Annotated in this window: 36 protein-coding genes and 3 tRNA genes (1 of these 39 only partly in view); 17 read left to right on the plus strand and 22 right to left on the minus strand. The window is 71.0% G+C overall.

Annotated features, from left to right (window positions below; translation table 11 throughout):
- Positions 1-309, plus strand: partial view of a 2'-5' RNA ligase family protein gene (locus tag TR46_RS16005; RefSeq protein ID WP_236655345.1) — the 3' portion only. Its footprint begins 231 nt before the window's first position; the window shows 309 of its 540 coding nt (coding positions 232-540); the start codon falls outside the window, past its left edge; the stop codon is at positions 307-309.
- Between the two features lie 320 nt (positions 310-629).
- A complete protein-coding gene (locus TR46_RS16010; protein ID WP_042400835.1) occupies positions 630-1,832 on the plus strand; it encodes an alpha/beta hydrolase in 1,203 nt (400 codons plus the stop codon).
- A gap of 96 nt (positions 1,833-1,928) precedes the next feature.
- Here the strand turns inward: TR46_RS16010 and TR46_RS16015 are convergent, their stop codons facing one another.
- Entirely contained in the window at positions 1,929-2,945 is a 1,017-nt protein-coding gene (locus TR46_RS16015) for an aldo/keto reductase (RefSeq protein ID WP_042400838.1), read from the minus strand.
- Positions 2,942-3,370 (minus strand): MerR family transcriptional regulator, encoded by a 429-nt coding sequence (locus TR46_RS16020; RefSeq protein ID WP_042400841.1) that lies wholly within the window; start codon positions 3,368-3,370, stop codon positions 2,942-2,944. The genes TR46_RS16015 and TR46_RS16020 overlap by 4 nt, the downstream gene beginning before the upstream one ends.
- A gap of 88 nt (positions 3,371-3,458) precedes the next feature.
- Between TR46_RS16020 and TR46_RS16025 the strand changes: the two genes are divergently transcribed.
- On the plus strand, positions 3,459-4,286 hold the full coding sequence (locus tag TR46_RS16025; protein WP_042400845.1) for a serine hydrolase domain-containing protein: 828 nt from the start codon (positions 3,459-3,461) through the stop codon (positions 4,284-4,286).
- Between the two features lie 62 nt (positions 4,287-4,348).
- Here the strand turns inward: TR46_RS16025 and TR46_RS16030 are convergent, their stop codons facing one another.
- Positions 4,349-5,113 carry a pirin family protein gene (locus tag TR46_RS16030; protein WP_236655346.1) on the minus strand — a complete coding sequence of 255 codons (765 nt, stop codon included), beginning with the start codon at positions 5,111-5,113 and terminating at the stop codon, positions 4,349-4,351.
- Between the two features lie 232 nt (positions 5,114-5,345).
- On the opposite strand from TR46_RS16030, the gene TR46_RS16035 reads away from it, so the two are divergent.
- The 7 genes from TR46_RS16035 to TR46_RS16065 all read left to right on the plus strand — a co-directional run bounded on the left by TR46_RS16035 (position 5,346) and on the right by TR46_RS16065 (position 11,624).
- Positions 5,346-6,539 (plus strand): PucR family transcriptional regulator, encoded by a 1,194-nt coding sequence (locus tag TR46_RS16035; RefSeq protein ID WP_042400960.1) that lies wholly within the window; start codon positions 5,346-5,348, stop codon positions 6,537-6,539.
- A gap of 106 nt (positions 6,540-6,645) precedes the next feature.
- Positions 6,646-7,596 (plus strand): ACP S-malonyltransferase, encoded by a 951-nt coding sequence (locus TR46_RS16040; RefSeq protein WP_084718553.1) that lies wholly within the window; start codon positions 6,646-6,648, stop codon positions 7,594-7,596.
- Positions 7,593-8,627 (plus strand): beta-ketoacyl-ACP synthase III, encoded by a 1,035-nt coding sequence (locus TR46_RS16045; protein ID WP_042400851.1) that lies wholly within the window; start codon positions 7,593-7,595, stop codon positions 8,625-8,627. Before TR46_RS16040 ends, TR46_RS16045 begins: the two co-directional genes overlap by 4 nt.
- Positions 8,628-8,703: 76 nt before the next feature.
- Positions 8,704-8,946, plus strand: a complete 243-nt coding sequence (locus tag TR46_RS16050) for an acyl carrier protein (RefSeq protein ID WP_030251060.1) — start codon at positions 8,704-8,706, stop codon at positions 8,944-8,946.
- Between the two features lie 105 nt (positions 8,947-9,051).
- Positions 9,052-10,320 carry a beta-ketoacyl-[acyl-carrier-protein] synthase family protein gene (locus TR46_RS16055; protein ID WP_042400857.1) on the plus strand — a complete coding sequence of 423 codons (1,269 nt, stop codon included), beginning with the start codon at positions 9,052-9,054 and terminating at the stop codon, positions 10,318-10,320.
- Between the two features lie 168 nt (positions 10,321-10,488).
- Positions 10,489-11,085, plus strand: a complete 597-nt coding sequence (locus tag TR46_RS16060) for a TetR/AcrR family transcriptional regulator (RefSeq protein ID WP_042400859.1) — start codon at positions 10,489-10,491, stop codon at positions 11,083-11,085.
- An 83-nt stretch (positions 11,086-11,168) separates the two neighbouring features.
- Positions 11,169-11,624: a hypothetical protein gene (locus tag TR46_RS16065; protein ID WP_063770600.1), complete on the plus strand. Its 456-nt coding sequence runs from the start codon at positions 11,169-11,171 to the stop codon at positions 11,622-11,624.
- Positions 11,625-11,631: 7 nt separating this feature from the next.
- Here the strand turns inward: TR46_RS16065 and TR46_RS16070 are convergent, their stop codons facing one another.
- The 15 genes from TR46_RS16070 to TR46_RS16140 form a co-directional block, all read right to left on the minus strand.
- The gene (locus tag TR46_RS16070; protein ID WP_042400862.1) at positions 11,632-13,608 is read right to left on the minus strand and encodes a S53 family peptidase; all 1,977 of its coding nucleotides are present in this window, start codon (positions 13,606-13,608) and stop codon (positions 11,632-11,634) included.
- Between the two features lie 512 nt (positions 13,609-14,120).
- Positions 14,121-14,615: a DUF3145 domain-containing protein gene (locus tag TR46_RS16075; RefSeq protein WP_042400864.1), complete on the minus strand. Its 495-nt coding sequence runs from the start codon at positions 14,613-14,615 to the stop codon at positions 14,121-14,123.
- A 383-nt stretch (positions 14,616-14,998) separates the two neighbouring features.
- On the minus strand, positions 14,999-18,223 hold the full coding sequence (locus tag TR46_RS38870) for an alpha-L-arabinofuranosidase family protein (protein ID WP_161790143.1): 3,225 nt from the start codon (positions 18,221-18,223) through the stop codon (positions 14,999-15,001).
- Positions 18,224-18,442: 219 nt separating this feature from the next.
- Positions 18,443-19,462 carry an ABC transporter permease gene (locus tag TR46_RS16085; RefSeq protein WP_042400867.1) on the minus strand — a complete coding sequence of 340 codons (1,020 nt, stop codon included), beginning with the start codon at positions 19,460-19,462 and terminating at the stop codon, positions 18,443-18,445.
- On the minus strand, positions 19,459-20,988 hold the full coding sequence (locus TR46_RS16090; protein WP_236655347.1) for a sugar ABC transporter ATP-binding protein: 1,530 nt from the start codon (positions 20,986-20,988) through the stop codon (positions 19,459-19,461). The genes TR46_RS16085 and TR46_RS16090 overlap by 4 nt, the downstream gene beginning before the upstream one ends.
- Before the next feature lie 75 nt (positions 20,989-21,063).
- Positions 21,064-22,227, minus strand: coding sequence for a substrate-binding domain-containing protein (locus TR46_RS16095; RefSeq protein ID WP_042400872.1), 1,164 nt, complete (start codon positions 22,225-22,227; stop codon positions 21,064-21,066).
- Between the two features lie 124 nt (positions 22,228-22,351).
- On the minus strand, positions 22,352-23,383 hold the full coding sequence (locus tag TR46_RS16100) for a LacI family DNA-binding transcriptional regulator (protein WP_042400875.1): 1,032 nt from the start codon (positions 23,381-23,383) through the stop codon (positions 22,352-22,354).
- A 363-nt stretch (positions 23,384-23,746) separates the two neighbouring features.
- Complete coding sequence (gene arfA, locus TR46_RS16105) at positions 23,747-25,258, minus strand: arabinosylfuranosidase ArfA (RefSeq protein WP_042400879.1); 1,512 nt, start codon at positions 25,256-25,258, stop codon at positions 23,747-23,749.
- Positions 25,259-25,424: 166 nt separating this feature from the next.
- Positions 25,425-26,351, minus strand: a complete 927-nt coding sequence (locus tag TR46_RS16110) for a carbohydrate ABC transporter permease (RefSeq protein ID WP_084718554.1) — start codon at positions 26,349-26,351, stop codon at positions 25,425-25,427.
- A gap of 3 nt (positions 26,352-26,354) precedes the next feature.
- Positions 26,355-27,305, minus strand: a complete 951-nt coding sequence (locus tag TR46_RS16115) for a carbohydrate ABC transporter permease (protein WP_042400882.1) — start codon at positions 27,303-27,305, stop codon at positions 26,355-26,357.
- Positions 27,302-28,597, minus strand: a complete 1,296-nt coding sequence (locus TR46_RS16120; protein ID WP_042400972.1) for an extracellular solute-binding protein — start codon at positions 28,595-28,597, stop codon at positions 27,302-27,304. Before TR46_RS16120 ends, TR46_RS16115 begins: the two co-directional genes overlap by 4 nt.
- A gap of 318 nt (positions 28,598-28,915) precedes the next feature.
- Positions 28,916-30,424: an L-arabinose isomerase gene (gene araA, locus TR46_RS16125; protein WP_042400886.1), complete on the minus strand. Its 1,509-nt coding sequence runs from the start codon at positions 30,422-30,424 to the stop codon at positions 28,916-28,918.
- Positions 30,421-31,158, minus strand: coding sequence for an L-ribulose-5-phosphate 4-epimerase (locus tag TR46_RS16130; protein ID WP_084718557.1), 738 nt, complete (start codon positions 31,156-31,158; stop codon positions 30,421-30,423). Before TR46_RS16130 ends, araA begins: the two co-directional genes overlap by 4 nt.
- Positions 31,155-32,936, minus strand: a complete 1,782-nt coding sequence (araB, locus tag TR46_RS16135) for a ribulokinase (RefSeq protein WP_084718559.1) — start codon at positions 32,934-32,936, stop codon at positions 31,155-31,157. The genes TR46_RS16130 and araB overlap by 4 nt, the downstream gene beginning before the upstream one ends.
- Positions 32,937-33,441: 505 nt before the next feature.
- The gene (locus TR46_RS16140) at positions 33,442-34,464 is read right to left on the minus strand and encodes an NADP-dependent oxidoreductase (protein WP_042400889.1); all 1,023 of its coding nucleotides are present in this window, start codon (positions 34,462-34,464) and stop codon (positions 33,442-33,444) included.
- 109 nt (positions 34,465-34,573) lie between these two features.
- Between TR46_RS16140 and TR46_RS16145 the strand changes: the two genes are divergently transcribed.
- From TR46_RS16145 to TR46_RS16160, 4 genes are all read left to right on the plus strand, one after another.
- Positions 34,574-35,011, plus strand: coding sequence for a MarR family winged helix-turn-helix transcriptional regulator (locus TR46_RS16145; RefSeq protein ID WP_042400891.1), 438 nt, complete (start codon positions 34,574-34,576; stop codon positions 35,009-35,011).
- A gap of 367 nt (positions 35,012-35,378) precedes the next feature.
- A complete protein-coding gene (locus TR46_RS16150) occupies positions 35,379-36,632 on the plus strand; it encodes a glycosyltransferase 87 family protein (RefSeq protein WP_052432851.1) in 1,254 nt (417 codons plus the stop codon).
- Between the two features lie 155 nt (positions 36,633-36,787).
- Positions 36,788-36,861 (plus strand) — tRNA-Ile (locus TR46_RS16155).
- Between the two features lie 107 nt (positions 36,862-36,968).
- Positions 36,969-37,538, plus strand: a complete 570-nt coding sequence (locus TR46_RS16160; RefSeq protein WP_152626518.1) for a hypothetical protein — start codon at positions 36,969-36,971, stop codon at positions 37,536-37,538.
- Positions 37,539-37,594: 56 nt separating this feature from the next.
- Here the strand turns inward: TR46_RS16160 and TR46_RS16165 are convergent, their stop codons facing one another.
- On the minus strand, positions 37,595-38,581 hold the full coding sequence (locus TR46_RS16165) for an aldo/keto reductase (protein WP_042400897.1): 987 nt from the start codon (positions 38,579-38,581) through the stop codon (positions 37,595-37,597).
- Between the two features lie 201 nt (positions 38,582-38,782).
- Here TR46_RS16165 and TR46_RS16170 point away from each other — a divergent pair, with 201 nt between their 5' ends.
- Positions 38,783-39,298, plus strand: coding sequence for a DUF4365 domain-containing protein (locus tag TR46_RS16170; protein WP_236655348.1), 516 nt, complete (start codon positions 38,783-38,785; stop codon positions 39,296-39,298).
- The gene (locus TR46_RS16175) at positions 39,295-40,467 is read left to right on the plus strand and encodes a hypothetical protein (RefSeq protein WP_042400900.1); all 1,173 of its coding nucleotides are present in this window, start codon (positions 39,295-39,297) and stop codon (positions 40,465-40,467) included. The genes TR46_RS16170 and TR46_RS16175 overlap by 4 nt, the downstream gene beginning before the upstream one ends.
- Positions 40,468-40,493: 26 nt before the next feature.
- On the opposite strand, the gene TR46_RS16180 is transcribed toward TR46_RS16175, so the two are convergent.
- The 3 genes from TR46_RS16180 to TR46_RS16190 form a co-directional block, all read right to left on the minus strand.
- Positions 40,494-41,030, minus strand: a complete 537-nt coding sequence (locus tag TR46_RS16180) for a type II toxin-antitoxin system PemK/MazF family toxin (protein WP_042400902.1) — start codon at positions 41,028-41,030, stop codon at positions 40,494-40,496.
- 96 nt (positions 41,031-41,126) lie between these two features.
- A tRNA-Asn gene (locus TR46_RS16185) sits at positions 41,127-41,199 on the minus strand.
- Between the two features lie 31 nt (positions 41,200-41,230).
- Positions 41,231-41,303: transfer RNA gene (locus TR46_RS16190), tRNA-Asn, on the minus strand.
- A gap of 250 nt (positions 41,304-41,553) precedes the next feature.
- On the opposite strand from TR46_RS16190, the gene TR46_RS39485 reads away from it, so the two are divergent.
- The coding region (locus tag TR46_RS39485) for a hypothetical protein (protein ID WP_084718565.1) at positions 41,554-41,803 on the plus strand (250 nt) is incomplete at its 3' end.

A 41,803-nucleotide genomic window follows, 5' to 3' on the forward strand; every position in this document is an offset into this window, starting at 1 on the left:
GGGATGGTCTGCCTCGCGCCGGAACCGGACCTGCCGCTGCGCGCGCTGACCGCAGCCGTGGCGGCGCGGTGGCCCGAGGCCCCGCCCTACCGGGGCAGGTTCGAAGACCCGGTGCCGCACCTCACGGTGGCCCTGGGACAGGAGGAGACCGTGAACCAGAAGGTGGAGGCAGACCTGGCAGCCCGGCTGCCGCTGCTGACTCGGGTCGATTCGGTGCGGCTGGTGGTGCGCGAGAGCGGGGTGTGGCGGGGGTGGACGTCGTTCGCACTGCGTCAGGACAGGTCTCCTGGGGCGGTCACCGTCCCATAGGCGGTCCGCACGGGTAAGAAAATCGGTCGACACGGCCGAGGCTTCTCATCACACCGGTTACCTCGTTCCGGCGATGGTCCCGGGCAGCTCCGTACCGGTCCACCTGGGGTTCCGGCGTGTGAAACAGCCGTGAATCTCTGGGCCGATTGGCGCTGCTTGTGATGGTTGTCGCAGTTTGGTTACGCCGAGTACGGCGTACGCAGACCGATATTGCGCTTACGCTGACGCAGAGCATCCCAGCTTCAGGTTCCCGCTTCTCAGCAAGACCTCCGGGCACGGCCCGTCTGACGGTCGCCCCATGCCCAAGGAGAGTCACGCGTATGCGGTTCAGGCGCACGCTGATAGCTGCGATGGTGTCCTTCACCGTTCTCGCGGGCACCGGAGCGGCAGCGGCGGGAGCCGCGGTCTCCGACGAGCAGATCGCGATCACGACCCCGCCGGCCGGCAGCAAGGCCTGGACCCAGGACCACTCGCTGGGCCGTGACCTCCCGGACCCGGCCAAGGCGACCGCGGCCGAGGTCGCCGCGTTCTTCTCCTCGCTCACCCCGGTCCAGCAGCAGCGCCTGGTGCACGCCTACCCGCTGGTGGTCGGCAACTTCGACGGCGCCCCACTGGCCCTGCGCTACCAGGCCAACGCCATCGCCATGGAGCAGGAGCTGGCCACCCAGAAGGCCCGCAGCACGGACACCGCGCTCAGCTCGGCCGCCCGGTCCTCGGCCGCCGGACGGGTGGGGGTGCTGAACAACCTGCTCACCCCCGGCCGCCAGATCCTCGCCTTCGACCCGCGCGGCCGCGGCCTGGTGGCCGAGGTCTACGGCGACCTGTCCACCGCGCAGAAGGTGTCGGTGCTGGTCCCCGGCTCGGACATGGACCTGGCCCACTTCGACCGCACCGACCAGCCGCTGAAGGGCGCCGCCGGGATGGCAGAAGCGCTGCGCGCGGAGCAGGCCCAGGTCTCGCCCGACACCAGCACCGCGGTCATAGCCTGGTCCGGCTACGTCACCCCGGTCGGCCTGGGCGCGGACGCCGCGACGGCGCGGCTGGCCGAGGCCGCCGCACCGCGGCTGGAGAGCCTGCTCGACGGGCTCGCGATCACCTCGCACCCGGAGACCGCGCCGTCGCTCTACTGCCACTCGTACGGCTCGGTGGTGTGCGGTATCGCCGCCCCGCAGATCCACGCCCCCCAGGGCGTCTCCGACATGGTCGTCTTCGGCAGCCCCGGGATGGACGTCTCCGACGCCGCGGACCTGGGCACGGGCGTGCGGCTCTGGGCGACCGCCCGGAACCCGGGCGACTGGATCGGCAACGTTCCGTACCTGGAGGTCGCCGGGCTCGGCCACGGGGCCGACCCGACCAGCACCGGTTTCGGCTCCCACGTGATCGCCTCCACCGGGGCCAACGGCCACAACGGGTACCTCTCCCCCGGGACGGCGAGCCTGCGCAACTTCGCGGACATCGCACTGGGGCGCTACAGCGAGGTCGTCTGTTCGAACAACAACGGCGCGTGCGTGTCCGGGCTCTGAGGGTCAGGTGCAGCCCGTAGCCGACTTGTCGCGCAGTTCCCCGCACCCCTGGCGATCGCTTGGGGCGCGGGGAACTGCGCGAACAGCAACCCCGCACTACTCGCGCGCGGCCGACGTCCCGTTCATATCGGCATACCGGTCGCCGACGACCGCGGCGGCAATCGGCTCCAGCGCAGCCAGCTCATCGGAGCTCAGGTGCAGAGCCGTAGCCCCGACGTTCTCCTCCAGACGGCTCCGCCGACGGGTACCCGGGATGGGTACCACCGAGAGCCCGTGCACCTCGGCCCGCTGCTGGACCCACCCCAGCGCCACCTGCGCAGCGGTCACCCCGTGTGCCGCGGCGATCTTGTGGACCGGGGTGAGCAGCGCAGCGTTCTTCGCGGCGTTGTCGCCGGTGAAGCGGGGCTGGTTGTTGCGGAAGTCCCCCGGCGCCAGCTCGCCCGCGTTGGCGAAGGCCCCGGTCAGGAAACCACGGCCGAGCGGCGAGTAGGGCACGAAGGCCACGCCCAGCTCGGCCGCGGCCGGCACCACGGTCCGCTCCACGTCCCGCGAGAACAGCGACCACTCGGACTGGACGGCCGCGATCGGGTGCACCGCGTGCGCCTCGCGCAGCTCCGCGCCGGTGACCTCGGACAGGCCCAGGTGCTTGACCTTGCCTGCCGCCACCAGCTCGCTCATCGCGCCGACCGACTCGGCCAGCGGCACCTCGGGGTTGCGGCGGTGCATGTAGTACACGTCGATGACGTCCACGCCGAGGCGGGCCAGGCTGGCGTCGACGGCCTGCCGGATGTAGGCGGGGTCGTTGCGCACGGCGCGGTAGGACGGGTCGTCGATCCGGCGCTCGATGGAGAACTTGGTGGCGAGCACCACCCGGTCCCGGTTGGCCCGGACGAACGGGCCGATCAGCTTCTCGTTCTCGCCGTAGCCGTACATGTCGGCGGTGTCGAAGAAGGTGACCCCGAGCTCCAGGGCACGGTCCAGGGTGGCCAGCGCCTCGGCGCTGTCGGTCTCGCCGTAGAAGTCGCTCATGCCCATGCAGCCGAGGCCCTGGACGCCGACCTCCGGGCCGCCGGTGCCGAGGGTGGTGGTGGGGATGGGGTTGTCGCTGCTCATGCCTGCGTCTGCCTCTCCGCGTAAAAGTCGATCTTGTAGTCGATGATCAGGAGCGTGGCCTGGAGGTCCGTGATCCGCTGACGCACCTCGTCGCGGTGCTGTACCAGCAGCTCCTGACGGGCGGCGGCGGTGTGCCCGCCCTCGCGCCGCAGCTCGGCGTAGCGGACCATGTCGGCCACCGACATCTGGGTCAGCCGGAGCTTGTTCAGGAAGTCCAGCCAGACCAGGTCGCGGTCGCTGAACCGGCGCTGGCCCGAGTGCGAGCGGGCCGGGGGCTCCAGCAGGCCGATCCGCTCGTACCAGCGCAACGTGTGCGCGGTGAGGCCGGTCCTGGCGACCACCTCGCCGATGGTGTGGCGCGGGGTGCCGTCGGGTTCGGCCGGCTCCACCGGTTCTGCGGGCTGCGTCGCGATCGCCGTTGACATGCTTCGAACCTACCTACCTGGAGTGCACTCCAAGCAAGCGGTGCGGGCCGCCCCGGTCCGGTCACCCGGCATCGCTAGTCTGTCCGGTATGGACAGCCTGCTGATCATCGACAAGTGGCCGGTACCGACGGCGGCCGCGGCCGTGGTGCTCCGGGACGGCACCCTGGCAGGGGCGCGCGGACCGCAGCAGCACGCCTTCCCGCTGGCCTCCGTCACCAAGCCGCTGAGCGCCTACGCGGTGCTGGTCGCGGTAGAGGAGGGGGCGGTGGAGCTGGACCAGCCGGCCGGGCCCGAGGGGTCGACGGTGCGCCATCTGCTGGCCCACACCTCCGGCCTGGCCTTCGACGAGCACCGGCAGATGGCCGCACCCGGCACTCGCAGGCTGTACTCCAACGCCGGTTTCGACGTGCTGGCGGAGACCGTGGAGAAGGCCACCGGCATCCCCTTCCCGCAGTACGCCGCCGAGGCCGTGTTCCAGCCGCTGGGTATGGCCGGAACCCGGATCGACCCGGGCGGCAAGAGCCCGGCCGGTGCCGGCGGCGTGTCCACCGCCGCCGACCTGGCCCGCTTCGCCGCCGAACTGCAGGCGCCCCGGCTGCTGCACCCCTCGACCCTGGCCGAGGCGACCTCGGTGGCCTTCCCCGGCCTGGACGGCGTGCTGCCGGGCTTCGGCCACCAGCGGCCCAACGACTGGGGCCTCGGCTTCGACCTGCGCGACCACAAGTCGCCGCACTGGATGGGTCTGAACAGCGCCCCCACCGCCTTCGGCCACTTCGGTCAGAGCGGCACCTTCCTCTGGGTGGACACGGTCGCCGGGGCGGCCTGCGTCGCCCTCACCGACCGCGACTTCGGCACCTGGGCCGCCGAGCTGTGGCCGCCGTTCACCGACGCCGTCCTCCGGGAGCTCGGGCTCTGACGGATTTTCGGGTGCGGCATGTGCGTGGTTTGTCGCGCACGCGCCGCAACTGAAGTCCCCGCTCAGCCGTAGCGGACCGGAGAGTGCATCTCCCAGAGCAGCGCCTCCACGCCCTCCGGGCCCGCCACCGGGTCGACCGGGGCGGCCGAGCCGGTCAGCCGGAGGCTGTCGCCGGGTCCCAGCTCCCGGCCCACCCCGCGCGGACCGCCCGCGGTGCGGAAGCCCAGGCCGCCGCGGACCACGTGCAGGTAGCGGTGGTCGGCGGCGGGCAGCGCGGGCAGCGCCGCCCCGGGGCCGACCCGTACCAGGTGCAGCGCCGCGTCGGCGCGGCGCAGCTCGCCCAGCCCGGCCAGGGTGAGCAGCCCGGTGCCGGTCGGCGCGGGCCGCAGGGCGTACCGGGGCGCCGCCCCGAACTCGTCCGGCTGCAGCCAGAACTGCACGAAGCGCACCGGTCCGGCGGCCCCGCCGACGTTGCCCTCGCTGTGCACCGCGCCGCTGCCCGCGCCCAGGTACTGGACCTGCCCCGGCCGGACCACGGCGGCGTGGCCGTGGTCGTCCCGGTGCGCCAGCGCGCCGTCCAGCACCCAGGTCAGGATCTCGGTGTCGCGGTGCTTGTGCGGGGCGAACCCCGCACCGGCCGCCAGGGTCTCCTCGTTGCACGCCAGCAGCGCCCCGAAGTGGGTGTTCGCCGGGTCGTAGTGGCCGGCGAAGGAGAACGCGTGCCGGGTCAGCACGCCCGGTTCGGGCGCGGAGGCGTAGCGCTCGAACGCCAGGTGGACGCTGAGGGCGGGGGCCGGCGCGGGGGCCGGCGGGGGCTGCTCGGACACGCGCACGACGCTACCGTGCCCCGGTTGTGACTGTTGCCACGCATCGGGAAGGTGCTGCTCGGCGCGCATCCGTCCGTACGTAGGGCAGTCTTGTGCTGTGCCTGCCGTCCCAGTCGATAAGCCAGCGAAGAAGACCGCCAAGAAGGCCGCAGCCAGGGCGACGCAGCCCGCCGCGCCGCCGGACGGCCCCGAGCCGGAGCCGCAGCGCCGGGGTTCGCCCCGGGGAACGGCGATAGAGCGCCGGACCGCCGCCGAACGGGCCGAGCGGCACGCCGCCACGCTCAAGCGGCTGGAGAAGGCGGCCGGGAAGCTCTCCACCGCGGCCATCGCCCGGATGGACGAGCAACTGTCCTGGTACCGCAACATGCCGCCGGAGCACCGCTCCTGGATCGGCCTGGTGGCCCAGGCCGGTATCGCCGCCTTCACCGAGTGGTTCCGCCACCCGGAGGCGCCGCAGGCGATCAGCACCGACGTCTTCGGCACCGCCCCGCGCGAGCTGACCCGGGCGGTGACGCTGCGCCAGACCGTGGAGATGATCCGCACCACCATCGAGGTGGTGGAGGAGGCCATCGACGAAGTCGCGGTCCCCGGCGGCGAGGACGGGCTGCGCGAGGCGGTACTGGTCTACGCCCGCGAGATCGCCTTCGCCACCGCGCAGGTGTACGCCCAGGCCGCCGAGGCCCGCGGCGCCTGGGACGCCCGGCTGGAGGCCCTGGTCGTCAACTCGCTGCTGTCCGGGGACGCCGACGAGGGCGTGCTCTCCCGTGCCGCGGCGCTGGGCTGGGGGTCGCCCGACCGGGTGATGGTGGTGATGGGCAGTGCGCCCGCCGGCGACAGCGAACTGGTGGTCGAGGCCATCCGCAGGGCCGCCCGGCACGCCAAGCTGCATGTGCTGACCGGGGTGCTGGGGGCCCGGCTGGTGGTCGTCGTCGGCGACGGCGGCCGCAACCCGGACCGGGTCTGGGATCCGGTCCCGGCGGCCCGCTCGCTGATCGGGCAGTTCGCCGCTGGACCGGTGGTGATCGGTCCCACCGTCGGCGACCTGCTGTCGGCGACCCGCTCCGCCCAGGCCGCCGCCGCCGGGCTGCGCGCCTGCGCCGCGTGGCCGGACGCGCCCCGCCCGGTGCTCGCCGACGACCTGCTGCCGGAACGGGCGCTGGCCGGGGACCAGGCCGCCCGGGCCCAGCTGGTCGAGGAGATCTACACCCCGCTGGACGAGGCGGGCTCGGCGCTGCTGGACACCCTCTCGGTCTACCTGGAGCAGGCGTCGTCGCTGGAGGGCGCCGCCCGGATGCTGTTCGTGCACCCCAACACCGTCCGCTACCGGCTGCGGCGTGTGACCGATGTCACCGGGTATGCGCCCAGCGACGTGCGTTCCGCGTTCACCCTGCGCATCGCCCTGGCGCTGGGACGACTCCAACCGTGATGACCTGCGCAAACGCACGACTGTAGGGAATCCACAACGACGGCTGCGGTTATTGGTCGCCGTCCCCACCCGCGTCCGGCGGGTCCGGCGAGAGAAGGTTGGTTCTGTGCTCGTAATCGTTGCTCCCGGACAGGGTGCCCAGACGCCAGGATTCCTCGCCCCGTGGCTCGAGGTCGACGGTGTGGCCGACAGGCTGCACTGGTGGTCCGCCGTGGCCGGGCTCGACCTGGTGCAGTACGGCACCGAGGGCGACGCAGAGACGATCAAGGACACCGCCGTCGCCCAGCCACTGCTGGTCGCCGCCGGGATGGCCGCGGGCTCCCTGCTGTTCCCCGCCGACCAGCCGCTGTCGGCCGGCCGGCTGGGCGCGGTGGCCGGGCACAGCGTCGGCGAGATCACCTCCGCCGCCATCTCCCGGGTGCTGTCGCCCGAGCAGGCCATCGCCTTCGTCCGCCAGCGCGGCCTGGCCATGGCCGGCGCCGCCGCGGCGACCGCGACCGGCATGTGCGCGGTCCTCGGCGGCGATCCCGACGAGGTCGCCGCCAGTCTCGCCGGGCACGGCCTGACCGCCGCCAACAACAACGGGGGCGGGCAGATCGTCGCCGCCGGCACCCTGGAGCAGTTGGACGCGTTCAAGGCCGAACCGCAGGCCAAGGCGCGGATCATCCCGCTCTCGGTGGCCGGCGCCTTCCACACCGCGCACATGGCCGCTGGGGTGGAGCGGCTGGCGAAGCTGGCCCCCGGCATCACCCTGCGGGACCCGCAGACCGCCTATGTCTCGAACGCGGACGGCAAGACCGTGGAGAGCGGCGCCGAGGTGCTGAGCCGGCTGGTGTCGCAGGTCTCCAACCCGGTCCGCTGGGACCTGTGCATGGAGGCGCTGGAGCGTCTAGGCGCCACCTGCGTGATCGAGGTCCCACCTGCTGGGACGCTGACCAACCTGGTTAAGCGCAACCTCAAGGGGGTGGCTACCCTCGCTCTGAAGACTCCGGACGACCTCGACAAGGCCCGCGAGTTGATCGCTGAGCACGCCGCACCCGAGGGGGCCGCTACATGACCACCGTTCCTAGCATCACACCGAGCACCGGGGCCGCCTTCGCGCGCATCCTGGGCGTCGGCGGCTACCGCCCGGTCCGGGTGATCCCGAACGCCGAGGTGCTCAACTGGATCGACTCCTCGGACGAGTGGATCCGGACCCGCAGCGGGATCACCGAGCGCCGCTGGGCCGGCCCGGAGGAGACCGTCGCGGAGATGTCGGTGCAGGCGGCGGCCAAGGCCATCGCCCAGTCCGGGATCGCCCCCGAGCAGATCGGCGGCGTGATCGTCGCGACGGTCTCGCACCTCAAGCAGACCCCGGCCATCGCCACCGAGATCGCCCAGCGGCTCGGCTGCGGCACCGCCCCGGCCTTCGACATCTCCGCCGCCTGCGCCGGCTTCGGCTACGGCCTGAGCCTGGCCGACGGCATGGTCCGCACCGGCAGCGCCGAGTACGTCGTGGTCATCGGGGTGGAGCGGCTGTCCGACCTCACCGATGTGACGGACCGTTCGACCGCCTTCATCTTCGGCGACGGCGCCGGCGCGGTCGTGGTCGGGCCGTCCGAGACCCCCGGCATCGGGAAGGTCGTCTGGGGCTCCGACGGCTCCCAGAAGGACGTCATCAGCCAGACCCAGGCCTGGGACACCGCCTTCGCCAAGCCCGACGCCGTCAACGGCGCCGGAGCGGAGGTCAAGTGGCCGGCGCTGCGGATGGAGGGCCAGGCGGTCTTCCGCTGGGCCGTCTACGAGATGGCCAAGGCCGCCCAGCGCGCCCTGGACGCCGCCGGGATCACCGCCGACCAGCTCGGCGCGTTCATCCCGCACCAGGCCAACATGCGGATCATCGATGCCATGATCAAGACGCTGAAGCTGCCCGAGGGCATCCCGGTCGCCCGGGACATCGCGGAGACCGGCAACACCTCGGCCGCCTCCATCCCGCTGGCGATGGAGCGCATGCTGCAGAGCGGCGAGGCCAAGAGCGGCGACCTGGCCCTGATCATCGGGTTCGGGGCGGGTCTGGTCTACGCGGCCGCGGTAGTTACTCTGCCGTAAGTCACAAATCCACATGACGACCGCGCTCCGCATTCCGGCGGGGCACGGACAGCGCACAACACGAAGGAGTGCCGACATGGCCACCAAGGACGAGGTCCTTTCCGGTCTCGCGGAGATCGTCAACGAGATCGCCGGGATCCCGGCCGAGGACGTCGAGCTGGACAAGTCGTTCACCGACGACCTGGACGTCGACTCGCTGTCCATGGTCGAGGTCGTCGTCGCCGCCGAGGAGCGCTTCGGCGTGAAGATCCCGGACGACGAGGTCAAGAACCTGAAGACCGTCGGCGACGCCGTGGACTTCATCCTCGCCAACAGCTGACACCAGCAGTTCGACCCGGGTCGACCCCCGGCCCGTTCCAAGGCCGGGGGCGCCCCGCCCCTCCGCCGGCCCCATCCAGTTGACGCAATACGTGGGAGATTTGCAGTGACCAACGACAGCCGCACCGTGGTCGTCACAGGGATCGGCGCTTTCACGCCGCTCGGCGGTGACGCCGCCTCAACCTGGGAGGGCCTGGTCAACGGGCGTTCCGGGGTTCGGCTCCTGGTGGAGGACTGGGCCGCCGACATCCCGGTGCGCATCGCCGCCCGCACGGCGGTGGAGCCCGGTGACGTCATCCCCAAGCACCAGACCCGGCGACTGGACCGCTCGGCGCAGTTCGCGCTGATCGCGGCCCGTGAGGCCTGGGCCGACGCGGGCTTCGAGACCGCGGCCACCGCCCCCGGCTCCACCGTGGACCCGGACCGCCTGGGTGCGGTCGTCGCCTCCGGCATCGGCGGCGTGACCACCCTGCTCGACCAGTACGACGTGCTGAAGGAGAAGGGCGTCCGCAGCGTCTCCCCGCACACCGTGCCGATGCTGATGCCGAACAGCCCGGCGGCCAACGTCGGTCTGGAGATCGGCGCGCGGGCCGGCGTGCACACCCCGGTCAGCGCCTGCGCCTCCGGCGCGGAGGCCATCGGCTACGCCATCGAGATGATCCGCACCGGCCGCGCCGACGTCGTGGTCGCCGGCGGCACCGAGGCGGCCATCCACCCGCTGCCCATCGTCGCCTTCTCCAACATGATGGCGATGTCCAAGAACAACGAGGACCCGCAGGCCGCCTCGCGCCCCTACGACAAGGCCAGGGACGGCTTCGTCCTGGGCGAGGGCGCCGGCGTGATCGTGCTGGAGTCCGCCGCGCACGCGGCCGCCCGCGGCGCCAGGGTCTACTGCGAGGCCGTGGGCCAGGGCCTGTCCTCGGACGCCCACCACATCGCCCAGCCCGAGCCCACCGGCGCCGGCATCGCCCGCGCCCTTGCCCACCTTTTCGAGTCGACCGACCTGGACAAGGCGGAGGTGGCGCACCTCAACGCGCACGCCACCTCGACCCCGCAGGGCGACGTCGCCGAGATCAAGGCGCTCCGCAAGGAACTGGGCGACCATGTCGACCACATCGCGATCTCGGCGACCAAGTCGATGACCGGCCACCTGCTCGGCGGCGCCGGCGGCATCGAGACCGTCGCCACCGTGCTGGCCCTGCACCACCGCCAGGCGCCGCCCACCCTCAACGTGGACGATCTGGACCCGGAGGTCGACGCCGACATCGTCACCGGTGAGGCCCGCAAGCTCCCCACGGGCCCGATCGCCGCGCTGAACAACTCCTTCGGCTTCGGCGGCCACAACGTGGTACTGGCCTTCCGTACCGCCGACTGACGCACCGACAGCCCCGACGCACGGACGCCGGGCCCGACGCAGACAGACTGCGGCGGGCCCGGCTTTCTGCGTTCCGGTCTCTTGCCGTCCCGGTTCGACGGCCCCTACTCTTTGAGCAGTCGCTCAATTTGAGCGACTGCTCAAAAGAACAGCGGGACGGGGGCCGGGGTGGGCAAGGCGGAACAGACCAGGGCGGCGCTGATCGAGGCGGCCGTGGCGGCACTGCGGGAGAACGGCTTCGCCGGGGCGAGTGCCCGCGAGATCGCCCAACGGGCGGGCTGCAACCAGGCGCTGGTCTTCTACCACTTCGGCACGGTGGCCCGGCTGCAATTGGCGGCGCTGGACTCGGTGAGCGGGGCACGGGACGCCCGCTACCGGGAGATGGTGGCCCAGGCCGGCGGTCTGGCCGGACTGGTGCGGGCGGCCCGGTCGGTCTTCGACGAGGACCTGGACCAGGGCCATGTCACCGTCCTGGTGGAGATGATCGCCGCCGCCCAGTTCAGCCCCGAGCTGCGGCCCGAGGTCGCCGCCCGGATCCGGCCGTGGCGCGACTTCGCCGAGGACACCGTCCGGGACGCCCTGTCCGGCTCCCCGGCCGCCAGGCTGCTGCCGCCGGACGAGCTGGCCCACGGCATCGTGGCGATGTACCTGGGCCTGGAGATGCTGGCCAACCTGGAGGGCGAACGCGAGCCCGCGCTGGCCCTGTTCGACCGGGCCGGGAAGATCGCCTCCCTGCTGGACATCTTCAAGAGGAAGCGCAGGTGAGTGTGCGGTGACGACCGGCCGCAGCCCGCGCGCGGGGGTCCGGGGCGTCGCTCCCCGGGAAGCTGGAGCAAGAGGAAGCGCAGGTGAGCGCGGTGAACGACAACGCGGTGACGCCCGATCGTTCGTGGCTCTGGTTCGGTGCGTGGGCGCTGGTCGGCGGCGGGTACGCACTGGGGCTGGCTGCGCTGCTGTCGGTCGGGCTCCTGGTCCTGGCGCTGACCGCCGGGGCGACCCTGTGGCTGGCCTCCCGCAGGGGCTCCCATGTGGGGCTGCCCGGAGCGCTCTGCGGCCCCGCGCTGCCGCTGCTCTGGATCGCCTACCTCAACCGGGGCGGTCCCGGCACCGTCTGCACCCCCGACGGAGGCGGGACCAGCTGCACCGACGAGTGGAGCCCCTGGCTCTTCCTCGCCCCCGGCGCCGTCCTGCTACTGGCCGGGCTCGTCCTGTTCCTCCTGCTGCGCCGCCGCGCACGGACAGGCACCGGGGTCGGGCGAAACGTTCCGCCCGACCCCGGTGCCCGGAGTACCGCTCAGAGGTGAGACACCGTCAGCCGTTCGCGAGCGACTTCAGGTAGGTCTCGGTGGGCGAGCCGACGCCGGTTGCGTTGTCGTAGCCCTTGGTCGCGGTCAGACCGTAGTCACGGCCGAAGGCGACCAGACGGGCCCGGAGGGTGCCGGAGATGATGCCCGCGTCGTAGACCGCGCTCAGCGGCGGCCGGCCCTGCACGGCCGTCTTGTTGACGACGTCGGTGAAGGACTTGCTGCCGGCCCGGGAGTAGATCTCCGGGTTGGCGAAGCCGATCGGACGGCCGTGGCGGCCCTGGATCGCGTCCGCCTGGACCGCGGAGAACTCCGGCGCCGAGACGCTGGTGCCGCCGTAGCCGCCCTCGCTGTACGGGGCGCCGTCGGACATGCCGACCAGCACCGAGGTGTACAGGTCACCGTTCATGGCCACGTCGGGGGTGACCCGCTGCGCGGTCTTGCTGGTGGCGCCGGTCATCAGGGTGTGCGACAGCGCGCTCGGGACGACGGTGCCCTGGTACCAGGGCTGGGCGAAGTCCTCGCTGGTGCCGCCGCCGCCGCCGAAGTAGAAGGCGCCGGGCAGCGGGGTCCAGCCCTTCCCGTTCGCGGTGAGGGTGGACCGCAGCGTGCCCATGTCGGTCTCGAAGCCGTAGCTGCCCTTCTTGCTGGAGGTCGCCAGCGCGGTGCCGCCGACATCCGTGACCCACCCGTCGGAACCGGGGAACCCGGCCTGGGCGCGGGTGGTGGTCTTGTCGCAGTTGGCTCCGGTGGCCGCCGCGGCGGGCGAGTTGTCGCCGCAGTCGCCGGAGCTGAAGTCGAAGCCGATGCCCTCGATCGCACCCTGCTGGAAGATCTGCTCGTACGCGGCGATCTGCGCGGGCGACTCGTCACCGGACGTGCTGTGCATCAGCCCGTCCCACGAGTTGGAGACCACGTCGGCCAGGTGGTTGTCGACGATGTTGGCCAGCGCGGCCGACAGGTCGTTGTCCTGGCAGGAGTTGGCACCGACGTAGACGACATTGGCGTCGGGCGCCAGCCCGTGCACCATCTCGACGTCCAGGGCCTCCTCGCCCGCCCAGTTGGCCGGCCCGCCGCAGGCGTCCTGGCTGTTCCACTGGTCCGGGGTGACGACCTCGGAGTACTGGCCGGCCTTGAAGGCCTTGTCACCGTGGTTGGTGGCGAACTGGTTGGCGTCCGCCAGCATCGTGGAGGAGCCGTAGGCGTCCACGATGGCCACGGTCGCGCCCTTGCCGGTCAGGCCCGAGGCGGTGATGCCGTAGGCCTGGCGCAGCTGCGAGGGCTGGAAGGAGCACTGGTCGTAGTAGGTCTTGGCGGTGTAGCCGACCGGCGCGCCCTTCGCGACCTTCTGGTCCCAGTAAGCGGAGCAGGTCGGCACGGTGGCCAGGCCACTGGCCGGCTTGGCGGTGGAGCCGGTGGCGACCGTGCTCTTGACCGAGACCGACTGCGGCTGCACCGTGGGGGCGCTGCCGGTGAGCCCGACGACACCGCTGATGAGGCCGGAGACGGAGGCCGGGACGACCGCGTCCTTGGTCGGCGCGGTGACCTTCTTGCCGTCCACCGTGTAGCGGTGCAGCGCGGTGCCGAAGGCCTTCTGGATCGCCGCGCTCCCGCCGCTCACGCTGACCGCGTGGTCGGTGGCGCCGGTGACGGTGAGGCCGGCCGAGGTCAGCCAGTCCTTGACGGTCTGGATCTGGGCCGGCGTGGCCAGGTACTTGGCCTTGGCCTGGGCAGCCGACATGAACTTGCCGTAGTCGGGGCTGCTGGGTGAGGAGACGGCCTTCGCGTACGCCGCGAGGCCGGCCGGGTCCTGCCCGGCCAGGTACACCGTCACCGAGGTGGTGGTGTCGGCTGCCACGGCGCCCTGGTCCGCCTTGGCGGTGGCCCAGGACGGGTGGCTGCCCGGCAGGGTCTTGGCCGTGGGTGCGGGCGATGCTGCCTGGGAGGGCGCAGCGAGCGCGAGCGTGCCTCCGGCCAGAGCCATCGAGGCGAGGGCCGCGGTGGCTATGCGAGCACGCCGTCCGCTTGAGGACTGGTTATCGGTAATGACGACTCCAGGAGTGAGGGTCCGTCAGGACATGGGGTACCGAGCGACCCGCGTGAACGCCCGTTCGGAATGCCCCTGTGATGTGTACACGGGTCAAGAATTGCGGCGCAAGGGGTTGGCGAGAACTGGTTGGAGAGCTGTCACCACGCCGAGTGGATGCAACAAGGGATTTACGCAGGTGTCACCTGACGGTCCGCCATGGATACGGAGCATGTCGATAATCGGACAACTGCGGGTCAGGGGCGGTGCACGGGGCCCCTGGGGCGGCTGCTTCGAGGTTCGATGACAGGGATGTACCCGGACATGACGCCCATACGACCGGGCTGCGAGGAGGAGTTGGATCACAGCGCGAGAGCCGGGCGCAGAGAATTGCGAATGCGCCCCCTCCGATAAGACTCCGGAGCACCCCCGACCGTCGGACGACGACCGGACCAGGGCCGGGCCGCCGTTCAGACCACCTGGTGCAGCCAGCGCACCGGGGCTCCTTCACCGGCGTGCCGGAACGGCTCCAACTCGTCGTCCCAGGGTTTTCCGAGCAGCCGGGAGATCTCGGACTCCAGGTCCCCCTCGCCCATCCTGGCCCGCAGCAGCGCGGAGCGCAGCCGGTCCTCGGGGATCATGATGTCGCCGTGCACCCCGGTGACCGCGTGGAAGATCCCGAGGTCGGGCGTGCTGCAGTAGCGCTCGCCCTCCAGCCCGGCCGAGGGCTCCGCGGTCACCTCGAACCGCAGCAACTGCCAGCCCCGCAGCGCGGAGGCCAGCCGGGAGGCGGTGTCCGGCTCGCCGTGCCAGGAGAACTCGGCACGCCAGGTGCCGGGGGCGACCGGCTGGCGGATCCAGTCGAGGCTGACGCGCACGCCGAGCACGCCGGCCGCGGCCCACTCGACATGCGGGCAGAGCGCACGCGGCGCGGAGTGCAGATAGAGAACTCCACGAGTCGTCACCGGGACCTCCAGTGTGGTGCGAGGGGCGCCTTCCCCAGCGGCCTCGTCGCCACGTTCGAGAACTCCTGATGCCAACCCGTTGTCAACACGTCACGTTGGAGATGGCTACCCGAAGTGACGTTCCGTAAACACTACTCAGTCAATTATCTCAACAAATCGGACAGAGGCTCACTCGCAGTGGTCGGAATCGGCCCGATTCGGCCGCTCCAGCAAGAAGTTGAGCGCTCATCGGAATGCTGAGGAAACGGTACCGCGCGACGGCCCGCCGTGGGTGACGGTCCATCGGAACCACCCGAAAGCACGCGCATCCCACCCCGGAAGAGTGGAATGCGCGTGCTCGTCAGACGATCGTATTCATCGCTTCATCGTCTTGAATGCCTCGGCTAATTCACCGTCAGAATGGTCAGCGAGTAGGCGGCGAAGGACTTGGTGAACGTCGCCCCGAGACCGTGCACCGGACTGGTCACCGGGACGACCTTGGCGGGGTCGCTGATGGTGTTGGTGTCGGTCGGGTGGGCCGAGCCGAGCACCGTCTGGCTGCCGGTCTCGGCGACCGTCCCGACGCCGGCCAGGTCGACCGTGACCGGCTGGGCGGTGCCGCCCGGATTGACCACGGCGATGTAGATCCGGCCGGTCTTCGAGTCCTTGGTGACCACCGTGTTCAGCCCGCCGATCCCGGCGTAGGAGGCGCTGAGCACCTGGTCGCCGTGGTGCTGCGCCAGCATCGACTGGGCGTAGTAGCTGGGCGAGCCGTAGCTGGTCAGCGCGTCGAAGCCGATCAGGTTGGTGTTCCACTGCACGCTGTTGACGTTGGCGAGCAGCGGCGCGTAGGCCTCCTGGGTGACGATGTCGGAGTTGCGCTCCAGGCCGGTCAGCCAGGAGGCGTCACCGAGCGCGGCGTTGAGGTCCGGGGTCGGCTTGCCCTCCTGCGAGGCCCACTCCCCCACCATGATCTTCGGGCCGCTGCGGGAGGTGCTGTCGTACAGGTTCGCGTGGCTGTTCATCCACGCGGGGGTCTGGTAGTAGTGCTCGTCCACCACGTCCGGGGTGCGGGACTTGACCGGGGTGGTGGCGATGATCTTGATGGACGGGTAGGCCTTCTTGATGGCGTCGTAGAACTGCGCGAAGCGGCCGTTGTCGCCGTCGTAGCTGCCGGAGCCGTCGAACCAGTCCTCGTTGCCGACCTCGACATAGCCGATGTGGAACGGCTCGGGGTGGCCGTCGGCGGCGCGCTTGGCGCCCCAGACCGTGCTGGTGGAGCCGGTGGCGTACTGGATCTCGTCCAGGGCGTCCTGGACGTACGGGCCGAGCTTGCTCACGTCCACATGGCTGCCGTTGAGGTTGTAGCCGGCGTAGACGGCGAGCAGCGGCTGGGCGCCGAGGCTCTCGGCCCACTCCAGGTACTCCAGCAGGCCCATGCCGTCGGTGGACCAGTAGCCCCAGGCGTCGTCCTGGTGGCCGGGCCGGGTCCAGGTCGGGCCGATGGTGTTCTTCCAGTCGAAGCGGGTGGCGAGGGTGTTGCCCTCCAGGTAGTTGCCGCCCGGCTCGCGGATGAACGAGGGCTCCAGTCCGGCGATCTTGGTCATCAGATCGGTGCGCAGACCGTTCTTGACGTTGCCGTAGGTCGGCGGGAAGAGCGAGACGTCGTCCAGCCACAGGGTGGCGCCGCTGCCGGTCTCCGCGGAGAGCACGAAGCGGGCGGCCGCGGTGGAGGGGGCGTCGTCACCGGTCCTGATGGTGGTGGTGAACTGCTTCCAGCCGGTGCCCACGCCGTCGACCCTGCCCTTGGCGTAGACGGTGCCGTCGGCGCCCTCCACGTCGACCGTGAGCGGGCCCTTGAAGCCGGCGCCGGCCTTGGCGAAGAAGCTGACCGTGTACTTGCGGTCGGCGGCGACCGGGATGCCCCAGAAGCCGGAGTTGGCGACCCCGGCCCGGCTGCCCTTGGTGGCGCTGGCCAGCGAGACCTTGAGCGACTGGGTCAGCGCGCTGTTCAGCGGGTTGGCGCTGTCCAGGGCGATGGTGGAGTCGCCCACCGCGGACCAGTCGACCGGGCTGGTGGAACTGGCCATCATGGAGCGGTTCTGGATCAGCTCGGCGTAGAGGCCGCCCTCGCCGGAGTGGTTGATGTCCTCGGTCATCACCCCGAAGAAGGTGGACGGCAGCGCGTGCGCCGGGTTGGCGGTGTCCACGCTGAGGGTGCCGCCGGAGGTCCCGACCACGGTCTGCACCTCGTCGGCGGTCAGCGCGTGGTCGAACACCTGGACGTCGTCCACGCTGCCGCCGAAGAAGTCGGCGGGCGCGGCGTTGTAGCGGCCCCGGCCGATGACGGTGTCCCCGGTGGCCTGCCAGTTGCCGGTGTAGGCAGTAGTGCCCTGGAGCACCCCGTTGACGTACAGCGAGAGCTTGCCCGCCGCCACGTCGTCCACCCCGACCAGGTGGTACCACTGGCCCGCGGTGGGCGCGGCCGTGGCCGGAACGGTGGCGACGGTCGCCGAGTCGGAGTCGGAGGCCAGCCGGGTGAATGCGAACTTCCCGGTGTCGCCGCGTAGTTGCAGGTAGAACCCGCTGATGTTGGCCCCGTCGACACTGACCGCGGTCTGGAAGCCGGTGACCGCGGTGGGCTTCACCCAGGCCGAGACCGAGAATGACTGCCGGGTGTCCACCACGGCGCCGCTCGCGGTGGCGTAGCCGTTGGCGGTGCCGTCCAGGGTCAGCGCGTGCGCGCCGACACGGCCCGGGGTGGCCCAGCTCGCGCCGCTGCCCAGGGTGGCGGTGCGGCCGTTACCGGAGGAGTCGGCGGCGCTGGTGCCGCTGCCCTCGTCCAGGCCCCAGTGGGCGGAGGTGTTGATCCCCGCGACCTGATCGGCTGTCAGTGCCCCCTGGTAGAGCTGGACGTCGTCGACCGAGCCGTTGACGAAGTCGACCGGGTTGCCGCCGAACAGGCCCCGCCCGATCAGGGTGTGGCCCGCGGCCTTCCAGCCGCCGCCGGTGTAGGCGGCGTCGGTCTGCGCCGCGCCGTCGACGTAGAGGTGCAGCTTGCCGGCGCTCTCGTCGTCCACGCCGACCAGGTGGTACCAGGTGCCGGTGGTGGGCGCGGTGCTGTCGGTGGCGATCGCCGAGGTGGTCGCGCTGGTGCTGTCGGAGGAGAGCCGGGTGAAGGCGAAGTCGCCGGTGTCCCCGCGCAGTTGCAGGAAGAAGCCGCTGATGTTGGTGCCGTCGATGCTGACCGCGGTCTGGTAGCCGGAGGTGTTGTTGAGCTTCACCCAGGCGGAGACGGTGAAGCTCTGCGAGGTGTCGACGACCGGGGCGGGGACGTCGACGTTGCCGTTGGCGGTGCCGTTGAAGCTCGCCGCGTGTGCGCCGACCTGGCCGGTGCTCCAGCTCGCGCCGCTGCCCAGGGTGCCGGTGCGGCCGTTGCCCGAGGAGTCGGCGGCGCTGGTGCCGCTGCCCTCGTCCAGGGCGTAGTGGGCGGCCGGCGTGGGGGCGGTGGTGGCCGCGCCCGCCGTGCCGCTGCCGATGGCGGTGGTGAGTCCGCCGAACAGCAGCGCGGCGGTGGCGGTGAGAGCGACGGCGCGACCGCGCCCCCGTCTCATTTGTGATATGAACATGACACCTCTCAGCTGGCGATGGATCCCGATCCGTACGTGCTGTGATGTGGCGTGATGCGACGTGGCCGATGTGATGCGGCTGACGTGATGCGGCTGATGTGGCGATGCGGCGTGCAACCGAGCCAGGGCGTGCAGGGCCGAGGGCTCGCGCGGGTCGGCAACCGGGGTTCCCGGTTGCCGACCCGAGTCAGCTCTCAGATGTCGAGGATGCGCGGGGCGTCAGCGCCGTTTGGCCAGCCGCCTGGCCCGCAGCCGGTCCGCGGTGATCGCGATGCCCAGCACCGCACCCAGCACGATCTGGGTGTAGTTGGAGTTGATCTGCAGCGTGGTCAGACCGTTGTTGATCAGCTCCAGCAGCACGGCACCGGCGACGATGCCCATGATCCGGCCCTGACCGCCCATCAGGCTCACCCCGCCGATGACCGCGGCGGCGATCGCCGAGAGCTCCCAGCCCACACCGACCCCGCTCGCGGAGCCCACGCCCATCCGGCCCAGCACCAGCATGCCGCCCAGGCCCGACAGCAGCGAGCTGGTGACGTACATGGACACCACCCGGCGGTCGCCGCGGATACCGGCCAGCCGGGCCGCCTCGGCGTTGCCGCCGACCGCGTACACCTGGCGGCCCTGGTAGGTGCGCTCCAGGAAGAACCACGCCGCCACCGCCACGATCGCGAACAGCACCAGTGGCACCGGGATCTGGGCCAGGTAGCTCTGCCCGATGTCACCGAAGAAGCCGGAGATGCCGGGGATCGAGGTGCCGGAGGTGATCGCCAGGGTCACGCCCTGGGCGACGGTGTAGGTCACCAGGGTGGTGACGAAGGGCGGCATCTTCAGCCGGGTCACCGCCAGCCCGTGGATCAGGCCCACGGTGCCGCAGATGGCCAGCGTGAAGATGATCGCCACCCCGGCGGGAAGGCCGGCCTTGACGTTGAACCAGGAGGCCAGGATGACCGAGGTGCCCAGCAGCGCGCCGACCGAGAGGTCGATGCCGCCGGTCAGGATCACCAGTGACTCGCCGATCGCGATCAGCCCGTACTGGGCCAGGTCGAAGCCCATGCCCTGGAGGTTGACGGCGCTGGCGAAGGTCGACTTGTCGATGGCGAGTGCGGTGAACACCACCACACAGGCCACGACCACGCCCACCTCGGGCGTCTCCACCAGCCGGCGGAGCATGCCGGCCCCTGGCTTCTCCGGCGCGGCCGCCGCGGGGGCGGGCGCGGTGTCCGTACTGCTGCTCATACGATCGCCTCTTTCGCTGCGGCCTGTGCTTCCGGGGACTGCGTTCCCTGCGTCCCGGCCGCCGCCGTCATGATCAGTTCCTTGCTGAACCGCTCCCTGGGGATGTCGGCGACCACCCGGCCGTTCGCCATCACCACGATCCGGTGGCAGATCCACAGCAGCTCCTCCAGTTCGGAGGAGGCCGCGACCACCGCCAGACCCTCCTTGGCGGCCTCGTCGATCAGGCCGTAGATCTCCGCCTTGGCGCCCACGTCCACGCCTCGGGTCGGCTCGTCCAGCAGCAGCAGCCGCGGTTCGGCGGCCAGCCAGCGGCCGAAGACCACCTTCTGCTGGTTGCCGCCGGACAGGTCGCCCACCGGCTGCTCGGCCGAGTGCAGCCGCACGCCCAACTCCTTGACCAGGCGGCCCGCGTGCTCGCGGTCGGCGCGCGGGGTGAGCACCCCGCGGCGGCTGATCCGGCGCAGCGTGGCCAGGGTGATGTTCCAGCGCACCGAGGCGCCGAGCACCAGCGACTGCTCCTTGCGGTCCTCCGGCACCAGCCCGATCCCGGCCGCGACCGAGTCGGCCGGGTGCTTCGGGAAGAACGGCTCGCCCTTGAACTCGACGGTGCCGCCGGTCCTGGGCTGGGCGCCCATCACCGTGTGCAGCAGCCGGCTGCGCCCCGAGCCCATCAGCCCGGCCACGCCGAGGATCTCCCCGGCCCGCACCTCCAGGTCGACCGGGCCCAGGCCGTCCGCGGTCAGGCCCTCGGTCCGCAGCACCACCTCGCGCTCGACCGACGGCGGCGGGCTGACGTCCGCCTTGGCCAGCTCGCTGCCGACCATCTCCCGGATCAGCCGCTCCTCGGACGCCTGTTCCGGCGTCAGGTCGGCCACCAGCCGACCGCCGCGCAGCACGATCACCCGGTCGGCCAGCGCCCGCACCTCGTCCAGGCGGTGGCCGATGAACAGCACCGCCCCGCCGCCCTCGGCGTGCCGGCGGGCCAGCGAGAGCACCTTGTCCGCCTCCACCGGGCCCAGCGAGGAGGTCGGCTCGTCCAGGATCAGCACCTTGGGGTGGTGGCCCCAGGCCTTGGCGATCTCGATCATCTGCCGGACCGGGACGGGCAGCCGCTCCACCGGCCGGTCGACGTCCACACCCTCGACGCCGACGTCCGCCAGCAGCGCCCTGGCCTCGGCCCTGGTACCGGCCCGGTCGAAGCGCCAGCCGCCGAAGCGGCGGCCCTCGCTGCTCGCCGGGCGCCGGCCCAGCAGCAGGTTCTCAGCCACGCTCAACTGCCCCACCAGCGGGAACTCCTGGGCCACCAGGCTGACGCCGAGGCCCTGGGCGTGGTCCGGGCGGCCGCTGTGCAGCTCCTGCCCGTCGATCAGGATGGATCCGGTGCTCGCGGTCACGGTGCCGGACAGCACACCCATCAGCGTGGACTTGCCGGCGCCGTTCTCGCCGACCACGCCCACGATCTGACCGCTGGTCAGTTCCAGCTCCGGGATGTCCAGCACCTTGACCGGCCCGTAGCTCTTGCTCACTCCCCGGAGGGACACGACGGCGCGAGCCGCCGTGTCCCCACCGGTCCGTGCTTCCACGGCTGCCATAGCGCGACCTCAGCCTATGCCGAGCTTGGTCAGCATGGCCTGGTAGTCGACGATGTTGGACTGGGTCACCACACCCGCGCCCGTGCTCAGGCTGGTCCCGTCGCTCTCCAGGTAGGGCTTGACCAGGGCCAGGGTGGCGTCCTTACCGAGCACCTTGAACGCCGCCAGCAGGAAGGCTCCGGTGTAGCCCTGCTGGTAGGGCTGCTGGAGCACGGTGGCCTGGATGACGCCGCTCTGGATGAACTTCAGCGTCTGCGCGTCGCTGTCGGAGGCGATGACCTTGATCGCACCGGTCTTGCCGGCCGACTGCACCGCCTGGCCGGCCGCGGGGCCGTCGTAGGAGTAGACCCCGTACAGACCCTTGACGTTGGGGTCGGTCTGGAACGAGGTGGAGGCGTTGGACAGCGCCTTGGAGGCGTCCGTCGCGTCGTTCAGGGTCTGGGTGATCTTGATGTTGGAGCCTTCGAGCGCCTTCTTGAAGCCGGCGATGCGCTCCAGCGAGTTGGACGCGGTCAGCGATCCGGTGAGGATCACCACCTCGCCCTGGTTGTTCAGCACCTGCTTCATGGCCGCGCCGGCCTTCTCGCCCAACTGCTCGTTGAGGCTGCCGAGGTAGAGCGCGGAGCCGTCCTCGGGGGGCAGCGGGGAGTCGATCGCCAGGACCGGGATGCCTGACGAGTTGGCGGAGGCGATCGGGGCCTTGATGGCGGTCGGGTCGATGGCGGAGACGCTGAAACCGGAGATGCCCTGGCCGCGCAGGGTCTGGATGATCGACAGCTGCTGGTCCAGCCGGCCGTTGGCGGGCGCCTGGAAGGTGCCCTTGATGCCGAGGTCGCTGAGGCCCTTGTTGAAGCCGACCTTGCCCGCGTTCCAGTAGTCCACCGCGACGTTGACGACCATGGCCTCGTCCAGCTTGGAGAGGTCCTTGCCCTGCAGCGCGGTCTTGATGGCGGCGTCGAGCTTGGTGAGGTTGGCGTCGTTGAACGAGATGTCACCGGAGAGGGTGACGGCCGGGGCGGAGCTGCTGCCGCCGGCCGCGGAGGCCGAGCCGCTGCCGCCACCGGCTGCCCCGGTCTTGCTGCAGGCCGCAGCGCCGAGGGCGAGCAGCAGCGCGGTGCCCACGGCGGCGAGCTTCTTTGATCTGGCGCTGCCGGAGGTGTGTGCGGACGTCATGGTGGTGGTCCTCTCGATCGGTTTCCAGGCACGGCGGAGCGAACACCCCGCCAGAAATTGTTTGCGCTAACAATTGAGCTGTGCGTCTGTACTTCCGTGCAGGTACTCAGTTGGTGCGCGGTGCTCAGCCGGCGCCCCGGGCGGCCGCCGTACTCCCCCGGAGCACCAGTTCGGGGGCGACCAGCACCCGGTCCTTGCTACCGGACTCGCCCTCGACCTGGGCCACCAGCAGCTCCAGTCCGCGGCGGCCGAGCTCACCGAAGTCCTGACGCACCGTGGTGAGCGGAGGAGTGAAGTAGGAGGCCTCGGGGATGTCGTCGAAGCCGACCACGCTGATGTCGCCGGGAATGCCGCGACCGGCCTCGTTCAACGCCCGGAGAACCCCGAGAGCCATATGGTCGTTGGCGCAGAAGACCGCCGTGACCTCCGGGTTGTCCAGCAGGTGCAGCCCGGCCTCGTAGCCGGACCTGGCGCTCCAGTCCCCGCTGACGACCTCGGGCACCGGAGCGCCCGCGTCCGCCAGCACGGCCCGCCAACCGGCGCGCCGGGCCTGTGCGTCCAACCAGTTCGACGGTCCCGCGACATGGTGCACCGTGCGGTGCCCCAGATGGAGCAGGTACTGCGTGGCCGCCCTCGCCCCGGCCTCATTGTCCACGGCCGCCCCGGGCACCCTGGCCTGGGTGCCGGAACCGACCGCGACCACCGGGACCGCGCTGCGGACCTGCGCCAGCGCCCCGACGGCCGAGGTCTGCGGCGCGATCACCAGCACACCCTCCACCGCCTGGTCCCTGAGCCGGTCCACGGCCTCCTGCACCGACCGGCCGTCCAGCGAACGCAGGCTCGCGATGCTGACGAAGTAGCCGGCGCTGCGGGCGGCCTGTTCGATGCCGTAGAGCATCGAGGCCGGTCCGTAGAGGGTGGTGTCGAAACTGACCACCCCGAGCGTTTGCGACCTGCGGGTGACCAGGGTGCGCGCGGCCGAGTTCGGACGGTAGTCCAGCTCCCGGATCGCGACCAGCACCCGCTCCCTGGTCTCCTCCTTGACGTGCGGATTGTCGTTGAGCACCCGGGAGACTGTCTGGTGCGAGACGCCCGCCAGCCGCGCGACGTCGGCCATGACCGGCTGGCGCCCGTTGACGGTGTTCGCTGCTCCCATGGAATTCCTCACTCCGACCTGCGCCTATACGGCGTTCTTGAGCACAAGGGACTGTCCGACAAGGTACGGCATCTGTTTCCCCGCCGTTTCCGACACTGCATTGTTAACGCTCACATGACAACGCGTCAACGGGTTGCGCAGGTCACGTTTCGGCTACCTGACAACAGTCTGACAACGCCCCGGCAACGGGCCGGACGCGGCACGGCGCAGCAGCGGGCCGCGAGGGACCGCAGGGGGCCGCAGCCGGCCGGCAGCGCCCCGTACCCGCGACCCCCGGGCCCGGCAACGCCCCTTGCGCCCAACGACGGTGAGCCACCCCGCCAGGCACGGCGGGGTGGCTCGGCACGGAGGCTGACGGTCGTCCTACCCCAGTCGGATCACGTTCCACGACAGCGGCGGCAGTACCGCGCTCAGCGCGCTCCCGTCCGCCGACAGGGAGGTGCCCTCCACCACGCCGGGCGCCACCCGGTCGGGCGCGTCCAGCGTGTTGCGTGCGTCCGGGTCGGCGTCGGTCAGCACGGAGTGCTCGACCACCCGGGTCAGCTCCAGGCCCCGGAGGTCGACCGTCAGCGGCAGCGCCTCGGTCTGGCTGCGGTTGACCGCGAAGACGGTGACCGCGCCGGTCTCGTCGTCGATGGTGGCGGTCGCGTGCAGCAGCGGGACCTCGCCGAACTTGGCGGTGGAGTACGTCGGGCTGTCGACGTTCACCGTCAGCACCCGGCCGCGCCCGTACGCCGAGGCCTGGGCGAACGGGTAGAAGGTGGTCTGCCGCCAGGCCGGGCCGCCGGGCTCGGTCATGATCGGGGCGATCACGTTCACCAACTGGGCCAGGCAGGCGACGGTGACCCGGTCGGCGTGGCGCAGCAGCGCGATCAGCAGCGAGCCGAAGACGACCGCGTCGGTGACCGAGTAGACGTCCTCCAGCAGCCGGGGCGCCTCCTCCCAGTTGAGCGGTTCGGCCGCCTGGGTCTTGGTCAGGTACCAGACGTTCCACTCGTCGAAGGAGATGTTGATCTTCTTGGACGACTTCAGCCGCGCGCCCACGTGGTCGCAGGTCGCGACGACGTTCTCGATGAAGGACTCCATGTCCACCGCCGAGGCCAGGAAGGAGTCCCGGTCGCCCCCCAGCTCCTCGTAGTACGCGTGCATGGAGATGTAGTCCACGACGTCGTAGGTGTGCTCCAGCACCGTGGCTTCCCAGGCGGCGAAGGTGGGCATGGACTGGCTGGAGCTGCCGCAGGCGACCAGCTCCAGGTCCGGCTCGATCATGCGCATGGCGCGGGCGGTCTGCGCGGCCAGCCGGCCGTACTCGTCCGCGTCCTTGGCGCCGATCTGCCAGGGACCGTCCATCTCGTTGCCCAGGCACCACAGCCGGACCCCGAAGGGGTCCTTGTCGCCGTGGCCGATCCGCCGGTCGGCGAGATCGGTGCCGGAGGGGTGGTTGGTGTACTCCTGGAGCTCCAGGGCCTCCTGGACGCCGCGGGTGCCCAGGTTGACCGCGATCATCGGCGAGGTGCCCTCGACCTTGCGCAGGAAGGACATGAACTCGGAGAGCCCGAAGCGGTTGGTCTCGGTGGAGCGCCAGGCCAGGTCCAGCCGGCGCGGCCGCTCCTCCGCGGGGCCGACGCTGTCCTCCCACTTGAAGCCGGAGACGAAGTTGCCGCCGGGGTAGCGGATCGCGGTGACCCCGAGCTCGCGCACCAGGTCGAGCACATCGGTGCGCAGCCCCTCCGCGTCGGCAGCGGGGTGGCCCGGCTCGTAGATGCCGGTGTAGACGCAGCGGCCCAGGTGCTCGACGAAGGAGCCGAACAGGCGGGGGTCCACGGTGCCGACCGAGAACGCGGGGTCGAGGACGATACGGGCTTTGTCGGACATGGCTGCTGACTGCCTTTCAGGGACGTGCGGGGAGTGCGGGGGTGCGGGGAGTGCGGGGGTGCGGAGAGGGCGGGGGTGCGGAGAGGGCGGGATCCGGGGGGATGCGGGGGGGTTTCCGGTGCAGCGGGTGCGGGGCCCGACCGTTGTCTGGGCCCCGCACCCGGTCCTACTGCCCGGCGAGGCCCGTGTGGGCCACGCCCCGCACGATCTGGCGCTGGAAGAGGACGAATATGACGAGCAGCGGCAGGCCGGCGATGATGGCGGCCGCCATCACCTGCGCGTACATCACGCCGTAGCTGCTCTGCACGGTGACCAGGCCGACCGGCAGGGTCATCGACTTGGGGTCGTTGAGGACCAGGAACGGCCAGAGGAAGTTGTTCCAGCTGCCGATGAAAGTGAAGATGCCGACCGCGGACAGCACCGGGCGCGACAGCGGCATGATGATCGTCCAGAACACCCGCCAGCGGCCCGCGCCGTCCACGAAGGCGGCCTCCTCCAGCTCGCGCGGCAGCCCCTGGAAGAACTTGACCATGATGAACACCATCGCCGGGGCCACCAGCTGGGGCAGGATCACTCCCCAGTAGGTGTCCACCAGGTGCATCGAGACCATCTCCTCGAACAACGGGATGAGCAGCACCTGCGGCGGCACCATCACCCCGGCCATGACCAGCCCGTAGAGGACCTTCTTGCCCTTGAACTCGGTGCGGGCGAAGCCGTAGGCGGCGGTCGCGGTCAGGGCCAGCGTCAGCAGGGTGACCATCACCGACACGAACAGCGAGTTGAGCATCCACTGCCCGATGTCGCCGGCCTCCCAGACCTTGCGGTAGGCGGCGAAGGTGACCACGCTGCCGAGCCAGTGCAGCGGGGTGGTCGCGGTCTCCGCCTCGGGCTTGGCCGAGGTGGCCAGCGCCCACAGCAGCGGGACCACCCACAGCACGGCCAGCGCCAGGGCGACAACCAGCAGCGCGACCCGGCCCGGGGTCCAGCGGGCGCGGCGGCCGCCCTCGTCCTCGTCGGCCCCCTTCAGGGCCGCGCCGATGCGGCGGGCCAGGCCTCCGGCCCGGTCGGTGGCGCGGTAGTCGGTTGCGGCCATGGATCAGCCCTCCTCACGGTTGCGGCCGAGGCGCAGCTGCACCAGGGAGACGACGACGATCAGCACGAACAGGATGTAGGAGACGGCCGAGGCGTAGCCGGTGCGGTAGCCCGTGAAGCCGACGTCGTACATGTACTCCAGCACCGGGCGGGTGGAGTTGTCCGGACCGCCGCCGGTCATCATGTAGATCTGGTCGAAGATCTTCAGCGAGGCGATCAGCTGCAGCACCACGACCAGGCCGGTGGTGCGCTTGAGCATCGGGATGGTGATCTTCCACAGCCGCTTCCAGGGGCCGGCGCCGTCCAGCTCCGCGGCCTCGTACAGCTGGGCCGGGATGCCCTGCAGCGCGGCCAGGTAGAGCAGGAAGTTGAAGCCGACGGTCCACCAGACCGTGGTCAGCACCACCGACGCCATGGCGTACTGGGAGTCGGTGAGCCAGCCGATGGTGGACTTGAAGGTCCCGTCGATCAGCCCGAACCCGGGCTCGAAGATCCAGGTCCAGATCACCGCCACGACGGCGGAGGGCAGCACGAAGGGCGCGAAGTAGCTGAGCCGCCACAACCACCGGACGAAGCGCAGCTGGTGCGCGATCAGGGCCATCGCCAGCCCGAGCACCACCAGCGGCGGGGTGCTCATCAGGGTGAACTCCACGGTGTGCCACAGCGACTGCCACACCAGGGGGTCCTTGAAGGCCTCGGTGTAGTTGTCCAGGCCGATGAACTTGGAGTTGATGCCGGCCAGGTTGTAGTCGCTGAAGCTGATCCGGACCCCGTAGAGCAGCGGCCACACCAGGAAGAGGGCGTAGACCAGCAGGAACGGCGCGGTGAAGACCAGCCCGTGCTCGGTCCAGCCGCGCCGCACCCGGCCGGACGTACGGGACCGGCCGGCGGAGTCGGCCCCGGAGCCGGGGTCGGGCGCGGAGCCGGCGTCGGTACCGGTGAGGGTTGCGCTCATGCTGCCGCACCTCCAAAGGGGTTCGGGGTGGCGATCAGTTTCCGGAGGGCGGACTTGGCCTGGTCCAGGCCCTGCTGCGGGGACGAGCTGCCGGTCAGCACCTGGGAGAAGGCGGCGCCGAGGTCGATCCACATGGCGGAGGCGGAGCCCGCGAACCAGGCCACCGGATCCAGCGCCACATCATTGGCGACCGAGGCGTACTCGGACTGCGGTTCGAGCTTGTGGTAGGCGTCGCTGTCCCGGACCGGGGAGTACGCGGGGACGTGCCCGCCCTCGGCCCACATCAGGCTGTTCTTCAGCATCCAGGCGGCGAACTGGTGGGCGGCCCGGTTGGGGGCTCCGCCGCGGCCGGACTCGTGCGGCAGCACGAAGGAGTGGCAGTCGGCCTGGGCGTTGGCCACCGGCCCGAACAGCGCCGGGATGCGAGCCATGCCGAACGGCAGCGAGGTGTTGGACTTGAAGGTGGAGACGTCCCACTCGCCGTCCAGGAAGAACCCGGACTTGCCGCTGTTGAACAGCGCGATGGCGCCGCCGACGTCGGTCTTCTGCACGGCCAGGCCCTCGTGGGTGAGCTGCTGCATGAAGGTCAGCACCTTCAGCGCCTTGGCGTCGTCGATGGTGAGCCGCTTGGCGTCGGCCGACAGGACGGTGCCGCCGGCCTGGGCGTAGAAGGTGGAGAACAGCCGCCAGGGGTTGATGCAGCCGGGGCCCAGGGTCTCGAAGGTGATCGGCTGCTGCCCGGTGGTCCTCTTCACGGTGCGCAGCACGTCCAGGAACTGGTCGGTGCCGGTGATGGTGCGGATCTTGCCGTCGGTGCCGAGCAGTCCGGCCTTCTTGGCGATGTCCGTGTTGTAGTACATGACGAAGGGGTGGGTGTCGAGCGGCACCGCGAACTGCTTGCCGTCGACCGTGCCGCGCTTCCAGATGCTGTCCGGGAAGTCGGACGAGTGGATCCCGAACTCGCCGAGCAGGTCCAGGTCCCAGGGGTCCAGCAACCGCCCCGGGGCGAACCCGGGCAGCCGGGCCAGGTGCAGCACGGCGATCTCGGGGGCGCGGCCGCCCGCTCCGGCCATGGCCAGCTTGGTGTAGTACGGGGCGCCCCAGGCCAGGGTGTTGGCCTCCAGGTCGATCTGCGGGTGGGCCTTGCTGAAGGCCGCCTCCATGGCCTGCATGTTGACGCCGTCGCCGCCGCCGAAGAGGTTCCAGTAGCGGAGCCGGGTCTTCCCGGAGGCGAGCGCGTCGGCCGAGCAGCCGCTGGTGGCGGCGGCCACGCCGAGCAGGCCGAGGGCCATGGCCCCGCCGAGGAAGCCCCGGCGGGAGGGCGGGCACGCCCGCTGGGCGGTCGGGGCTTCGGACGGGTCGGCGGACCGGGCGTCGAACTGGGCGGCAGTCAGGGCGGCGGGCGGGGTGGAAGTCCGATGGAGAGGTGGCGCCATTGCTTCCTCAGCTGATCAGGTCGATAGATCGACAAATGAGCAGGTGGACATATGGGCAGCTGGTCGAGGGTATGGCAAGGCCCCGGTGGGTGCGCACCCGGGCGGGGTGCGCACCCACCGGTCAGTACCGGTGAAGCGGTGGGACCTGACGGAATCCCTCAGCGGCGCACGGGCTCAGAAGCCCTGGGCCAGGCGGTAGTAGGCCTGGTTCCAGCGCAGCTCCTGGGTGAGGCGGCGGGTGGTGGTGTCCGCGTCGACCAGGGCGAGTTCGGTTCCGGTCATCTCCGCCAGGTCGGCGAGCTCCTCGGCGCCCAGGGCGCTGGAGTACACCGTGTGGTGCGGGCCCCCGGCGGTCAGCCAGGACTCGGTGGAGGTCTTCAGGTCGGGGCGCGGACGCCAGACCGCGCGGGCCACCGGGAGCTTGGGCAGCGGCTCCGGCGGGGCGACCGTGTCGATCTCGTTGGCGACCAGCCGGAACCGGTCGCCGAGGTCGGCCAGGCCGATGACCACGGCCGGGCCCGGCGCCGCGTCGAACACCATCCGGACCGGGTCCTCCCGGCCGCCGATGCCCAGCGGGTGGATCTCCACACTGGGGGTGTCCACCGCGATGCTGGGGCAGACCTCCAGCATGTGGGCGCCCAGGATCAGCTCCTGCCCGGGGGTCAGGTCGTAGGTGTAGTCCTCCATGAAGGAGGTGCCGCCGGGCAGCCCGACCGCCATCGCCTTGAGCGTGCGCAGCAGCGCGGAGGTCTTCCAGTCGCCCTCGCCGCCGAAGCCGTAGCCGTCCGCCATCAGCCGCTGCACGGCCAGGCCGGGGAGCTGGCGCAGCCCGCCGAGGTCCTCGAAGTTGGTGGTGAAGGCGCCGAAGCCGCCCTCGCCGAGGAAGCTGCGCAGACCCAGCTCGATCCGGGCGGCGTAGCGCAGCGACTCGTGCCGCTCGCCGCCCTGGCGCAGCTCGGGGGCGACCCGGTAGAGGTCCTCGTACTCCTTGACCAGCTCGGCCACGCTCGCGTCGGACGCCGCGTCCACCGCCTCGACCAGGTCGTTGACGCCGTAGGTGTTGACCGAGACACCGAAGCGCAACTGGGCCTCGACCTTGTCGCCCTCGGTGACCGCGACATCGCGCATGTTGTCGCCGAAGCGGGCCAGCTTCAGGCTGCGCAGCTCGGCGCGGCCGACCGCGGAGCGGACCCAGCCGGCCACCCTGGCGACCGTGGCCGGGTCGCTGACATGGCCGGCCACGGTCTTGCGGGCGACCCCGAGCCGGGACTGGATGTAGCCGAACTCGCGGTCGCCGTGGGCGGCCTGGTTCAGGTTCATGAAGTCCATGTCGATGGTCGACCACGGCAGCCGGACGTTGGACTGGGTGTGCAGGTGCAGCAGCGGCTTGCGCAGCGCGTCCAGCCCGGCGATCCACATCTTGGCCGGGGAGAAGGTGTGCATCCAGGCGATCACGCCGATGCAGGAGTCGTCGGCGTTGGCCTCCAGCATCACCCGGTGGATCGCCGAGGCGTCGGTCAGCACCGGCTTGACCACCAGCTGCACGGGCAGCCCGGCGGCCAGGGTCGCGGCTATCTGCCCGGACTGGTCCGCGACCTGACGCAGCGTCTCCGCTCCGTACAGGCCCTGGCTGCCGGTGAGGTACCAGACCTGGCGGGTGGGGAACGGGGTGGCGGCGGTCATGCGGGGTCTCCTTCGGAGCCGACGGTGGCGGGGGCCGCGGAAGCGGCGGAGGGTGCGGTCTCCGGCTGGGAGGCGGCCGGGGCCTGGCCGTACACGTTCTGGTAGCGGTCGTAGAGCCGGTCGATGTCCTGCTGCGGCAGTCGGCTCACCGGCCCGAGCTGCCGGGCCAGGTGGACGGTGCGGGCCACGTCCTCGCACATCACCGCGGCCTTCACGGCGGCCTTGGCGTTCTTGCCGATGGTGAAGACCCCGTGCTGGCGCATCAGCACCGCGGGCGAGCGGTGCCCGTCCAGGGTGGCGACGATGCCCTGGCCGATCGAGTCGTCGCCGATCAGGGCGAACGGGCCGACCGGGATGTCGCCGCCGAACTCGTCGCCCATCGCGGTGATCGCGCAGGGGATCGGCTCCCCCACCGCCGACCAGGCGGTGGCGTACGGGGAGTGCGTGTGCACCACGCCGCCGACGTCCGGGCGGTTGCGGTAGACGTAGGCGTGGGCGGCGGTGTCGCTGGAGGGCGACAGCTCGCCCTCCAGCACCTTGCCGTCCAGATCGCAGACGATCATCTGCTCGGGCGTCAGCTCGTCGTAGGACAGCCCGCTCGGCTTGATCACCATCAGCTCGGTGCCGGGCAGCCGGCCGCTGACATTGCCGCTGGTCCAGGCGACCAGGCCCCAGCGCAGCAGCTCCGCATGCAGGGCGCAGACCTCGGCCTTCAGCTGTTCGAGCGGGGTCATCGGGCTTCCTCCAGCAGGAGATCGGAACCGGCGGTGCCGGCGGCGTCCGCGGCGGCGCTGTCGGATCCGGCGTCGGTGTCGGCAGCGGCACCGGCGGTGCGGGCCGCGTCGCGCAGTGCGCGGAGCCGGTGCAGCGCGTCGCTGCCGCCCCGGCCGAAGTGGTCGTGCAGTTCGCGGTACTCGGCGAAGAGCCGGTCGTAGGCGTCGGCCCGCTGCGGGTCCGGGGTGTGCACGGCGAGGTTGATCCGGCCCATCGCCGCCGAGGCGGTGCGGATGTCCGGGTACGCCCCGGCCGCAACCGCGGCGTGGATCGCCGAGCCCAGCGCCGGGCCCTGCTCGGAGCCGATCACATTGACCGGGCGGCGCAGCACATCGCTGTAGATCTGCATCAGGAAGTGGTTCTTGGGCAGCCCGCCGGCCACGGTGAACTCGGTCACCGGGACCCCGGCCTGCTCGAAGGCCTCGACGATGACCCTGGTCCCGAAGGCGGTGGCCTCCAGCAGGGCGCGGTAGATCTCCTCAGGCCTGGTGTCCAGGGTGAGGCCGAGCAGCAGGCCGGAGAGGTGGTGGTCGACCAGCACCGAGCGGTTGCCGCTGTGCCAGTCCAGCGCCACCAGTCCGTGCGCGCCGACCGGTTGGGCCGCGGCCTTCTCGGTCAGCAGCTCGTGCACGCTCAAGCCCCGCTCGCGGGCCTCGACGGCGTAGGACTCGGGCGCCGCGGTGCGGACGGCCCAGGCGAAGATGTCGCCCACCCCGCTCTGCCCGGCCTCGTACCCCCACAGTCCGGGGACGACGCCGTCGCGCACCACCCCGCACATACCGGGGACCTCGGCCAGGACGTCGGAGTTGAGGATGTGGCAGGTGCTGGTGCCCATGATGGCGAGCATGTGCCCGGGGTCGAGAGCCCGGGCGGCGGCGTTGGTTACGTGGGCGTCGACATTGCCCACGCTGACCGGGGTCCCCTCATTGAGCCCAGTCAGCGCCGCCGCCCGGGCGGTCAGCGAACCCGCCGCGTCGCCGAGCGACGCCAGCGGGTGGTCCAGTTTGGCCGTGAAGCCGGTGAAGCCGGGGTTCAGCCGGCCCAGGTAGTCCGCGCCGGGACGGGCGCCGTCCTCGGCGGGGAGCAGGTCGGGCTGGTGGATGCCCTTGTAGCCGGCGGTGCAGAGGTTGCGGTTCTCCTGACCGGTGAGCTCCCAGACGATCCAGTCGGCCGCCTCGATCCAGCGGTCCGCGGCCGCGTACAGCTCCGGGTCCTCCTCCAGCAGTTGCAGCCCCTTGGCGTACTCCCACTCGCTGGAGATCTTGCCGCCGTAACGGGGCAGCCAGGACTCGCCCAGTTCGGCGGCGAGCGCGTTGATCCGGTCGGCCTGCGGCTGCGCGGCGTGGTGGCGCCACAGCTTGGGGTACGCGTGCGGGCGCCCGGCCAGGCCGGGCAGTTCGCAGAGCGGGGTGCCGTCCGCGGTGGTCGGCAGCACGGTGCAGGCGGTGAAGTCGGTACCGATGCCGATGACCTGGTCCGCGGTGACCCCGGCCAGCTCCAGCGCCTTGGGGACGGCGTTGCGCAGCACGTCCCGCCAGTCGTCCGGGAGTTGCAGCGCCCAGTCCGGCGGCAGGGTGGTGCTGCCGTCCGGCAGCACGGTGTCGATCACGCCGTACCGGTACTCGTGGACCGCGTCGGCCAGCTGGGTGCCGTCCTCGACGGAGACGACGACGGCCCGGCCGGAGAGGGTGCCGAAGTCGATGCCCACCGTGACGGGGGTATTGATGTTAACGCTCACAATTGGCTCTCCGAGGAAGCGGCAATCCCAGCGGGACAGGTGACAGGCGGCATACGGGTACCGTCGCGGCGGTGATCCGGCCGGATCCGAGGGTCCGTCGGCCCCTCCGTACCGGCGGCGTGGTCAATTGTTAACGCTCACATGCTGCCATCGTCAATAGATTGCGCAGAAGTAAACCGGGCCGCCGCCCTCCCGGAGGGGAGAGCGGCGGCCCTTGGGGGTCGCGGGAGCAGGGTCCGCGGCGCGGGGGCTGGCGGCGGCCCTGGCGTCAGGCCTGGTGCCGGGCCTTGACGTCGGCCCTGGTGCGGGCCTTGGGCCGGGCCTTGGCGGCGGCCTGGCGTCAGGCCTGGTGCGGGCCTTGGCTGGGCCTTGGCGCGGGCCTTGGGGTTGGCCCTGGCTCGGCCTTGGCGCGGGCCTTGGGGTTGGCCGTGGCGCCGCGCCTTGGCTCGGTCCTGGTGCGGGCCTTGGCGTCAGCCCTGGCGCGGAACCTGGTGTGGCCTTGGGGTCAGCCCTGCACGTGGACCAGCATCTTGCCGGTGTTGGCGCCGCGCAGCATGCCGATGAAGGCGTCCACGGTGTTCTCGAAGCCGTCCACCACGGTCTCCTCCACGTGCAGCTTCCCCTCCCGCAGCCAGCCGCCGACCTCGGCGGCGAAGGCCGGCTGGAGCCCGTAGTGGTCGCCCACCAGCATCCCCTCCAGGCGCAGCCGCTTGCCGATCGCCAGCGCCAGGTTCCGCGGACCGACCGGGGCGCCGGTGTCGTTGTACTGGGCGATCGCACCGCACAGCACCGCCCGGCCGCGCAGCGTCAGAGCGCCGATCGCGGCCTCCAGGTGCTCGCCGCCCACGTTGTCGAAGTAGACGTCGATGCCCTCGGGGGCGGCCTTGCCGAGCTGCTCGGCGACCGGACCCTGCTTGTAGTCGAAAGCGGCGTCGAAGCCGAACTCCTCGACCAGCTTGCGGACCTTCTCCGGCGAACCCGCGCTGCCGACTACCAGCGAGGCGCCGCGCAGCTTGGCGAACTGGCCGACCATGCTCCCGACGGCGCCGGCCGCGCCGGAGACGAACACCGCCTCGCCCTCCTTGAAGGAGCCGACCTCCAGCAGGCCCGCGTAGGCGGTGAGCCCGGTCATGCCCAGCACGCCCAGGTAGGCCTGCAGCGGCAGCGAGTCGTCGACCTTGACCGCCTTGGCGGAGTCCAGGGTGGCGTACTCGCGCCAGCCGAACCCGTGCAGCACCGCGTCACCGACCGCGAAGCCCTCGGCCTCGGACGCGACGACCCGGCCGACCGCGCCGCCGTCCATCACCGCGCCCAGCCGGAACGGCGGGACGTACGACTTGACGTCGTTCATCCGGCCCCGCATATAGGGGTCCACGGACAGGAACTCGTTGCGGACCACGATCTGTCCCGCGCCGGGCGCCTGGACCGGGGCTTCGACCAGCGCGAAGTCCTCGGGGGTCGGCCAGCCGTCGGGACGGGCCACGAGGTGCCACTCACGGCCGGTCACGGGAAGGGTCTGCTGCGCCATGACGGGTTCCTTTACTTTCTCGTTCATTGAGTAGGTCTTTAGTTGACAACCGAAAGCAACTCTGCGCCAGAAAGGTTCACCATGTCAAATATTCAGCTACCCTGAGGGTATGTCGCAGCAGCTGGATCCGCTCTCCCTCGAAGTCGTCGACCTGATGGCCAACCTGGTCGCGCTCTTCCACAAGGAGTACGAGGAGGCCGCGTCGGCCCGCTCGCTCACCGGGGCCCAGGCCAAGGTGCTGGCCCTGCTCAGGCGCGGACCCATGCCGATGCGCCAGATCGCGCAGACCATGAGCTGCGAGCCGTCGAACATCACCGGCATCGTCGACCGGCTGGAGCTGCGCGGGCTGGTGGCCCGTCAGGCCGACCCCGACGACCGGCGGATCAAGCGCGTCGCCGCGACCGAGGCGGGGCGCGACGCCTCCGCGGAGCTCCGCGAGTCGCTGAACTTCGCCCGCGCACCGCTGGCCGCGCTGGAGCCGGCCGAGCGCGAGCAACTGCGTAATCTGCTGCAGCGCATCGTCGAGGGCGCGAAGCAGCCCCGCTGACCCGCACTGCCGCCGCACGGCGCCAGCCCCGGCATCGGCAGCAGTGTCGGCGGCGGTGGCTTTGTACACGTAAAAGCGCAGATCAGGGCCCTTTCTGGTCCAAAAGGATGACTTCCGCCCACCCGCCCGGCGGGGACGTCCGCGATCGGGCCAGCCGCTAGACTCCCGCGGATGACGGGTCGCCAGAGAACCCGTCGGACGCAGGATTCCAACGGGGGACATGGCGGGGGATGTGGCAGTAGAGCGAAGTCGATCCAACTCGGGCACACAGATCGTGGAAAGACCGGCCGGACTGCGGTTCGGCCGTACGGGGGAATCCCCGCGGCGGGGCCAGGATGCGGTCCGCGACCGGTCCGGTCCGCGCCGGGTGACCCGTCGGGTGGTCGGCGGCACGCTGCTCTCCCTGCTCGGTTACGCCCTGGTGCGGCACTTCACCCGGGTCGACATGGTGGACATGGTCGTCTACCGCGCGGAGGGCGACACCGTACGCCACGGCCAGGACCTCTATGCCATGGTGGTGCCGCAGTTCAACCTGTCGGCGACCTATCCGCCGTTCGCCGCACTGCTGTTCGTCCCGGCCTCCTTCATCCCGGTCGGGGTGCTCCGGGTACTGGTCACGGTGGCGAATTTCGCCCTGCTGGGCACACTGGCCCGGCTCTCCTTCCAACTGGTTGACTGGCCCCACCGCTCGGTTCGGCCGATCGCGGTGGTCGCTGCGGTGGGGCTGGGTGTCTGGCTGGAACCGGTGTGGACCACGCTCAAGTACGGGCAGATCAACCTGCTGCTGGACTGCCTGGTCCTGGCCGACCTCAACCGGCCCGACAGTTCGCGAGGCAAGGGGCTGCTGATCGGCATCGCCGCCGGGATCAAGCTCACCCCCGGCTTCTTCGGTCTCTACCTGCTGCTCACCGGGCGCCCCCGGGCCGCGCTCACCTCCTTCGGCGCCTTCCTCGGCACCGTGCTGCTCGGCGGGATCGCCCTGCCGGGCGACTCCTGGCATTTCTGGACGCACTACCTCTACGACTCGCACCGGGTCGGGCTGACCCAGATCTCCGACAACCAGTCGGTGCGCGGGACGCTGGCCCGACTGCTGCACGAGCCCGACCCCAGCCTGTCCTGGGCGGTCCTCGCCGGGGTGACCGCCCTTGCCGGTCTCGGCATCGCCGCCGCGGTGGTGCGCAACCAACCGCGCCTCCCCCGCGCGGAGGCCTGGGGCGTGCTCTGCTCGGCCGTCACCGCGCTGCTGATCTCACCGATCAGCTGGACCCACCACTGGGTGTGGTGCGTCCCCGTCATCGTGCTGCTCGCCGCCGAGGCCGCGGCGGAGCAGGCCCGACCACAGGAGCTGCGCCATCTGCGCTGGCGCATCGTGCTCGGCGGGACCCTGGTCTGCTTCCTGGGCTTCAGCATGTGGCTGACCCCGCACAACCCCCGGGCCAGCCTGCGGCTGCACGTGTGGGAGCAGCCGTTCTCCTCGGTCTACTCACTGTTCGGCCTCCTTCTGCTCGGGGTCGCGCTGACCCGGCTGCTGCGGTGCCGACGTGCGGCGGAACCAGGCCTCGCGGCAGTGCTCCCGACCCAGCGCGAATGCCCGCTCGCACCCCTGGAAAGATCCACCTAAGAGGAACCCCCCGCGCGAACTGCGCGTCTCACCAGCTATGCTGCGGCGAGCGGTGCTCAGCAGAGCCGCTCGTCCTGATGTACGACGATCAGTCAGAATGATCAGTACTGGTCAGTGCATGGGATCCCCGGACGGTCAGCCGACCGGGTTGCCTGGGGGCGGTAGCTCAGCCGGTTAGAGCAGGGGACTCATAATCCCTTGGTCGTGGGTTCGAGTCCCACCCGCCCCACCGCAGCTGCTATATGGCTTGACCAGCCATGACAGTAGTGGAAGGCCCTCCCGGGACACACCCCGGGAGGGCCTTTTTCACTCGAAAGAGAAGTGAAGGGACAGCTGATGACAGCGCCGGCCAGGTCCGTCCGACGGCAGGCACAGCCTGCGGGGCCGACCGGGCGCTGGGCGCTGGGAATCGCGGTGCTGCTCGCCGGGATCGGCCTGGCGGCCTTCGGGTGCTACCAGACCGGCCACGCGACCGGCCTGCTGGGCCGGACCGGCACACTGACCGTGGCCTCCTGCGCCCGCTTCGGCACCGGCAAGGGCAGTTACATCGGCTGTACCGGCGGCTTCCGGTCCGACGACGGGCGGGCCGTCGACGCGGCGGCGACCGTCCACACCAATCCCGCACGGACCGCCGGGAGCACCCTCAGGGTGGACCGGGTCGGCCCGGGCTCCTACGTCAGGTCCAGCGTCGCCCGCAGCGCGGGCTGGCTGGCGGTGACCCTGATAGGTCTGTTGTTCCTGGCGATCGGCGGCGCCGCCCTGTCCAGCCGGGACGCCACCGCCGGCACCGTCGAATTCCGCACCGGCCGGACCGGCCCCTGGTTCGGCCGCGCCGCCCTGCTCCTTCTCGCCGCCGCAGCCGCCTGCGGCGGGGCCTGCCTGTTCGCCACCCTTCTCGGCGAGTGACGCGCCGCGGACCGCTGTGCGCGCCGCGGCTCAGTGCGCGGGCTCAGTGCGCGGGCTCAGTGGGCGGCGTCGAGGCGGGTGCGCTGGTCCTCGGTGAGGTCCAGGTCGACTGCGGCGAGGCTCTCCTCCAGCTGGGCCACCGAGGAGGCGCCGACCAGGGGGAGGATCGGGACCTCGCCGCCGATCAGCCAGGCCAGCACGACCTGGTTGGCGGTCGCCCCGGTCTCCGCCGCGATCTGGCGCAGCACCGCGAGCCTGGCCGGGGTGCCGGCGTGGTCGAAGGCGGCGTCCAGCGGCTTGTCGGCGCGGGTGTAGCCGCCGGCGATCAGCGGGGAGTAGGCGACCATGGTCAGCTGAGGGTGCTCCCGGACGTAGCTCAGCAGGTCGGCGCCGACCAGCCCGTGGTCGCCGTCCTGGGACAGCTGTCCCGGCAGGTCCGCGCGCGGACGCAGGTAGGTGTGTCGGTACTGCAGCACCTCGTAGCCCGGCAGTCCGGCCGCCGCCGCGATGCTCCGGGCCCGCTCCACCCGCCAGGCCCAGTGGTTGCTCACGCCCAGCAGGCCGACGGTGCCCTCGGCGACCAGCTCGGCGAAGCCCTCCACGGTCTCCCGCAGCTCCACCCGGGGGTCCTCGATGTGCGCGTAGAGCAGCGGCAGCCGGTCCAGGCCCAGCCGCTCCCGGCTGCGCTCGGCGGACTCCCGGATCACCTTGGCTGACAGGCCCTCCGGGTTGTCGATGTAGCCGGTCCCGGGAGCCAGCGGGCGGGCGCCGAGCTTGGTGGCGATGGTGATCTCGTCCCCGATCCCCCGGCTGCGGCGCCACCGGCCCAGCAGTTCCTCGCTCTGGCCGCCCTGGCTCCCGTCGTGCCAGAAGGCGTAGTTGTCCGAGGTGTCGATGAAGTTGCCGCCGGCCTCCACATACCGGTCCAGGACCGCGAAAGAGGTCGCCTCGTCCGTGGCGCTGCCGAAGCGCATGGCACCCAGGCTGAGCACGCTCACGTCACGACGGGTGGCGGGGTCGGTGCCGATCGTACGGTTGCGCATGGAGTCTCCTCATGGTCACGGCCCGTCACTTCCGGGCGCTGACCACGAGTCTGCTTGCTGGAGCGCGCTCCAGGTCAAGCACCGGATCGAAGGATTCCGATCCTCTTTCGGGTGAAGCCGGATGGGTTCTCGACGTCGGTGGGCCGCCAGGATTCATACGATCCAGTCCCGAGCATCCGTCTCAAGGGGGGGGAGAAAACGGTGGATGGCAATCTACCGATCACCGCCAGGCAGGAGCAGTTCAGCCTGGCGTATGTGCGACTGGTCGCGGCCGCTGCCGGCTGCTCCATCAAGTGCCATGAGACGGACTACGACGGCGTCGACATCACCATCTCGTCCTCAGCCGAGTACGACACGTTCTACTGCCCCGAATTCGAGCTGCAACTCAAGTGCACCACCCAGCAGCGCTATCTGACCGACGGTGACATGGCCTGGCCGATGAAGGCCGAACCGTTCGCCCGGCTGACCAACCCCAAGCGCTACGTGCCCGCGTTCCTCGGCGTGCTGCTCGTCCCCGAGGATCCCTCGGTCTGGTTGGATCACAACGACAAGGGTCTGCTGGCCAAGGGCACCATGTTCTGGCAGCGCGCATGCCATCTGGGCGCTACGGCCCAGGGGCGGGGCAGCAGGACAGTACACCTGCCGAGAACTAACGTGTTCGACGTGTCCCAGCTCCTCGGCATCATGAGGACCATCGGCGAAGGAGGCGACCTGTGAGCCCGTCCGCGCTCGACGGCTACCGCGAAGTCGCGTCGACGCTGACCCCGCCCGCTGTCTCGCAGTACCTCGCCACCCAGAACTGGGAGCTCGAGACCAGGCAGGCCGAAGTCAGGGAGATCTGGAGGCTTCCGGACGAAGGGGGGCACGGCGTTCGCGGCAGGATCATGCTTCCTCTTGCCACCGACTACGCCGACTTCCCGCAGAGGTTCAACGAGGCACTGCTCGCACTCGGCCGCATCCACGACTGGGACGCCACCCAACTGCAGGAAAAGATCCTCTCCACCCGTGCGGACCTGTTCTTCGTGCGGCTCAACCAGGCGATGTCGGACGGCACCATTCCCTTCCGCCAGGCCGAGAAGACCGTCGACGCCATCTTCAAGCTGCTGAAGTCGGCCGCCACCACCGCAGCCGACCCACACCACTCGCATCTGGGGCGGCGTCCCACCGCGGTGTCGGACTTCCTCGAAGAGGATGTCCGACTCGGACACACCAAGCGCGGAAGCTTTGTTTTCACGGTCATCACCCGGCTCGGCGATCCCCCGTCCGACCACCAGCCGTCCGGGCCTCCGGTGACGCAGCTCTTCCCACGCCGGGTGATGACCACGCTCGCCCAGGGCCTGGAGACCACCCAGAAGCTCACGCACCAATGGGATCAGCAGGTACTCGACTCCCCCGGCACGTTCGGGGTGAGCGCCGGGCTGGTGGAGTCACTGGAGGAGATGGCCGAGCCCGAGGGCCTGCTCTCGTTGGACCTCTCCTTCGAATGGGCTGCCGCCGAAGTGCCTCCGGAGGTGGGCGCGGGCGTCGTCGTGATGGATCGCGGAGTGATGACAGCGCTGCCCCGGGTACGTGAGCGCCTGGTCCGGCAGGAGGAGCCGGCCCGACGGGAGACCGTGGTCGGGATGGTCCGCTCACTCACCCGTGAGGATGCCGGACCGAATGACGACGGCGCGGGGACGGTGGTGGTGGTCGCCGATGTGCGCGGCAAAACCCGGAGCATCCACATGGCGCTCAGCGGCCGTGACCACGAGTGGGCCATCCTTGCGTACCGGCAGCGGCTGCCGTTCACGGTCACCGGCGACCTCTGCTTCGAACGGCGGGCCTGGCGACTCACGGGTGACGTCCACGTCGACTCGAGCTTCCTCCGCCATCAGGCAGGGTCCTGACCACTTCCGCCGCCGCGGCGGGACCGTCAGGTGAGGGCTTTTTGGACTCGGGACCAGAGTTGGCGGTCCGCGGCGCCGACGCGGCGGCGGAAGTGGTCGAGCGGGACCTCGCGGGGTTCGTCGGTCTCCAGCCAGCTGGCGCGCTTGTCGCGGTCGCCGACGGTGCCGGGAGGGAGCGGGAGGACGCCCGGGCGGTCGGGGTGGTGCTTGCTGGTGATCTTCAGCACTGTGGCGGTGCGGGCGCCTCGGTACAGCACCAGGCAAGGGCGGTCCTTGGAGCCGGTGCCGTCCTCGAACGGGACGTCGGCCCACCAGATCTCGCGGGCTTCCGGCAGCCGGGACGGGAGGGTCCGGGGCGGACCGGACTGTGCCGGGCGGGTGGGCGAGGAGGCGCGGGCCGGACGGCGCGGCGGGCTGCCCGGGGTGCGGCGCTGCGGACCGCCGCTGGGGCGGGACGGGCCGCCTCGGCGCCTGCGGCTGCCCGCGTAGCCGAGCGCGGCGGCCACCGCGACCACTGCGACCACCGCGGCGGCGACGGCCTCCAGTACCTGAGCCTGCGTCATCCCCTGGTCCCTCCCTCGGCCGACGACAGCCGACGACAGCGCACGACAGCCGACAACGACGAGGGCCCCGACCGTGGTCGGGGCCCTCGTGCCGAGCTCCTCCAATTGGACTCGAACCAATAACCTGCCGATTAACAGTCGGCTGCTCTGCCAATTGAGCTATGGAGGATCGTTCGCAATGCCGGTCCGGCTTCCGGCAGCTCCCCCAATTGGACTCGAACCAATAACCTGCCGATTAACAGTCGGCTGCTCTGCCAATTGAGCTATGGGGGAAGGTGCGGCTGCGACGACCCGGCCCGACTCGGTCGGGCTGGTGGGCGGCGCTTGCTGCGGGTCATACATTAGCGCACGTAGGGGGGTGCTCCGCCAATCGTTACCCCCCGCACCGCCCGCACCTGCCTGGTTCGCCCCTCGTCGTGGCGGGTAGGCGAGCCCGGACGAGCCCCGTAGGCTCCGAAGCAGGATGCGGTGCGGACCCCCACGGAGCGCGCGGGCCCTCCGCACGGAGAGAGGTGGAGGCGACATGCGCAAGCTGACTTTCCTCATGGGACTGGCCCTCGGCTATGTGCTCGGCACCCGCGCCGGACGCGAACGCTACGAGCAGCTCCGCAAGACCGCCCGTGACGTGTCGCAGACGCCGGCCGTGCAGAACGCCACCCGCAGCGCCAAGGACGCGGCCGGCAGCGCCGCCGGGAAGGCCGCCGACGCCGTGGCCGGCCGGGTCGGCGACAAGCTGCCGCCGTCGGTCACCGAACGCGTCCCCTACCTGCGGG

It is taken from the genome of Streptacidiphilus carbonis (assembly GCF_000787775.1).
Classification (GTDB): domain Bacteria; phylum Actinomycetota; class Actinomycetes; order Streptomycetales; family Streptomycetaceae; genus Streptacidiphilus; species Streptacidiphilus carbonis.

Excerpts from the sequence above, each read along its gene's own strand:
- TR46_RS16025 (WP_042400845.1), top strand. The coding sequence starts at position 3,459 with ATGGACAGCCTGCTGATCATCGACAAGTGGCCGGTACCGACGGCGGCC.
- TR46_RS16110 (WP_084718554.1), bottom strand. The coding sequence starts at position 26,351 with ATGGCCGCAACCGACTACCGCGCCACCGACCGGGCCGGAGGCCTGGCC.
- TR46_RS16015 (WP_042400838.1), bottom strand. The coding sequence starts at position 2,945 with ATGAGCAGCGACAACCCCATCCCCACCACCACCCTCGGCACCGGCGGC.
- TR46_RS16145 (WP_042400891.1), top strand. The coding sequence starts at position 34,574 with ATGTCGCAGCAGCTGGATCCGCTCTCCCTCGAAGTCGTCGACCTGATG.
- TR46_RS16045 (WP_042400851.1), top strand. The coding sequence starts at position 7,593 with ATGACCACCGTTCCTAGCATCACACCGAGCACCGGGGCCGCCTTCGCG.
- TR46_RS16115 (WP_042400882.1), bottom strand. The coding sequence starts at position 27,305 with ATGAGCGCAACCCTCACCGGTACCGACGCCGGCTCCGCGCCCGACCCC.
- TR46_RS16180 (WP_042400902.1), bottom strand. The coding sequence starts at position 41,030 with ATGACGCAGGCTCAGGTACTGGAGGCCGTCGCCGCCGCGGTGGTCGCA.
- TR46_RS16070 (WP_042400862.1), bottom strand. The coding sequence starts at position 13,608 with ATGGCTCTGGCCGGAGGCACGCTCGCGCTCGCTGCGCCCTCCCAGGCA.
- TR46_RS16085 (WP_042400867.1), bottom strand. The coding sequence starts at position 19,462 with ATGAGCAGCAGTACGGACACCGCGCCCGCCCCCGCGGCGGCCGCGCCG.
- TR46_RS16160 (WP_152626518.1), top strand. The coding sequence starts at position 36,969 with ATGACAGCGCCGGCCAGGTCCGTCCGACGGCAGGCACAGCCTGCGGGG.
- TR46_RS16130 (WP_084718557.1), bottom strand. The coding sequence starts at position 31,158 with ATGACCCCGCTCGAACAGCTGAAGGCCGAGGTCTGCGCCCTGCATGCG.
- TR46_RS16050 (WP_030251060.1), top strand. The coding sequence starts at position 8,704 with ATGGCCACCAAGGACGAGGTCCTTTCCGGTCTCGCGGAGATCGTCAAC.
- TR46_RS16095 (WP_042400872.1), bottom strand. The coding sequence starts at position 22,227 with ATGACGTCCGCACACACCTCCGGCAGCGCCAGATCAAAGAAGCTCGCC.
- TR46_RS16165 (WP_042400897.1), bottom strand. The coding sequence starts at position 38,581 with ATGCGCAACCGTACGATCGGCACCGACCCCGCCACCCGTCGTGACGTG.
- TR46_RS16140 (WP_042400889.1), bottom strand. The coding sequence starts at position 34,464 with ATGGCGCAGCAGACCCTTCCCGTGACCGGCCGTGAGTGGCACCTCGTG.
- TR46_RS16020 (WP_042400841.1), bottom strand. The coding sequence starts at position 3,370 with ATGTCAACGGCGATCGCGACGCAGCCCGCAGAACCGGTGGAGCCGGCC.
- TR46_RS16120 (WP_042400972.1), bottom strand. The coding sequence starts at position 28,597 with ATGGCCCTCGGCCTGCTCGGCGTGGCCGCCGCCACCAGCGGCTGCTCG.
- araA (WP_042400886.1), bottom strand. The coding sequence starts at position 30,424 with ATGACCGCCGCCACCCCGTTCCCCACCCGCCAGGTCTGGTACCTCACC.
- TR46_RS38870 (WP_161790143.1), bottom strand. The coding sequence starts at position 18,223 with ATGTTCATATCACAAATGAGACGGGGGCGCGGTCGCGCCGTCGCTCTC.
- arfA (WP_042400879.1), bottom strand. The coding sequence starts at position 25,258 with ATGTCCGACAAAGCCCGTATCGTCCTCGACCCCGCGTTCTCGGTCGGC.
- TR46_RS16010 (WP_042400835.1), top strand. The coding sequence starts at position 630 with ATGCGGTTCAGGCGCACGCTGATAGCTGCGATGGTGTCCTTCACCGTT.
- TR46_RS16100 (WP_042400875.1), bottom strand. The coding sequence starts at position 23,383 with ATGGGAGCAGCGAACACCGTCAACGGGCGCCAGCCGGTCATGGCCGAC.